The organism is Enterococcus casseliflavus NBRC 100478 (assembly GCF_001544095.1).
GTDB lineage: Bacteria > Bacillota > Bacilli > Lactobacillales > Enterococcaceae > Enterococcus_D > Enterococcus_D casseliflavus.
In genome coordinates this window covers 57,672-114,624 of record NZ_BCPT01000001.1, presented here as the reverse complement: position 1 = coordinate 114,624, position 56,953 = coordinate 57,672, and the positions used below count along the sequence as shown (strand labels likewise).

Here is a 56,953-nt window from a genome sequence, read left to right as displayed (position 1 = left end):
TGGGGAATCTCAGTTTCAAATCGTTCCACCAAGCTAGCTGCGGGCGTTACTGGACGCCAAGGAGTACCTAATTTACTTTTGTCCAAATGACAATGTTTTTCGATCAATCCTGGCAACAATAACTGATTTTCCCCATCAATGATCGTCGCTTCGCTTGATGCCTGCCATTCGGTCATCGGCACGATCTCCGCTATTTTTTCATCATTGATCCCGATTGCTGTATTTTCTGTTTTGGTTCCATAAGACCAATCGCCTTCTTTTAAATAACTCGTCTCAAGTTGTACATTTGTAAGCCATAAATCCAAGAAATCGCCTTCTTTCGTATTTGCTTCATGGTATCATACATTCGCTGCTCGGCTCTAAAGAGATGCTTGTGGCAAAAAGACGAAGTGCTGAGCCTTGCAATCATTGGCTAGAAGTGTAGGATAGAAACTAAGTGAAGATAACGAGGAATAAACCAAAAGACTTGGAGGATAAAGGATGAAGAAAAACGACTTTCTATTGACAGCTGATGAGCTTTCTCATCAGAAAATGGAGTATCTAGAAACATTGTTCGCTTTAGGAAATGGGCAAATCGGCGTCCGTGCAGGACATCCTTTGAAGGTCAATCAATTGTACCCAGGAAATCCTGGGGCGTTTGTCAACGGCTTTTTTGACAGCGAGCCGATTCAGTATGGCGAATGGGCTTATGGGTATGCAAAAGAACATCAAACGATTTGCAAACTGCCCAACTTGCGTGGAGTTATTTTGAAAATCGGCGAGGAGGATTCTTCGGTTGAGGAATGGCAAGTCGAACGAACCCAAATGAGTCTTAAATTAGCTGATGGGGTTCTAACGGAAAGTTATCAGATCACTACTCCGACTGGAAAGTCTTTTGAGTTGGGGTTAACTTCGTTTGCGTCAATGACGCGCAGTGAACTCTATGTTTGCCGCTATGAAGTGATAACAGCCGATTTTTCAGAACCGATCGAACTATCCCACACATTAAATCAGCAATTCTCTGTCAATAAAACAGATGATCCTCGAGTTGCCAGTAAGAATCATCAATTGGAAAAAGAACAAATGGGCGCATACCAAGTATGGACAGCACCAAATAGTCAAAAGAAAATCGCTATTCAGCTACATCAAGAAAAGCAGCATTTGACTGTTGGAGAACCGTCAACTTCGATTTTTCAGGTCAAATTGTTGCAAAGGATTGGTGAGACACCATTTCAGCAGAGCGTCGATGAGTTTTCTGTCTTATTAAAAGAACAAGCGGATTACTATCAATCTTTCTGGCAAGCCAGCGATATTCAAATCGTGGGGGATGACTATTTGCAAAAAGGGATCCGTTTCAATTTGTTTCATTTGAACCAAGGTGCAGGGCGTGATGGAAAAACGAATTTTGCCGCAAAAGGGCTTACAGGTGAAGGATATGAAGGACATTATTTTTGGGATACAGAAATGTATCTACTGCCTTTCTTCATTTATACGAACCCCGAGATAGCCAAAAGCTTGCTTTCCTATCGTGCAAGTATTTTGCCGCAAGCCAAAAAACGAGCAAAAGAATTGAATCAAGCTGGGGCATTGTTCGCTTGGCGTACGATTGACGGTAATGAAACGAGTGCCTATTATCCAGCAGGTACAGCACAGCTGCATATCAATGCCGATATCGTTTATGGCTTTCAATTATATGAACGTATCACGGGTGATCAACCCTTTATTGAAGAAATTGGTAAAGAAGTCGTTTTTGAAACAGCGAAATTCTGGTTTCATTATGGCACGTTTGCTGTAAAAGAAGGACAAGAGCGGTTTTGTATTCATGGAGTGACAGGACCAGACGAATACAGCGCTTTGGTAAACAACAATTTTTATACAAACAAAATGGTACAAAATAACTTACGCTATGCGGTCGAATTGGCCAAACGATACCATGTCTATCAAGAATTGATTGCCGATTGGGAAAAAGCGGCTGACTTGATGTACTTCGGTTACGATGAAGAGCGGCAGCTAACGAAACAAGATGATTCCTTCTTAGATCAAGCGCTGTGGCCATTTGAGGAAACACCTGCTGAGAATTATCCGCTTCTACTTCACTATCATCCAATGATCATTTATAAGTATCAAGTATGCAAGCAAGCAGATACGGTTTTAGCAGAGATGCTGTTTACCCATGAATTTTCAGCAGATCAATTAACAAGAGACTATGACTATTACGAGCAGGTGACGACCCATGACTCCTCGTTGTCTCGTTCCATCTTTAGTGTGATGGCTAGCCGAATCGGCGACACTGAAAAAGCGTATCGCTACTTCATGGATACCGCACTGATGGATCTCAATGATTTGCAAAAGAATGTTGTAGACGGTGTTCATGCTGCCAATATGGGCGGCAGCTGGTTGAGTTTGATTTATGGTTTTGCTGGTCTGACCTATGATCGCGGACTTCACTTGGCGAATCATTTGCCACAGAAAATCGAATCACTGACCTTTACGATCACTTATCAGCAAGAAGCAATCAGAGTGAAGCTTCAAGGGGGAGAAATCGAATGCCAGTTACAGCCGAATAGTAAATTAAAGGTGGTGGAGGATAGGAATGGCCTTTGGATTAAATAGAGGACTTGCTTATAATGACTACCTACTATCAAGAATAGAAAAAATAATAAGACTACAATCAATAGTAGAGGAATTTAGATGATATACAAAAAATCCCATACCGCACTTTTGATCATCAGCAATACGATCACGATCATCCCGTATCTTTATTTCTTATCTTTGAGCAAAGAGCAGTCGCTAAGTGCAGCATTAGCCTTTGCGCTCTTTTATACCTTTCGCATGACAGGGGTCTTTTTCTTACAGACGCTTACGGCGCTTTTCGCACCATCGCTGTTAGCAGCCAGTGTCTTGATCGGCGGTGCTGGCGCATTGGTGGGTATCTTGAGCACTTGGTGGAGCGTGGCACTCTTGCCAGCTGCTGGTTTGTTGGGGGTCAGTGCTTCTTGGCTGCCGCCAGCTGACCTGATGGTACGCCAAAAAGCCAAGCTCACTGAACAGCCGCTGAAAAATGATTGGAAGGAGGCGCTGTTCTTTCTTTTCGTTTTATTGTTTGCCTTACGGTTGCCTGATGACCTTCAGGGCATTGGTCTATTTGGCAGTTATCTTGCACTCTTTGTGCTGGCGGCTAAGAGTAGTCAAACCTTCAAAAACCTACCGAAAAGACCGCTGATGCAGCGCAACCAGTTATTCAACAAGCAATTTTTGTTGTATTTCTTTTTCTTTCTCTTACTGTTTGGCTTGCGAGCAGCCAGGCTGATCAAGTCGAATGCCCTCTTTGAGTGGGCGATCACTGGTTTCTTGTTTCTCTTTGCTTTGCTGCTGATCACTTTAACGAAACGCAGCCGATCGTGGAAACAGCCACTTCATCTAAATGTGCTCACCTTCATTCGTGGGGTGATCGGAAACTTTCTTTTTCTTTTCGGCTCGGTGTATGTTACCGGTCGATTTGGAGCACAAGCGCTAAGCACGCACGTTTACTTACCATATGCACTGGGCCTTTTTGGTGCCATGTTTCTCGGAGGAAAACTCGCACGCTTGCTAGAAAAACAGTTAGTACCGGCGTATTTGCTTGGATTGATGGTTGGTGTTCTTCTATTTAGCAGCGATCTTTTGATCCCAATAAGTTTATTTGTCATTAGTTTCTTTAATGCGGGATTGAATCAATGGCTCACGAAACAGTATTTGACGGCAAAACCCGAAGCAATCGAGCAGCGGAGTTTAGCCAAGTATGCCACACAAAGCAAAGGGAGTCTGGTACATCAATTTCTTTTGATGACACTCCTATTTGTCATTCTTCGTTTTGAACATCAGCCGCTGGCTTTCTTGTTTCAGCTATCAGGAACGACGGCAACGAATCAGACCTCAAGGATCCAAAGCTTTTTAGAGCCAGCAAAATGGGGCTCGATTGCAGGATTACTGTGTTTGCTAGTAGGTGGATTGGTGGTATTTCGTAGGAATCGTAAAGAAAAATAATGGAGAAATGATTTGGAGTTGATTCGGTTTCATCGACAAAGAGAATGTTAAGTAGTTTTGTATCAACTAGAAAAAAAGATGAAACCAATTATAGGGAATAAAGTCTAAGAAAGAATAATGAACGGTAACTTGAATCGACAAATGATGGCATATATGCTATCATTTGTATATGGACAAACCTAAGTTTGAGTTTTATGAGCGACCAAATGGACACAATGAATTTATTGAGTTTTTTGAACAGTTACCTGAGAAAGACCAGAAAAAAATGTTAGCAGTCATTGCGAATGTGGAAGAACATGGAATACTGATCGCTCAAAAAATGAAATGGGTGAAAAAACTGGGAGATAACCTATTTGAGCTGAGATCAGGAATTGGAGGAAACATTCAAAGAGCTTTATATTTTCATTGGCTAGGTTCTAAATTCATTATTACCCATGGTTTCACCAAGAAAACGCAGAAGACGCCAATTCAAGAAATAGCAAAAGCGATAGAGATCCGAAAAGAATTTGAGGAGGAGATCAAAGATGCCAACAGTTAAATTCAATGATTTTTTAAAAGAAAAAATGAAAGATACTGAATTCAAAGCTGAATATGAAGCTGAAAAAGCGAAACTTGCTAGTGCTGTAGCATTGATGAAAGCGCGAGAAAGTGCAGGACTCACACAAAGAGAACTTGCAGAGCTCGCCGCTGTTCCTCAGTCAACCATTGCACGTATTGAGAGAGGGGATAATACAAGTTTCGAAACATTATCCAAACTTGCTTCCGCCCTCGGAAAAACCCTGACCGTTAGTCTAGTTTAGGTAACGCCTTAGTTATAGATAAACCAAGCGAATATTCTCAAAAAGCAGACACTGTCTTATTTCTAGACGGTGTCTTTTTTTGAAATCGCATAAAAACCGAACGTTCAGCGTTTTATCTTCCTTTATGATAGTGAATTTTATTGCACTATTTTCGAATAGCGTTAAAATAAGAACATCGTGTTAGTGAAAAAGGAACATTAAATGAACGGCTTTTTCCTGACAATGTCTTAGAGAACGGGGGAAATCAAACAAATGGCAACCATTCGCTATTTTAAAGGAGATGTTTTCCATACGCCAAGTGATGGAAAATTGGAGTATATAGAAGAAGCTTTGATTCAAGTCGATGACGCAGGGATCATCACGAAAGTTACTGCCAAAACAGATCAAGGGTATGAGGCAGAGCTGGCAAAAGCATCAGAGAATCTTCAGGCTTTATCTGAAGGCCAGTGCTTTTTACCAGGGTTTGTCGATCTGCATGTCCACGCACCACAATGGCCGCAAGCAGGGATCGCGTTAGATGAACCGTTAAATGTCTGGTTAGATGAATGCACGTTTCCACTGGAGGCAAAATATGCCGATCCAGCATTTGCCAAAGCTGTCTATCAAGATTTGGTGGCGCAGCTATTGGCAAGAGGAACGACAACGGTTCTTTATTTTGCAACGATCCATCTAGAAGCGAGCCTTCAATTGGCGAAGACTTGTGCCGCTCTTGGTCAACGGGGATTAGTCGGAAAAGTCGTTATGGACGATCCCCAAGCCAATCCTGCTTTTTATCGAGACGCGTCAACAGAAGAGGCATTAGCGGATACAGAACGTTTTATTCAAGAAGTACAAGCAATCGCAAAGACCGCCCCACAAGGCGTTTATCCTGTGGTCACTCCGCGATTTGTCCCCAGCTGTACCGATGAAGGCTTGGCAGGGTTAGGCGCATTGGCTGAAAAATATGATGTTCATGTTCAGACCCACTGCAGTGAAGGGCAATGGGAACATGACTTTGTTCAAGAACGATTTGGTAAAACGGATACCGAAGTGCTGCAAGATTTTGGCTTGTTGCGTGAAAAAGCAGTGATGGCTCATGGCAATTTCATCAGCCCAGCTGACGGTGTTCGTTTTGTTGAAACCGGCGCCGCAGTTGCGCACTGTCCCATTTCAAATGCCTACTTTGCCAATGGCGTGATCCCAATCAAGCGCTTGAAAGAACAAGGAGTCACGATTGGTTTAGGAACAGATATCTCCGGCGGTTTTTCACCGAGTTTGTATGACAACATCAAACAAGCTGTGATGTCTTCGAGAATGTTAGAAGATGGCGTGGATGTCACGCTTCCTCAAAACACACGAGGAGTAGCTGATTCTCGTATATCCGTGATCGATGCGTTCTCATTGGCGACAAAAGGCGGCGGTGAGGCACTGAAATTACCAGTAGGTGTCATCAAAGAAGGGTATGCGTTTGATGTGCAAGTGATCGATACGCGACAAAAAGAAAATCCTTTGCCTGACTTCGGTGTGTTCACCTCACCCGAAGCAAGACTACAAAAAATCCTGTACTTAGCAACGATGCAAAATATTCGCCAAGTCTGGGTCCAAGGAAAAAAAGTACACGAAAAATGAGGAGAATGAGACAGTGGAATCAACGAAAAACAAACATTTAACGATCGGAATGAATGAAGACATTCCCTTTGGTCAAGCAGTACTTTTAGGATTACAGCATGTGTTGGCAATGGACGTGTATGTGCCGCCATTTATTATCGCAACCGCGGTGGCGATGTCCTCTTCAGACGCATCAGGTTTGATCCAATCGACCTTTTTAGGAGCAGGGATCGCTTCTTTGATCCAAGTCCTCTTTTTCTTGAAATTACCCGTATGTCAAGGACCATCCTTTGTACCCGTTGGAGCGATCATCGGTATTTATTTTGGTGCCAACGGTATGGACACGGTGTTAGGTGCCAGCATTGTTGGTGCTGCAGCAGTCATTTTACTAGGTTTTACTGGCATCTATAAGTATATCGTTCGTCATTTTATTCCTACGATCGTCAGTGGGACGATCATCATGATCGTTGGTTTGACGCTGCTGCCAACAGCATTTACCAGCAATATCTATCCTGCCACTGAAACACTAAGTGCCAATCAAAACATGTTGTTAGCTGCGATTACTGCGGCGATTTTGATCTTGTTTTCCATGTTAGGCGATTATTTTCCAGGAATGGGGAAATACTTCCGAATCAGTTCGGTCATTATTGCTTTGGTTATCGGTACCGTGATTGCTTCCTTTATGGGAGGCGTTGATTTTCAGTCGGTGGCAGATGCTTCTTTCTTTAGTCTGCCAAAACTGGTATTTCTAAACTATGGCCTGCATTTTGATGTTTCAGCGATCTTAACGATGCTAGTGATCTATATGGTTCTCCTAGCAGAAACAACAGGTACTTGGTATGCGGTCAGTTCTGTGACAGAAGAACCTGTTACGGATGAACAGATCAATAAAGGCGTGATCGGTGAAGGGTTAGGCTGCTTGGTTGCCGCCTTAGTTGGAACGACACCTGTAACTGGTTATTCTACCAATGCAGGGATTATTTCGATTACAGGGGTTGCTAGTAAAAAAGTCTTTGTGATGGCGTCCGTCTGGTTTATCCTATTGTCCTTCATGGGAAAACTTTCAGCCTTGATTCACGCAGTACCTTCTGCTGTCATCGGCGGCGTGTTCGCGGTCGTCTGCGTCATTATTTTGTTGAGCGGCTTTCGGGTCATTAAGAATGAAGAGTTTTCCGAGCGGGAGTTGTATATTATCGGGGTACCGTTGATTATTGCCATCGGCTTGTTGTTTATGCCAGCAGAAATCAAAGAATCTGCGCCTCAATTCTTACAATATTTATTAGATTCACCGATTGCTTTAAGCGCTATTGCGGCGATCATCATGAATAAATTGATCCCAGTGAAGAAAAAATAGAAAGTAAATGAGGAACGAGACCTTGTCTTGTTCCTTCTTTTGTTACAATCCTGTGTAAAAAGAGGGTTTTTTGTAATATAGGAAAGGTTTTCTAAGGTTAACTGGTTTACCTGAAAACAAAATAACTGTAATGTTAAAAATTACAGCATAGTAAAGCTTGATATGATAGGATTCTCAAATTCTTACGAAACGTAAGGCAACTGTCGTTTTCGTAATCATCTGTAATGAATTCTTTACCTATGAAATATTCTTCGATGTTAGACTTGTTTATGCGCTTGAGTCATCTCAAATGACGCAAAATGAGTTTCAAAGAAGGAGATTTAATTATATGAAGTCTTTAAAAACTGTTTTACTTAGTACAGCTGTCCTTGCCGGTTTCGGCCTTTTCTTAGGTGGGAAAGACGCCTTTGCAGACGAACAATACACTGTTCAATCTGGTGATACATTATCAACAATCGCTACTAACTTTTATGGTTATAGCTCTGATGATACGATCAATGCGATCGTTGAAGCAAACGAGATTGCTGATAAAAACTTGATTTTTGTTGGGGAAGCATTGATCATCCCTACAGATGGCACTGCCACTTATACAGAATCTGCAAACACGACTGCTGCAGCAAGTGTACAACAACCAAGTGAACCAGCAGCTTCACAATCAAGCAACACACAATCTGCTGCAAGCACACAAAGCAGCTCAAGCTACAGCTCTTCAGCTAGCGGCTCAGAAGCTTCAGCAAAAGAATGGATCGCAAACAAAGAATCTGGTGGTTCTTACACAGCGACAAACGGACAATACTATGGCCGTTACCAATTAACCAACTCTTACTTAAATGGTGACTATTCAGCTGCTAACCAAGAAAAGGTTGCCGATGAATATGTTGCATCACGTTATGGTTCTTGGTCTGCTGCCAAAGCATTCTGGGAAGCAAATGGTTGGTACTAAGATTCTCAAATGAATCTTGTCCATGACATCTAGTAATCAATTGCCCTTATTGGCGAGTATAACTTACTCGCTGATGAGGGCTTTTTTGTGTCCTCTGAGAAAGGTGAATGAATGTAACGCCGCTTACAGCTGCATGTAACGTCATTATCAGTCGACATGCCACTGATAAAAAATCCCTTTTTCCACGACAACCATGTATAATAGTAGGAAATAGAGCAGCAAGCGATTCAATCTGTCAAAATTGAGGCAGAAAATGGCGATTTTGATAGCAGAAAGTGGGGGACACACAATGAGTACATCGATTGAAGAAAAAATTGCACAAAAAATGCAGCGATTTCAAGCTTTTGGGGAAGGCTTGCCGGGAGCCAAAGTCTATTATCGCAAAGATTGGGATGCAATCTACTTTGATTTAGTAGGAAAGCAGTTTGGGATCATGAGTCCACAACCAGAAGAAACAGCGTTTTTGACTTTGAAAAATCTGCCCGAGGTCAACGAAACGCTGCGAGAGCAATTTCCTGACGTCATCATTCCAGGGTATTATGCCAATAAGACCCATTGGAATACCATCAAGTTGGCATCTGATGCCTTGATGGAAGAAAACATCGAACAAATGATTTTGGTTTCCTACGATTTAGTCAAACAAAAGCTGACAAAAAAACAAAAAAGTGAGCTGGAAAACAGCGAATCGTAAGTCAAAGATTTAGCGACAAAAAATAATCAAACCAGTATCGAGGATCATCATAATCCCTTTACTATTCGTTATTTTCGACAACATTTATGTAATATTTTCAAAGAGCTTTCATGAAAGCTCTTTTTGTTTTATTTGTTCGCTTGTTTCCCGTCGTGATCCATGGTAAATTGTTGTGCAACCGAAATTTTTTGGCAGTCTTTTCTGCTAAACACAAAGGAGTGGTACGTATATGGATCTGGTCTTACGCCATGTCAAAAAGTACAAAGCGGCAACCGGCATTGCCTTATTATCGGTCATTTTAATGGTCGTTGCTGCATTATGGCAGCCGAAGCTCTTGCAGCAAGTGCTAGAATCAATTATTACCGAAAACAATGATGAAATGAAAAAAATTGGTGTGCAGCTGATTGGGCTAGCATTGCTAGGCCTTGTTGCAGGGATTATCAACACGATTTTTTCTGCGAAAGTGGCGCAAGGCGTTAGTGCCGATATTCGGGAAGAGATGTTTCGGAAAATCCAGACATTCTCATTTGGTAATATCGAAACCTTCTCGGCAGGAAACCTAGTGGTGCGCTTGACCAATGACATCACGCAAATTCAAAACTTAGTGATGATCTCGCTGCAATCGTTGTTTCGCATCCCGTTCTTATTTATCGGTGCCTTCATTTTGGCGATGACAACTATGCCGCAACTTTGGTGGATCATCGTCTTACTAATTATCGCTGTCCTAGTGATTACGGCACTCTCCTTTACACGGATGGGCAAACACTTTATGATCATCCAGAACTTGATCGACAAAATCAATGGGATTGCCAAAGAAAATTTGATGGGGATTCGTGTGGTGAAATCTTTTGTTCAAGAAGAAAACCAGCTACAAGGCTTTTCCAAAGTCAGTGAAACGTTAACGAAGCATAATATTATCGTAGGAACCCTGTTCTCTGTAATGATCCCCTCCTTTATGCTGGCAGCCAACTTAGCCGTCGTCGGCGCGATCTTCTTTGTCAGTGATCTAGCGAAAGATGATCCAACCTTGATTGGGGGAATTGCCTCATTCATGAATTATTTGATGCAAATTATGATGGCGATCATTATCGGCGGCATGATGATGATGATGACATCGCGGGCTGCAGTTTCGCTTAAACGGATCAAAGAGATTCTAGATACCGAACCGGATCTGCAATACCAAGATGTCCCAGAACAAGAGTTGTCTGGAAGTGTCGCTTTTGAAAACGTCAGCTTCCGTTACCCTGGGGATGAAAAAAATGCCCTAACGGCTATCAGTTTTACCATCAAACCTGGTGAAATGATTGGGATCGTAGGGGCGACTGGTGCCGGCAAATCAACACTGGCGCAGCTGATTCCTCGTTTGTTTGACCCAACGGAAGGTGTCGTGCGAGTTGGCGGCGTTGACTTGAAAGAAGTCAATGAACAAAGCTTGCGTAAAACGGTCGCTTTTGTCTTGCAAAAAGCGATCCTCTTTTCAGGAACGATTGCCCAAAACTTGCGGCAAGGGAAAAAAGACGCCTCAGAATCTGAGATGTCTCGCGCAACGGAAATCGCCCAAGCCAGTGAATTTATTCAAAAATTGACCGCTGGGTTTGAAGCGCCGGTCTCCGAGCGCAGCAGCAATTTTTCTGGAGGGCAAAAGCAACGCTTATCGATTTCTCGAGGAGTGATCGGTGAACCGAAAATTTTGATTTTGGATGATAGTACGAGTGCATTAGATGCTCGTTCGGAAAAATTGGTTCGCGAAGCGTTTGAAAAACAATTAAAAGACACGACAACGATCATCATCGCGCAAAAGATTGCCTCTGTTGTGAAAGCCGACCGCATCTTCGTTTTAGATAATGGACGTCTGGTTGGTGAAGGAAGCCATGAATTTTTAGCCAATAACAATGCCATCTATCAAGAAATCTTCGCAACACAGAAAGGAGAGGAGTAACCATGACAGATTTGTTCAAAGCGAGTAAATTTTTCTACCATTACTTAAAACAATACAAGTGGTCGTTTCTATTCATTTTTGTGACGGTGATTCTGGCAACGTATCTGCAAGTGCAAGCGCCAGTCTTTGTCGGAGAAGCGTTCCAAGAGTTGGCGAATTATGTTGGTGGTTTGATGCAAGGGGTCGATGATAAATCAGCTTTTCTATCGATCATTTGGAAATTGTTGATTTTTTATGTCTTAGCCAGTGCAGCCAATTTTGTTTATAGTATCTTGTTCACGCAAGTGGTGGGGAAATCAACCAACAGAATGCGGATCGGTTTATTTAATAAACTGGAAAAATTGACGATCAAATTCTTTGATTCTCATCAAGACGGTGATATTTTGAGCCGTTTTACCAGTGACTTGGATAACATCCAAAACAGTCTGAACCAAGCATTGTTGCAAGTGCTGACCAATGTAGTCTTAATGGTGGGAATCTTGATCATGATGTTCCGTCAAAACGTTGAATTGGCATGGGCAACGATTTCTTCTACCCCGATTGCGGTGTTGATTGCGGTGATCGTGATCCAAAAAGCCCGCAAATATGTCGATCTGCAACAAGATGAAGTCGGAAAATTAAACGGCTATATCGATGAAAAAATCAGTGGTCAACGAATCATCATCACCAATGGACTGCAAGAAGAAACCATCGACGGTTTCTTGGTCCACAACCAACAAGTCCGCGAAGCTACCTACAAAGGGCAAGTCTACTCTGGGCTGCTTTTCCCCTTGATGCAAGGGATGTCCTTGTTGAACACGGCAATCGTGATTTTCTTTGGTGGCTGGTTAGCATTAAACGGTGACTTAGAACGTTCCGTTGCTTTAGGATTAGTTGTGACCTTTGTCCAGTATTCGCAGCAGTATTATCAACCATTGATGCAGATCTCTTCTGGTTACAGCATGATTCAATTGGCGATCACCGGTGCGCGCAGAATCAATGAAATGTTTGATGAACCCGATGAGGTCAAACCAAAAGACGGGATCAAAGTGAAGGGCATCAAAGAGGCGGTTGCTTTGAATCATGTGGACTTTGGGTATGACAGTCAAAAATTGGTCCTAAAAGATGTCTCGATCACAGTCAACAAAGGCGAAATGGTCGCATTGGTCGGGCCGACGGGTTCAGGAAAAACGACCATCATGAACCTGTTGAATCGCTTCTATGATGTGAATGGTGGTTCTGTGACCTTTGACGGCATCGATATCCGGGAGCTAGATTTGGATCTGCTGCGTTCTCAAGTGGGAATCGTTTTGCAAGAATCCGTGTTGTTCTCAGGGACGATTCGCGAAAACATTGCTTTTGGGAAACCAGAAGCGACTGAAGCCGAAGTCATTGCAGCAGCGAAACAAGCCAATATCCATGAGTTTGTTATGACGTTGGAAAAAGGCTATGACACGGAGATCACCGAAGAGAACAATCTTTTCAGTACTGGTCAAAAACAATTGATGAGTATTGCCCGAACGATTTTGACCAATCCAGAATTGTTGATTTTGGATGAAGCCACCAGTAACGTTGATACCGTGACCGAAGCGAAAATTCAACGAGCAATGGATGAAGCGATCAAAGGACGAACCAGTTTTGTGATCGCCCATCGCTTGAAGACGATTTTGAATGCCGACCGCATCGTTGTCTTGAAGGACGGCGAAGTCATTGAAGAAGGCAATCACCATCAATTGGTGGCGGCTGACGGCTTTTATGCGGAACTGTATCACAATCAATTCGTTTTTGAATAAGCGCAAACCAACGTAAAATCATCAAGAAGACACTAGCAGGACAGCCCGCAATTTCGTCAACCAATCGACGAAACAGCGGGCTGTTTTTTTAGGTTACAGCAAGCGCTTCTTATGACGACAATGTTTATGAGCAGTTAGTGGTATAAGGGGTCCGTTGTTCTGATAACCAAAAAAGACCAGCCTTAAGCATGGTCTTCTTTGGTTTTTTAGTGATACGCAGCGGTTTGAGCCAACCACTCAATAAAATGGTCTGGCTGTTGCGTATCCTGTGCCACGATATTCCACTGCTGGTTTTTGCAGCGGGTGCATTCATGCAGCAGCTGATAGCCTTTTTTGGAATGTTGGCGATAGTCAATCGGTCGCATCAAGCCATGGCAAGTATTTTGACGATCACCCGGGCGAATATCCACGTGTAACGAGTAGAGACACTGGGGACAATGGTTGCGGTAAGAACCATTGGTCAAGGGTGCCACAGGCGTACTGCAGTTTTTACAAACAAAGGTCGTATTTTCATCTTTTCTCATTTTGCTTTCCTCCAAAAGAATGATTTCTTTTGAGAGAAAAGGGTTCCGTTCGTTCTTCATCAGGCTTCTTTGGCTAGGGACACATTCACCGTCCGTAACGATTACTTCTGCTTCCAGCTTCATGCGATTTCGCAATCCGTACCACGCTTAGTTTTTTCGTTTTGTGCTAAGCACTGTGTTGCGGCAGCCCACAACCCAGCAGTAAGTGTAGTCCAAAGTCACTGTCATTGGCGTCGTCCCCTAGAAAGCAATTGAGGAATGCTTTTTCATCGAGTACCTCCTATGTGTTTATGAGGGTATTATAGCAGAAATAAAGTTGGAATTCTAAGACAGATAAAACCAGATCGTAATTCATCCCTCTTTTTTATCGTTAAAAAAATAAAATGTAGATAATAATGCTATTTTGTGACAAAATATTTACATGTAGGTTTCGCTCGATTTTATTTTGGTCACTGAAGAAGAGACATAGAATCACAAAATGGAGGAAGGATGACCTAACGAAAGGAGAACAAAAATGTTTGGTACGAACAAGAAATCCGAAAATACGAATGGTACACAAGGCAAGAAACGAAAAAAGAGTTTGACTGTAGAAGACCTGATCAACCAATATCTTGAAGAAAAAGAGATCCATGAATTGAGTGATGGTCTGTCTGTTCAGATTTTTAATGACTTAGCTGCTCACCGCGGACTGTTCATGGAGATCCCCAAACTCAGTTACAAAGATCTCGGAGCAGCTATCCAAATCGATCAAAACTGGATTAAAATCAAGCAACAAGATACGATCATCAAACAGCAGGCAGAGATCATTCAGCTTTTGAAAGAAACACGAGAAATAAACTAATAAATGAAGCTTAACAATAGCATTTGTGTAAAAGAGAAGGGACAGGCAGGTGAAAACTCAAAATAATATTTGACTGGTTGGTACATAAATGATATTCTGTTTATGTACTGATCGGTAAAGAAAAGGAGCTGGAAAGATGCGAGGACGTCCTAAAAAACACAATAAGGAAGAAGCAGTGAAGATTGCTATGCATGAATTTTGGTCCCATGGCTATGAAGCCTGTTCAACCGAAAATCTATGTCGCGAAACAGGGTTGGGGAAAGGTAGCTTTTATAACACATTTGGTAGTAAGCACGATTTATACGTAGAAACACTGCGTGTATATCATGAGCGCTGGATTCAAGAGCAAAAGCAATTATTGGATCAGGAAAAAGGGCTTTTAGAAAAATTAACAGCATTATTGAATTGGGCAATTGAAGTAGATTTTCAAGAAGACAGCACTGGCTGTTATTTGATCAATGCAGCGATGGAAAGAGGCAGTATTGATCCAGCCGTGGTGTTATGGTCCGAACAACATGCAAAGGAACTTGAGGCAGAAGTTGAAAAGCATATAGAAAAAAGTCTGCTTAGTGGAGAGATCAAAACGACAAAGACAGCCAAAGAACTGTCCCTTTGTTACCTTAATGCCTATTATGGACTGCGAACCTTGAATGCTTCGATGAGAAACAAGCCGATGGCACAACAAATTGCTGAAATTACGATAAAGAATTTATTGTAGTGGTCCAATTTCTAAGCAACAATCCAGTAATTTCACAAGCTTTGCTAATGACAAAGACACACAAGTACGATGTGAAAATAAAGAATAGGTCGAGAGAAAATGTATCTATTCGAGAAAGAAGGGTATTATGAACGAAACAGTAAGCACGATTCTTAATCATGTATCAGTTCGCAAGTTTAGTGAGCAAAAACTTACACAGGAAGAAATCAAGACACTCGTTGCAGCGGCTCAAGCAGCTTCGACCGCAAGCTATCAACAATCTTATTCAATCATCGGTGTTGAAGATCCACGTCTGATGAAAGAGATTGCTGCAGTCGCTGGAAATCAGCCTTTTATTGCAGAGGGAGGGCACTTTTTTGTTTTTTGTGCTGATTTGTATCGCATAAAAAAGATGGCAGAGGCAAAAGGAATCGATTTGACAGAAACGTTGTCAGGAATTGATGCCTCAATAGTGGGTGCTGTTGATGCTTCTCTGGCAGCCCAAAATTTGGCGATAGCTGCGGAATCAATGGGGTTAGGTATTTGCTATATCGGCGGGGTGCGAGATGCAATCATCGAAATTACTGAGCTACTAGATTTACCTGATTATGTCTATCCTGTATTTGGAATCGCTGTAGGTCACCCTATTGAAACAAATGAAAAAAAACCACGGATACCATTTGAAGGAATTTATCATGAAAATACATATTCTCGTAATAAAGAAGACATCATTCATGCCTATGATGATGAAACAAAGTGCTATTATGCGAAGCGGACAAAAACCAATGCGGACCGCTCCTGGTCTACTACAGCAATAGGCAGCTTTTCCCGCTTGCCTCGACTATTTATGAAAGAGTATTTAAATCAAAGAGGATTGAGCAAACGATAAGGCTTTTTGTGGCTTGTTACACCGCTCTATTTTCGAACTAGGAAAACAGGAAAGTGATGATGCTGAGCGCATGATCACTTTTTTTGCAGCGATTTAAATTGATGTGACTTAATTCATTCGAGGTGAAAATAGGAAATTCATAGTAAAAAATCATGAAGCCGAGAAAGGAAGAAAATAAATGTTTGACAATCCCTGCAAACCATAAACACAGTAAAAAGAGAAAGAAAGCCCACACACAGTTGACAATAAATTGGCTCACGTTGACTCGAAGTAAGGAAGATAGCCACGAATTCTTAGAAGACCGCGAATATTTTTATGGAGGTTGCACATCTTTCTCACCAAAATCTTGTGAGCCCAACTCAAATCGAAATAAACTGAATCCTAATTAAGTAGCAGACACTTTTACTAAGCAATAGGTAGAAGTCATGAATTTTTTTTGAGAGTGTGCTTAGCCATTTTATGTCTACTCAAAACAGCAAGGACGATTATTCGTTGCTAAATGATACCTAAACGTTTTTGAATAATTGAACGTAATAAATCATGTCATTCCAGAAGAATAAAAGACCAGTTGGAAAGTTTCCGAACGGGTCTTTTATTCTTTGTTCTTTATCAATGCAGTTAGGGACAAACAGCGGATTATGTTTTATCCATTCATATAAGCAATCCAATTTCTGCGGATTTAAATGCGTAGAATTAATCAAAGTACTCATGAAACTCACCATAAACAGCTTCATAATTTTCATCAACGAGGTCTAAATGACGAGAAACTAAATTTGCGATAAGGTCTGCATCTTTGGCTTTCAGCGCTTCATAAATATCCCAATGCTGCTGCAGGATGTTCATCCAGTCAAAGTCTTTTACTTTTAAGGTCAAATGGCGGTAGCGATTCAAATGAACATTTAAATCCAGCAACCAAGTATAAACATGTGTTTTATCGGTCACCAGGTAAAAAAATTGGTGAAACTCTTCGTCCAATTCAAAGAATTTTTCCGAGTTGCCGTTTTTTAGGTAAATCTCTTGCATTTCGACGATTTGCCGAAGGGACTCAATTTGTGCATCATCAATAATCCCAATAGCTTCAACAACAATAGCAGATTCTAATTTTTCTCTTACAAATTTTGCTTCCCGAACTTGCTGCATATTGATTTTGGAGATAAATGTTCCGCTTTGAGGTCTTATGACTAACAACCCTTCTCTTTTCAGTTGAAGAATGGCCTCTCTAACGGGAGTATCACCGATATCCAGCATAGACACAAATTGTTTTCTTGAGATTTTTTCCCCAGGCAATAATTCCAATCGAATAATCTTTTCTTTAATGATGTGATAAGCTTCGTCTTTATAGCTTGCTATAGTCATTTGGCGTCTCCTATTTTTATTAATATATTAGTTTGTCTTTTCAGTATAACTAATAAAGATAAAAAAAACTATTGCAACCTTTGAAAGCGCATGCTAATATTCTAATATATTAGTTAACAAGTGCACATTTTAATTAATAGCAAAGGAAGAAGTTTATATTATAGAGAGAAGGAGAAACAGATGGAAAAAATAATGGCTACTTTTGATGGGGTCTTGGCAGGGGTCACGAAATTCAGTAATAATAAGTATATAAAATCGATTTCTGATGCAATGATGGCACTGATCGGTATTATGATTTTTGGTTCATTTGCAGTTATTTTTCGTGCATTCCCAATACCAAGTGTTGCGGAATTTTTTGTCACTATCGGACTTGATGTGTTTTTTGGCGCAATCAACAATTTGACGATTGGGGCAATTTCAATTTATCTTGTCTTTTTGATAGCAAAAAATTTGACGGCCAAATTTAACTTGGGAGAAGATGGTACAACTGTCGGATTGATTGCTATCATGAGCTTCTTGATCTTTACACCATTAGGCAGTTATACCGTCGACGAGGCTAATATCACTACGATTCCACTTACTTGGATTGGAACGAGCGGTATGTTTTCTGCAATAATAATTGGCCTTTTAGTTGGTCGAGGCTATGTATTTATTAAGGAACGGAAGTGGACAATCAAAATGCCTGCGAGTGTCCCACCCATGGTATCGCGTTCATTCGAAGCACTGATCCCAACTATTTTATTGGGTACACTTTCCGGTTTTGTCGCGTACTTGTTTAGTCTTACTTCCTTTGGCAATCTGCATCAGCTGATTTTTACGATCGTTCAAACGCCGTTGCAAGGAGTCGGAAGTTCTATCTGGGCGGTCATACTGATTATTGCTTTTCAACAATTTTTGTGGTTCTTGGGTATTCATGGAACGAATGTTATTGGACCAATCGTCACACCGATCTGGATGGCTTTGAATGTTGAGAATCTGACTGCCTATGAAGCAGGGCAGCCATTGCCGAATATTGTTACTCATGCATTTATCAATATCGTTTGCTGGGGAGGATCGGCATTGGGACTGGTCTTGCTGATGCTGTTTGTAAGCAAAAGCCAACGCTATAAAGAGATGGGAAAAATTTCGATCATCCCTGCATTATTTGGTATCACTGAACCGGTAATTTTTGGAACTCCATTAGTTCTAAACTTTAAAATGGCTGTACCTTTTATTTTCAATAATTCGATTTGTTTAGGAATCGCGTACTTCTTAACCAGTATTGGATTCATCGAACGAACGATTGGTGCACAAGCGATCTTTGGATTGCCAGTAGGGTTTCATGCTAGTATTGGCGGTAGTGTATCGATCATTATTCTGCAGCTTCTTTTGCAGTTGATTTTGTCGCCGATCCTTTGGTATCCATGGTTCAAATTGATCGATAAAGATGCATACTTAGAGGAACAAAAACATGCAGAAAGCAGGTAAATAAAATGTTGTATCCCGTGATGAATGAAACACGTTCGCTGATCGATTTAAGCGGCATCTGGCGTGTTCAAGTTGAAAAACAGAATGAAGCAATTGATCCAGCGAAACCTTTGAAAGATCCTTTCTTGATCGCGGTACCAGGGTCTATTGATGACCAAGTAATTGATGAAACAATTAGGAAACATGTTGGAAACTTCTGGTATGAAACAGAAATGATGATCCCAATTTCTCTAATGGATGAAAGAAAAGTGTTGCGCTTTGCCTCCGTGACTCATGAAGCAGTTGTTTATATCAATGGAATAAAAGCAGCTCACCATATTGGCGGATTTACTCCCTTTGAAATAGACATTGATTCTTTGGTTCATGCTGGGAAAAACGATTTAAAAGTGTGTGTTTCAAATATCTTGGATGAAAGTACACTGCCATGTGGATTTTATCAAGAAAAAAATGGCCGACCATCGGTAACACCTCGTTTTGATTTTTACAATTATTGTGGTATCCATCGTCCTGTGAAACTATACACAACGAAAAAAACATATATTGATGATATCGTGATCCATTATGAGTATCACGGTGGGGTAACAACGGTTCGGCCAGAAGTGTCTATTACTGGGAACTATGATACCATCAAGCTGAAAATTTGGGATGAAGACAATCAGTTGATCGCCCAAAGCAGTGATGTTGAACAACCGTTAGTAATCTCTGAAACTCGACTCTGGCAACCACTGGATGCTTATCTTTATCGATTGGAGGTATCGCTCTTTGATAAAGAACTTTTGATCGATACCTATACTGAAGAATTCGGTGTTCGAACGATTCAAATAAAACAGAATAAAGTCTATATCAATGATAAAGAGTTTTATTTTAAAGGTTTTGGCAAACACGAAGATTTCCCTGTATTAGGTAAGGGGTACAACGGCGCCGTTGCGAATCTGGATAAAAACCTTATGAAATGGCTGGGTGCGAATTCTTTTCGAACATCGCACTATCCTTATTCAGAAGAAGAAATGCGGCTTGCTGATCGTGAAGGAATCGTTGTTATTGACGAGGTTCCTGGTGTGGGACTGTTTACTAATTTTCACGTAGATGTCAATTTGAACAATAACAAGAAAAATACTTGGGAGACGCTGAGAACACATGAGAACCATCACAAGGTGATTCAAGAGTTGATTGAACGTGATAAGAACCATGCATGTGTGGTTGTATGGGCGATCGCGAATGAACCAGCTAGTCATCAAGAAGGTGCCGGAGCATATTTTAAACCGTTGGTTGAATTGGCTAAAGCATTAGACCATCAAAAACGGCCTATTGTGATACCAAACATCGTCAATGCATCGCCAGATTTAGATCAAGCAGCAGAACTCGTTGATATTCTTTGTTTGAATCGCTATTATGGCTGGTATATAGAGCACGGGGATCTTGACTCTGCAATGATAGGGCTTCGACAAGAAATTGAAAAGTGGCACGAAAAGTACCCTGATAAACCGATCATGTTTTCTGAATTCGGAGCGGACACGATTTCAGGCTTGCATTCACTCTATCGGACACCTTATTCAGAAGAATTCCAAATTGATTTTTACAAAGCCAATTTTGAAGTGCTGGATGCTTTAGATTACGTTGTTGGGGAACACTTATGGAATTTTGCTGATTTTGCAACAGCTGCGAATATTCGTCGGATCGATGGCAATAAGAAGGGGATATTTACTCGCGACCGCAGACCAAAATCGATTGCCTTTGAAATCAAAAAACGCTGGGAAGCACGATAAGAAAACATACCTTTACCCAACGGATGACTCAAACAGCAATCTATACAGCAGATAGACTAAACGATGTCCGATTTCTTAAACGTATGGTTGCTGGAGGTTCGAAAAATCAAGCGAAAGAATCAATGAAATTGCTGAAAAAAAGAGAGTGAAGACCCGCAAGGCGGTCTTCACTCTCTTTCGTTTGTTTCGATGGCAGTTTCCAACTGCTGTTGAATCTGACGAAATATAGCTGTACTGATTTAGAATAGAGGATCAACAAGCGTTTGTCTATTACAAAAAGACTTAATAGTACTCCCCGTGGCGATAGTCCCATGAGTTGAAGTGATCAGAAAGGTACATTTGGATTTTTTCAACATCGAGTCCTTTACGGATCAAGACAGGTGCGGGTGTGATGGAGCGTTGGTCTCCTTGCTCAGGAATCAAGTTGCCGTCTTTATCAACGAAAGAAACCATGACTCCTTGCTCATAGCGGGTTTCCAGCGTTTTGTCTGGTTGGATCGATGCAACATAGTCGTTGCCTTCAATGATTAGATCGGCTTCTTGCGCGATTTGTTCGCCGATCCCTTCAACAAGTCCGCGGTTTCCTTTGCCTGAAGGGTTCGCTGAGCTGGCGAAAAGCAATTTCTTTTTCTGATCCCAAAGTTCTTTTGAAATCTGCTCACCAGGGACACCGAATTTGATCACAAAACAGCTGGTTCCCCGAACGTCCGTCATCAATTCTTCTGAACCATCGTTTGGGATATAGGCTTTTCCTGATTCTTTCCAAGGCAAAATCGCACCGAATAACACGTCATTGTTCCAGCAAGTTTCGTAAACGGCGGCGGTTTCCGCATTTAATTCGGCTAATTCATGTAGCTGTTCCAATGAGCTGCAAAGAACGACGCCTGGTTTGTTACGCTTGCGATTCTTTGCTGAAAACTTGCGTTCCAGCCCTTTTTTATCAGAGACGGCAATGATATAGCCGACTTTGGTTGGGCAAACGATCACTTTGCTTTCTTCATTCAAATAGTTGATCGCACGTTGATTTGGTTCTCCTGTCCATGGGACTTGTTTTGTTTCTTTCACTCTCTTCATCCTCCCTGTCTTCCAATGAATCGCCGTCATGAAAAATATAACGGAATATTCTGAAAATTCTGATTGAATATGGTTACCCTTGATGATAAGGGAATCAATCTGTGTAGTCAAGGGGATTTACACCAGAATGTAAAAAGAGAGGAAGAGGAAAACCGTATATACGTCATTAGAGAATAGAGTGAATGATTGACAGCAACACTATTTTTTTCCGCTTTGTATGAAAAAATTGACTGTTTTTCATGTTATTTATATGGGAAGATAGGCTTATAGATAGAAGAACGCAATCAAAAGAATAGTTTTTTTGTGAAAGATGAGGAATATCATGAGTGAAAAGAAAAAAATACGCAAGCTTTTGTTGGCATCGATTGTCGCTGGGAGTATCTATGGTGGCGGTGCCTTGCTTTTTGGGTTGCTGGTCAGTTATAACGTCCTCTTGTTAGATGGGGTCTATACATTGATTGGTGCAGTGATGTCACTGATTGCTTTGTACGTGGCAAAATATATCCAAGCCCAAGATTTTGAACGTTTCCCATTCGGTAAAGAGGCATTGATGCCATTAGTGGTATTTATTCAATATAGTATCATCCTGCTGATCTCGATTTATGGGATCATTGAGTCTGCTTTTAGTTTATTACACGTCAGTGATGGCATGATTGATCCAATCGGTTTGTATTTCTCGCTGGTTGGTACGATCTACTGTTTCACTTTTTACTTGTACTTAAAAAAGAAACCACTGACCCATCCCTTTTATTGGGTGGAACTAGAACAATGGCGTTTCGGCTTTTTCTTTAGTCTGGGTGTCGTCGGTTCATTTCTTGTGTCCTGGCTGATCCAAGCCAGTCCCTATGGGGATTTTGCGATGTATGTCGACCCAATCATCTCCATCGGGATCACCTTGTTCTTTATCCAGCTTTCGATAAAAGAGTTGAAAGCAGCGATTTTAGAATTGACTTCTTCTACTCCAAAAGAAGAACTGCGGGAGACCATCATGACGATCGTTGAAAAAGAATTGCGCGCAGAAGAAGTGGTGGACTTTGTGTTACGTACCGCCAAAGTCGGTAATCAAGTCATTGTGGAATTAGATGTAGTGATTTTACCTGCAACTCCTCTCGATACAGTAGGTCAGCAAGATCCCTTGCGAGAACGATTGAATCAGGCAATCAGCCAACAGATTTCCGATTATTCCCTCTGGCTAAACATAAATTTTGTCGGTGACATCAAATGGGCGTATAGTGAGGAGTAAGAATGGCTGCAAAGCAGCTTGAATAAACCGTGAAAATAACAGGGAAAAGAGGAAACAAATGACAATTCTGAAAACCTATGGAAAAATCACCGCAGCACTTTTCTTGTTAGCGGCAAGCATCAATTTATTTTTGGGCCCGCATCATGTGGCAGCTGGCGGTGTCAGCGGAATCGGTATTTTATTAGAGTCAGCACTCGGTTGGGATCGAGCGGCTGTGATCATGGTCTTGAATATTCTCATGCTTATTCTTGCCTATGCCTTTTTAGGGAAGGGGCCTTTTTTGAAAGTCCTCTATGGTAGTTTTGCTTTTCCAGTAGCAATTGCTTTAGTCCCAGAATATATGGTGGCTGAAGACCGGTTGCTTTCCGTGATTTTTGGCAGTGCGATTTTTGCTTTAGGAGTAGCGATTTTGTACAAAAATCAGTCTTCCAGCGGCGGCACAACGATTCCACCGCTGATTTTCAAGAAATACTTTAATTTGAATCCAGCGATCGGCTTGCTGGCGACCGATGCGATCGTTGTTTCCATGAACTTGTTCGTTTTCGGGTTTGAAGAGTTCTTGTTTGCGATCTTATCGATCGTGATCACCTCTGGTGTGATGACCTACATTGAAACCGGCTTTAACCGAAAGAAATCTATCATGATCTTAAGTGAAAACCACGTGAATGAGATTCGAGAAGCGGTCTTTGATAAAACAGCTCGGGGTGCGACCCTGTTGGCTGCCCAAGGCGGTTACCAGCAAGCCGACAAGCAAGTGCTGCTGATCGTGGCCAGCGACCAAGAGTTTATGCAGATCAGACAAATCATTGAGACCATTGACCCCAAAGCGTTTGTGATCGTCAATAATGTCTCAGAAGTACTGGGGCAAGGTTTTAGTTATCATCCCATTGAGTGATGCGAAACACAGTCAAATTCTGCTATGCCTAATAAAAAACACAGCGAAGTGAACGCCACTTCACTGTGTTTTTTTGTCTTGTTCATTTAACGCAGTAAGGTCAAACCAGAAATGGAACAGTCTAGAGAAAATACTAGCCTTTGTTCGCAGGGAAGAATCATTCTTGCGAACAAAAAAATTGCAGGTTTCTCTCTTGAAAATGCTTGCATTTTTCTTTTGCGTAGATTAGAATGCTAATATATCAGTTTGTGTAATTTAAGGAGGATATTCATGTTTGATCACAATGTCTTGAAAAAGGCGCACGTCATTTTTCCTGCTGAAAAAAAAGCAGCGATTGATGCTCAAACAGCAATACAGCCGAGATGGCTTCATTTTGGCGGAGGAAATTTATACCGAGCGTTTCATGCAGAAATCGCTCAATCCTTGATTGATCAGAACGAATTATCGAGCGGCATCGTTGTCTGCGAAACATTTGATGAACAGATAATCGATCAAGTATATACACCTTATGAGAATGATATTCTAGAAGTGATCATGCATGAGGATGGTCAATTAACGAAAAAACTTTTGCAATCGACAGCTGCCAGTTATTATTGTCATCCATCTTGCACCGATAGTTATCAAAAGGTACGTCAGTTGTTTAGCGATCCTTCTGTGCAGCTGGTCACCGTAACAATCACAGAAAAAGGCTATGGCTTAAAAGACAGTCAGGGGAATTTTTTGCCTGTCGTCCAAGCGGATCTCGCTGCGGGTCCTCATCAGGTCAACCATACAATGAGCATTTTGGCTAGCTTTTTATGGGATCGTTTTCAATCAGGGGCTCTTCCGATTGCTATGGTCTCCACCGATAATTTTTCGCAAAATGGGCTCCGTTTCCAAACGGCGATGGTCACCATCGCAAAAGAGTGGCAAAAGCTGGGGCATGTTTCAGAAGCGTTTGTCCGATACTTAGAAAACAACGCGCAAGTGACGTTTCCGTGGTCAATGATCGATCGGATTACGCCAAATCCTTCAACAGCAGTTGCAGAAGAATTAGCAGCAGCTGGCATTCAGCAGTTGCCAGTCATCCGGACCGATAAAGGAACGACGATCGCTCCGTTTGCTAACACAGAGGCGACTCATTACTTGGTGATTGAAGATGATTTCCCGAACGGTCGCCCGAATTTAGACAAAGCAGGGGTGATCTTGACGAGTCGAGAGATCGTAGACAAAACCGATAGTATGAAAGTCACAACTTGTTTGAATCCACTGCATACGGCAATGAGTTTGTTCGGCTGTTTACTCGGCTATACATCCATTGCTGCGGAAATGACCGATCCAGATATTGTCGCTTTGATCAAAGGAATCGGCTATCGTGAAGGCTTGCCGGTAGTGGAAGATCCTGAGATCATTCAGCCAAAGAAATTTATCGATGAGGTGGTCGGTCTTCGTTTACCGAATCCGCTGATTCCTGACACCCCACAGCGCATCGCCGCAGACACCTCACAGAAAATCGCCATCCGTTTTGGTGAAACCATCAAAAAGTATGTGGAGAAAGAAGGCTCGGCTTCTGAGCTGACTTTTATTCCTTTAGCGATTGCTGGCTGGTTGCGCTATCTCTTAGCGATCGATGATGAAGGCCATCCATTTGTCCCAAGTCCTGATCCCCTCTTAGCAGAATTGCAAGAGATTTTACATGAATGTCAGTTGGGGTCAGCCGCCGATGTTCAAGAGATCATTCGACCAATCTTAGCAAATCCGCAGATTTTCGGGTTGGATCTCTATCAAGCAAGAATCGCTGAAAACGTGGGTCATTTGTTCGCTAAGATGCTAGCAGGAACCGGCGCAGTCCGTAAAACATTACATGAAACAGTAGAAGGGATCGAATAAAAAATGGAAATGACATTTCGTTGGTATGGAAAAGAATACGATAAAATCAAGTTAGCAGATATCCGTCAAATTCCTGGGATGAAAGGCATCGTCGGTACACTCTTTGATTTGCCTGCTGGAGCAGTTTGGCCCAAAGAACGGATCAAGGCGCTCGTGGAAGAAGTCGAAGCAGCTGGACTTTCTCTGAAGGTGATCGAAAGTGTCAATATTCATGATGACATCAAGATTGGCTTGCCTTCGAGAGACCTGTATATCGAAAACTACAAAGAAACGATTCGTAATTTGGCAGCATACGGGATCGAAGTGATCTGCTATAATTTTATGCCGATTTTTGATTGGATCAAAACGGATCTCGATTATCGCTTAGCCGATGGTTCTTCTACGATGGCATTTGAAAAAGCAGGGATCGACAAAGACCCAGAAGAGATCGTCAAAGAAGTTGAGGAGTCAAGCTCTGGCTATACCTTGCCAGGCTGGGAACCAGAACGTTTGGCTCATGTCAAAGAATTGTTTGCTGCGTATAAGGATGTCGATGATGACAAATTAAGAGAAAACTTTGCTTATTTCCTAAAAGCCATCATTCCCACCTGCGAAGAGGTCGGCATCAAGATGGCTGTTCATCCAGATGATCCTCCCTATTCGATTTTTGGTCTGCCGCGTATCGTTAAAAACCGTGATGATCTGGATTGGGTCTGTAACGTGGTCGACAGTCCGTCAAATGGTATCACACTTTGTACTGGCAGTATCGCCGAAGACCCAGCCAATAATGTCTATGAGATTTTGGCTGAGTTTTGTCGCCGGGATCGAATTCCTTTTGCCCATGTTCGTAACATTCAATACTTGGGCAATGACAAAGACTTTTATGAAGCACCGCATCTCTCCTCTGAAGGCTCGTTAGACATGTATCAGATCCTAGAAGCGATGTACAAAAATGGCTTTGACGGCTATATTCGACCAGATCATGGGCGAATGATCTGGGGAGAAACGGGACGTCCAGGCTATGGCTTATATGATCGGGCGATCGGCGCTTCCTACTTATTAGGGTTGTGGGAAGCCATCGACAAGAGCGTGGGGCGTTAAGAAAAGGAGCGAAGAAATGTTTTTAACTGACGATTTTATTTTGAAAAACAGCTTTGCCAAAGAGTTATACCATGGGTATGCAAAAAAGCAGCCGATCATTGATTACCATTGTCATTTAGATCCGAAAGAGATTTTCGAAGACCAAAACTTCACCAATCTGACCCAAGCGTGGCTGGCGGGGGACCATTACAAATGGCGCTTAATGCGAGCCAATGGTGTTGCAGAATCTTTGATCACTGGCGATGCTGATGACTACGAAAAATTCTGTGCTTGGGCGCAGACCTTGGAGGCTTGCATTGGCAATCCATTATATGTCTGGACCAATTTGGAATTGAAGCGAATCTTTGGTATTGATGAGCGGTTGACACTAGCCAATGCAGCAAGCATTTGGGAAAAAGCCAATCAACAGTTGCAGACGAAGGAATTTTCACCACGAGGGCTGATCAAAAAGATGGCCGTTGAGGTGATCTGTACGACGGATGATCCCATTGATTCGTTGACGTATCATCAAAAGCTGGCAGAAGAATCCTTTGCTGTGTATCCTACCTTTCGTCCTGACAAAGCAATCAATCTGCAGAATTCAGAATTTCCAGCATACCTTAAGCAATTGGCTGCAGCTGCGAACAAAGAAATCACTAGCTATCAAACGCTGGTTGAAGCATTGGCCGTACGTATTTTTTACTTCCAGCAACGGGGCTGTCGTTTAGCAGATCACAGTCTATCACGTCTTGGAGAGGAAGCCTACGATACCGCTGCACTTGAAGCGATTTTTCAGAAGCGTTTGACCACTGGGACACTGACTAATGAAGAAATCAGACAGTTTCAAACCGGCTTGCTGATTGACTTGATGCGCGAATACGCGAAGCAAGGATGGACCGCGCAATTGCATCTGATGGCGACTCGCAACAACAGTCAAAAACTTTTCCAACAACTAGGACCTGATAGCGGCGGTGATGCGATGGGGGACGATCGTCTAGCGAGCGGCTTAAGTCGGACATTGGCGCAGCTTCAGGCGGAAAGCTTATTGCCGAAGACGATTTTGTATTCACTGAACCCCAAAGATTATCCAGTGTTGACTGCGCTGATGGGGGCGTTCCAAGAAGAGAGCAAAGGCAAGCTGCAATTAGGCTCTGCTTGGTGGTTCAATGATACGTATTCTGGTATGCGATATCAGTTGACGACCCTAGCAGAAGGCGGGATTCTTGGAAACTTCGTCGGCATGCTGACGGATTCTCGCAGCTTTTTGTCTTATCCACGCCACGAGTATTTCCGGCGGATTTTGTGTCAGGTGATCAGTGAATGGGTAGAAGACGGACAACTGCCAGCAGATGAAATATATTTAGGGCAGATAGTCGCAGATATCTCTTATCACAATGCGAAAACCTACTTTGATTTTCCAAACTAATGACTACTCGATTCGTACTTGGCTTGCTAGAGAAGGAATCGAGTGTTTGTATGGCTATTGCTAAAGTTGCGTCTGTTCATTTACTATTGGCAGGGAATCCAGTACTATGATAGAAAGAATCAAAGAAGGAGCGAACAGTATGAATCCATTCTATGAAGAAGTCTATGCGCTGGCGCGGCAGATCCCTTTTGGTAAAGTCGTCTCCTATAGTCAGATTGCGTGGAAATTGGGACAAATCAACGGCGCGCGAGCAGTCGGTCGAGCGATGCGCTTGAGCCCTCAGGATGTCCCTGCCCATCGAGTCGTGCGGGCAGATGGCGTCTTAGTTGGTCCCACCGCCAATGTGCGAAAAGCAGCACTCGTCGATGAAGGGGTGGTCTTCAAAGCCAGTGGTCGTATCGATATGAAGGCTTGCAGTTGGTCCATGAGCGAGATCGCTCCCGCTCAAATGAAGGAGCCATTATGAAAAAACGTGAATTTATCGTGCAAGATCTGTTGAGTAAAATCTATCAGGAAGAATTTTCTGCCGGCAAATTACCCAACCAAAGAACCCTTGCGCAAACCTATGGCGTTTCTCGGTTTACGATCCAGCAAGCAATCAAAAACCTTGAAGAGATCGGGATCGTCAAAGTAGTACAAGGTTCAGGGATTTTTATCCATGAAAAATGGGTCAAAAACCCAATGATCTTTAATTCCTTGACCCGCACCCCTTATGACCGCATCCATTCCAAAATGATTTCCTTGAATAAGGCGGCAGCAACGTTGGATGAACAGCAGATTTTCCAAATAGGCCCAGACGAGGAAGTCTGGACCTTTAAACGAGTGCGGATCGTCAATTATAAAATCGAACAGCTGGAAACCTCTAAATTGCCCGTCAGCCTATTTCCTGAATTGACACAAGAAATCGTGGAGCACTCGATCCAACGCTATGTCGAAAGCTGCGGATACCGCATTTCCCACTACATCACAAGCTATACCCCCATCACCACATCGACCGCGCAATCGGGTATTTTATTGTGCAAGCGGGGAACACCGGCAATGCAGATCAGCAATCGGGCGATTTTAGAAGACGGCCGCGTGTATGAGTTCAGCAATATCGTTGCCATTGATTATGCCGTGACCTACATCCGTCCCTTTGACCGTGAGATCCATCGCTCACGCATCGATTGATTTTGGGAAAGCAAAGGTGCCAGTTGCGTCGTCTTTACCCAGAGAGAAGAAAGACATCCCCTGTCGATTGGACAGGGGATGTCTTTTGTTGTGTTTAAGGAGTGATCAAAGTGCCGTCTGGTGTACGGCTCTGGGTCCATTCGTGAGGACGGTAAACCACGGGAAATTCCGCAGCTGCTGCTTCATCGAACGTGATTCCGATCCCACTTTTCTCGATGGGATAAAAATAGCCGTTTTCAGGTTGTGGACTACCACCAAAGACCGACTGGGTATTTGCTGGGATCGCAATCGTTTCTTGGATCGCGGCATTGTGGAGATGGATATTTAGATGGGTGTTGACGGCTAAGCCGACAGGGCTGATATCAGACGGCGTATGCCAAGCGATCCGAATGCCCATCGCATCGCAGAAGTGAGCCAATTTCAATGCTGGCGTGATCCCACCGATTTGTGAGACATGGGCACGCATAAAGTCAATCTGTTGATTTTTGACTAGCTCTTGCCATTCCATCGGATTATTGAACAATTCGCCGGTCGCGATCGGGGTCGCCGACTGGCTGCGGAGTTGCTGCAACCACTTGTTTTGATCCGGCGGCAAAATATCTTCTAGGAAAAAGAGATTGAAAGGCTCAGCGGCTTTTGCAAATTGAATCGCTTGGTTTGGATGTAGCCGTTCATGCACGTCATGCAGCATTTGAAATTGATTGCCGTATCGTTCTTGGATCGCAGCAAACATTTTCAGTGTTGTGTCCATGTAGTCTGTTTGATCAAAATAGGAACCAGCGATGGGCTGATCGGGTGTTTGCAGTTGGCTAGGATTTCCACCATAAAAGCCTAATTGGCAACGGATATAGCGATACCCCTCAGCCAAGAAGCGATCGATTTCTTGATAAAGGTCTTCGAGATTATCTGCCACGGCATGGGTATAGGCGGGAATCGCCGTACGCGCTTTTCCACCTAACAGTTGATACAATGGCATATCGGCTAATTGTCCCTTGATGTCCCATAAAGCCATGTCGACTCCTGAGATGGCATTGTTGGTGATCGGACCATTCCGCCAGTAAGAATTGACATTCATCACTTGCCAAAGATCTTCGATTTGATTGGCATCGCGGCCAAGTAAGAGGGGGCGTAAATACTCGTCAACGACGGTTTTTACGGCTAGTGGGCGAAACTGGAAGGTTGCACAACCTAACCCAGATACGCCTTTGTTCGTTTCTACTTTAACGACAACAAGGTTATGACGATCAGGTTTGATCGCAAAGGCTTTGACGTCGGTGATGATTGTTGGTGTCATTTCATTCACTCCAATTTTTGTCTCTAGTTGCTATAGCCATTGAAACATGCTTGGCAACCGCTGTCAATTTGGTCTAATAAAAACTGGATATACACCATAAAACCAGTCCAATTTTCGCCTATTTTATAATAAAACGTTGATATATAGCGTTTTTATTCTGGTTTTATCAAAAAAGGACTGGTTTTACAAGTCTGTGTGAGCATGCTACTATGTGTGTGAAAACGGAAACACCTGAAAGGGCGCCCGTCAAAAGGATCAGGACCGTTAGCAAACAACAGGGGGAAAAAAAGATGACCAAAGAAGACATCGTAAAACAGATCATTAAAGATGTTGGCGGATCAGACAATATCAACAATGCATGGCACTGTATGACTCGCTTGCGTTTTGATTTAAAGGATGAGAAAAAAGTCGACTATGCGGCGTTAGAAAAAACACCCAAAGTCGTAGGAACAAAATATCAAAGCAATCAGCTGCAAGTAGTGATAGGAACGGATGTTGCTGATTATTATGCACCTTTAGCAAAAGAATTAGGACTTGATGAAGCGAACCAAGGGGAAACATCAGAGAAAAAAGGAGCCGTTTCCTTATTTATGGATACCGTTTCTGGCGTTTTTGGTCCGATCGTTCCAGCTATCGCTGGCGCAGGAATGATCAAAGGATTGATGGCTGGATTGGTGGCATTGAATGTCATCTCTAATCAAACAGATACCTATTTAGTGATCGACATGATTGCGAGCGGCGTATTCACATTCTTGCCATTTTTTGTTGCTGCTTCTGCCGCTCGGATTTTTAAAACCAATCAATATTTAGCGATCGCAATCGCGGCAACGCTGCAATTTCCAACGATGACCAATGCGGTAGCCGAAGGGAGCATTTCCGCCTTTCGTTTGTTCGGCGTATTGCCAGTACCCGTCTTTAACTATGCAGGGACAGTGATTCCCATTATCTTTGCCGTGCTGGCGCTCAGTTATATTTACCGTTGGGTCGATAAACTCTTACCACAAGTGCTGCGTACCGTGTTTACACCGACGATTTCGTTGTTTGTCGCTGGTATCTTGACATTAACGGTCATTGGCCCAATCAGTATCCATCTAGGAAACTTATTGGCTGCTGGCGTGGCTGGATTATTCACTATCTCGCCTGTCTTAGCAGGAATCGTGGTAGGGGCGATTCGACCAATCGCAATCTTCACGGGACTGCATCATGCCATGACCCCGATCGCTTTGCAAAACTTTGCCAATCAAGGATATGATATGCTGATGCCAATGATGTTTATGGCAAATATGGCAATCACCGGCGCAACAGCAGCTATTTATTTCAAAGTCAAAACCAAAGAAGAAAAATCGATCATTCTATCGTCGGCGGTTTCAGGCTTGTTAGGGATCACAGAACCTGCGTTATTCGGGATTTTGTCGAAGTATAAAAAAGCCTTTATCGCAGCAACAGTTGGTAGTTCTGTGGCTTCTGCCTTCATCAGTTTCTTCGGTGTTCGTATTTATGGGTACATTCTTTCAAGTATTTTTAGTTTGCCAGCCTATATCGGGGAATACTTTATCTACGCCGTTCTAGGGATCATCTTGGCGATCGGCTTATCTTTTGCCATGAGCTGGTTCTTGGTACCAAATCAAGCAGCAGAAGGCGATCGTTACACCAACGAAGTGGATCTGCATGCCGTGACCCATGGTGAATACGTCCCATTAGAAGATGTACCAGATGAAGTTTTTTCAACGAAAATGATGGGAGAAGGCTATGCCATCGAGTCACAAGATGGCCAAATCTTTGCACCAGTCAGTGGCGAAGTCACCACTGTGTTCCCTTCAAAACATGCCGTCGGGATCAAAACCCAAAACGGCGTTGAAGTTCTTGTGCACATGGGGATCGATACAGTTTCCCTTGGCGGTCAAGGCTTTGAAGTCTTTGTCAAAGCTGGGGAGCAAGTAACTCCGCAAACCAAACTGGCACAAATGGATCTGCCGTTTATCAAGCAGCAAGGCAAAGAAACCATGGTGATCGTTTTGATCACCAACATGGATCGCGTGCAACAATTTTCTGGAAGTACTGATTTAGAAGGCAGACACCAAGCCGGTGCATTACTGGAAAAAGTCGTTTTGAATGCCTAATAAAAGAAAAAAGATGAGCTTCGTTAACGAAGTTCATCTTTTTTTCTTTGCAATTAACTACGCAGCCCGCGGCCTTTTTGGATCAAGTACCAGCATACGCTGTATAAGACGACAATGAACAAGACCAAAATACCGATGGAGAGGAAAATCGGGACATCGATGGTGCCCAAAAATCCGTAACGGAAACCAGAGATCATATACACGATCGGGTTGACTTTGGAGATCGTTTGCCAAATTGGCGGTAGCATGCTGATGGAGTAAAAGACGCCTCCAAGATAGGTCAATGGTTGTAAAACAAAGGTTGGCACGATGGAAACATCGTCAAAGGATTGGGCGAAGATCCCATTTAGCAACCCTGCTAATGAAAATAAGATGGCGGTCATGACAAGGGTTAAGACAACGATGACCCAAGAATAAACATGTAATGGGACGAAGAAAAGGGAAATGATGGTCACCAATGTGCCCACCAAGATACTACGGCCAAGTCCGCCAAAGACAAAGCCCCAAATGATGACGTGGGTAGGGACCGGCGCCACTAAGAGTTCCTCAATGTTTTTTTGAAACTTCTGTGAAAAGAAGGAAGATGACACGTTAGAGTAAGAACTAGTGATCGTCGACATCATGATCAGCCCAGGAACGATAAATTCCATATAAGAAAAGCCGCCCATTTCGCCGATGCGGCTGCCGATCATTTTCCCAAAGATAATAAAGTATAAGGAAGTAGTGATGACGGGTGGGACGAGGGTCTGCACCCAAATCCGTAAATAGCGGTTGGTCTCTTTGACCGCTAAACTTTTTAAGGCTGTAAAATAAAGACTAAACATGGTTTTCCTCCGCTTCGTGTGATTCTTCGGTGATTTTCAAAAATAGTTCTTCCAAGCGATTGGATTTGTTGCGCATGGAGAGGACATTGATCCCTTGCTGACTGAATTGGGCAAAAAGATCGTTGACGCCTTGATCTCGAGCGACTTCAACAGCGATGGTCTGTTCATCTTCCATTTGGATCGGATACCCAGTGATCGTTGGTGCTTGCTTGATCGGTGCGATATCAAAAAGAAAGGTTTCAAATTGCAGTTTTGCCAATAAGGACTTCATGCTGGTGTTTTCGATCAGTTCACCAGATTGGATGATCCCGATGTTGCGGCAAAGCATTTCCGCCTCTTCTAAATAATGGGTCGTCAAAATGATCGTTGTGCCCTTTTGGTTCAATTCCCGCAAAAAGCTCCACATTTCCCGCCGTAATTCGATATCGACACCTGCCGTCGGTTCATCCAAAATCAATAGCCGTGGTTCATGCATCAGGGCACGAGCAATCATCAAACGGCGTTTCATCCCGCCCGACAGCATCCGCGCACGAACATTGCGTTTTTCCCACAAATTCGACTGCTTCAAGTATTTTTCGCTGCGCTTGATGGCTTCGTTGCGAGGGACACCATAATACCCAGCTTGATTGACAACGATCTGCTGGACCGTTTCAAAGGGATTGAAATTGAATTCTTGGGGAACCAGACCAATCTGTTGTTTGACTTGGACCAATTCTTTGTCTAAATCGTAGCCGAAGACTTTGACGCTTCCCGAAGATTTATTGACAAGAGAGGTGATAATGCCGATGGTGGTGGACTTTCCAGCGCCGTTTGGGCCTAACAAGGCATAAAAGTCGCCTTCTTCCACCGTCAAATTTATGCCCCGCAACGCTTCAACGCCGGTAGCATAGACTTTGCGTAAATCGGTTAGTTCTAGTGCATAGGTCATGTTTGTTTGAACTCCTTCTATGTATGATGGTTTATTCTATCATTTTTTTTCAAGAAGAACCGCATGATTTGATTTTTTTCATTTGATTAGATAACAATTGTTGCTAATCGATGAAAAGTGGGAAAGAGGCAAAAGAAAAAACGACCATTTGATCGTTTTTTCGATAAAGTCGATTGTTAGCATAAATACCGTTCTGGTCGTTCTGTCTGTCCTAATAAGTAATCGACAGAAACATTATAGAGGGAAGCTGCGTGTAGCAGCGTCAATACATCGGGTAAGCGATCGCCTGCTTCGTATAAGGTGTAATCGGGGTAAGACACATCGAGATGCTGGCATACTTCTTTTGGGCTCAATCCGCGTTCTTCTCTTAAAAATTTGAAGCGGCAACGCAAGGTGTCTAATAAAAAAGCTTCTTCTAATGTCACTTTGCGGTCCTCCTTAAAAAATAGCGCTTTTTTTCGCACTGTTCTCTTTTTATTGTACCAACAAAAGCAAAATATGCGAAGTGATTCACATGAAGGGCGATCGGTTTTTGTCAAAAAGTGAAACAAATGACTTGCTCTGAAACGCGTTTCATACAGTATGCTTGATTTATAAAAAGGAAGGCGGGATGGAAACATGAATACATACATGAAGAAAAATGGTGCGGAATGTTGTTATGTGACGTTGGCATTTGATGGACAACAACTGGTATTGACGAAGCCAAAAGGGTTCTTTCAAGAACGGTTAGTAGAAATTCCTGTGGATGAGATCAGTCACTTGACGTGTGATGAACACTTCGGGTCTCAGCGTATCGGATTTATCCATCACAACGATTACTATGAATTTTATACATGTGGGTTAAGTGTGATAGACTATATGAAAGAACAATTATTCGTTTAAGGAGCAGTGAGTCATGGCAAACATTCGGGATATTGCACGCTTGACCGGCTATTCGGTCTCAACGGTTTCACGAGTCATTAATAACAATCCTTATGTCAGTGAAGAAAAGCGTCGTAAGATCCTGGCTGTCATGGAAGAGGTCAACTATATTCCGAATTACACGGCGCGGGCATTAAGTGTCGGCAAAACCAAAAACATCGGCGTGATCCTGCCGTTTGTCAATCATCCCTATTTTGATCGATTATTGAGCGGCATCACGACAGCAGCGTTTGCTCGTGGCTATAAGGTGACTCTTTTAGCCACGAACTATGATCCGCAAGTAGAGGAAGCATATTTGCAAGAATTTGCGGCGAAAAGCTTTGATGCTTTGATCATTACCTCGCGGGCGAATCCGATCGAAACCTTATTGCCTTATCGTTCATACGGACGCATCGTCTTTTGTGAAAATATCTCGTATTTGACTGACGGCTGCACTTATATCGATCGAGAGGAATCGATCAAGGAGGTCTTCACGTATTTTAAGGAACAAGGCATCCAGAAAATCGGCGTGACATTGGGACGTAGCCGCAAGCTCAGCAGCAATTCAAAAATCACGGTCCGTTTGGCTCATGACTATTTTTCGACCTTTTCCGAAGACTTGATTTTTTGGGATTGTTTGACGGAAGAAGATGGCAAAGAAGCGGCTGCTTATTTTGCAGATAAAGGGGTCGAAGCGATTTTCACCAATGGGGATCATGTTGCTGCTGGGATCCAGTCGCAGGCGCCGGGAGAATGGCTCGTGATTGGACGGGACAATCTATACATCAGCGAGCTGCTGCAGCTTTCAACGATCGATCATCACTTGCAAGCTTGCGGGGAGACCGCCGTCCAATTGGCGGTAATGGAAAAAAGCGGCAACTATCGCATGCCCTATGAGTTCATCAAACGATAGCTACAGACGAAACGATGCGCAAACAGTGCCCCTGAGCGGGCAGTGCTTGCGCATCGTTTTTTTAATGGGATTTGGTGTAATGGTCAATGATCTGTTTCAACAGCTGCGCGCTGCCGACGCCTGCTTTTTGATCGTAATAGGCGGTAAAACGCTCGTCTTGAACGTACATTTCCCCTAAAGATCGGTGATATTCTGCTGAGTAAAAGGGCGCTGCTTGTTTAAGCCATGCTTGATGCGCAGCAAAAGCCATTTGGGCTTTGTCAGAAGGGATTCGTTTCCCTTCCTTTTCAGTCAATAGCTCTTTTAACAGCTGCAATAAGCGGTTTTCGTTGTCGGTCAGTGCTTGATAATCGACTTGGGTCATCTGCTGCCACTTTTGGTTGCTTTGTTCGATGATTTCCTCACCGTAGGCTTCTCGTAATTCGGCACCGTAGTTCGCTTCGTTTTCACGAATTTTTTGTTCCTTAAAATAACGGAATTTCTCTTGATCGGTCATCGTCTTTTCTCCTTCATAATAATCAATTGTTTGCGCCAAGGTGGTCAAAAGACTGTCCAGGGCTGCTCGCTCTTGTAAAAGCTGTTGGTAATGTTGCAACAAGACCATTTGGATCGATTCTTGTGGCTCATCCAAGATTCCGCGGATTGTTTCTAATGACAGCCCAAAAGACTTAAAATATAAAATCTGCTGTAGGCGATCGACTTCCTGTCTCTCGTAGATACGGTAACCAGCTGAGTTGGTGCGTTGCGGTTGTAACAACTTGATCTGATCATAATACCGCAGGGTACGGCTGCTGACTCCTGACAGTTTAGCTAAGGCACTGATCGTATATTCCATCGGCTTTTCCCTCCTTACACCTGTATCCTAAAGGTTGACGTAACGACAAAGTCAAGAAAATTTTTTTGCGTTTTTTAAAATGTGCTATAATTATAACAAAGAAAGGAAGATAAGATGCAAATAGTTTTTTCTGATATTGATGGGACGTTCCAAGAAATGGGGCACCCGATTCATGAGATCAATAAAGAAGCCATCCGTTGTTTGCAAGCCCAAGGGGATCACTTTGTGTTTGTCACAGGGCGAGGATTTGAGCTTGTTCAAGATATGATGGCGGAAGAAGGCCTTTCCTGCGATGTGATTTTTGGAAACGGCGCTGGTCTGATGGTAAAAGGAGAAGCGCCTGTTTTGACGCATACCTTGCCCTATAAGACATTGGCGCAAGTGATTGGTATCTTAGAAACAGAAGAGGTTTTTTATTTCTTACATACTGACCATGGCATCATTTCCCCACAAGCGTATTTGTATGAAGCGCAGTTTCAAGAAAGCCGCAAGCAGTTACTCGCGGAGTTAGGGGAGCGAGGACAAATCATCGCTGACTACAAATATGAGTTCTTTTACAACGAATGTCTTCATAAAGACGACGTGCTGCAGTTTATGAAGGAACATCCAGAGATAAAGGTCATCAAAATCGAACTGATGGAAGCGTCAGACGAAAAAAGAGAACGGCTGCGGGCGATGATCCAATCAGAAACGGCTGCGATTTTTCAATCCTTTGTCCAAACACTGGAGATCGTTGATCCATTGGCGACCAAAGGTGCCGCGATCCGTTCCTTTTTAGAAGCTTTTCCCGCTGCCAAAAGCTACGGGATCGGTGATGGTGAAAATGACCTTGCGATGTTTGAAGCGGTGGATGTTTCTTTGGCTGTAGCAAATGCCAGCCCAGCGATCAAAGCAGTTTGTGATCGAACCATTGAGCGCGCGGAAGACGGCGGTGTTGGCCGCTTTATTTTAACAGAATTAGTTTCGAGAGAGGATGTTGTGCATGAAGTTGATTGAAACCCCAGTAAACCAAAATCTAAATATGGAAACTTTTTACCCGAACATCTCCAAGTATCTATTCGACAAAATAGCGATCAAATACTATAAATTGTACTCGCTTGATCGGACGCAGATTCTCTATGTGGATAGTTTTGATACGATTTCTTTAGTATTGATCAACAATAAAAAGAAAATCAGTCGGGAAGAAGTCGACACAGCGATTCATCGTTTGCTGAAGGTCGATCGCAAAGACGTGACCGTCAATGTTAATATTCGTAAAGAAATGGAAGCAAGAGGCATCACCTTTTCTAAACCGAGGAAAGATGTCATTCTTGTTCAATTGCCTGTGAAAGAATAGTAGTTGAAAGAAGTTGGGACATGCACGTTGCAAGAGCAATCAAACGTTGAACAAAGGGGCGACCTTATACGCGCGCAGGAATGATGCGCCAATAAGTAGGAGGCTGACCCATGCTTTTGAGCAATTTGTTCTCAGATGGATTGCCTTGTACTAGCAAAAACCCAACTTTTTTTTGAAAAAAACAAGATTTTCTGTCTTTTGTGTTTTTTTTGCTATAATGAGAAGAAGTAAGCTAGAGGGAGTAAGAACATGCAGAAATTATTTAAAGATGACAGCTTGACGCTGCACACCGATCTCTACCAAATCAACATGATGCAAACCTATTGGGAGTTAGGCAGAGCCGATCGTAATGCGGTGTTTGAATGCTATTTCCGTGACATGCCTTTTGAAAACGGCTATGCGATCTTTGCCGGTCTGGAACGATTGATCGACTATTTGAACGATTTATCCTTTTCAGAAACGGATATTGCCTACTTGCGAGAAATCGGCGGCTATCCAGAAGCCTTTTTAGAGTATCTAAAGGAGTTCAAGTTTGCTTGTACCGTTCGTTCTGCGTTAGAAGGCGATTTAGTCTTCAACAATGAACCGATCATTCAAGTAGAAGGGCCGTTGGCACAAGCACAGTTGATCGAAACGGCGTTACTGAATATGGTCAATTTCCAAACACTGATCGCCACGAAAGCGGCCCGCATCAAATCCGTGATCGGCACGGATCCCTTGTTGGAATTTGGTTCACGACGGGCACAAGAATTGGATGCAGCCATTTGGGGGACCCGAGCGGCTTATATTGGCGGAGCAGATGCGACGAGTAATGTGCGGGCAGGGAAGATTTTTGGCATCCCAGCCAGCGGAACCCACGCCCATTCCCTCGTGCAATCCTACGGCAATGACTATGATGCATTTATGGCATATGCCCAAACCCACAAAGATTGCGTATTCTTAGTCGATACCTATGATACATTGCGCTTAGGTGTGCCAAATGCGATTCGTGTGGCCAAAGAGATGGGGGATAAGATCAATTTCTTAGGTGTGCGGATCGACAGCGGCGATATGGCGTATATCTCGAAAAAAGTCCGTGAACAGCTGGATGAAGCGGGATTCACGGAAGCCAAAGTCTATGCTTCCAATGATCTAGACGAAAATACGATTCTAAGCTTGAAAATGCAAAAGGCGAAAATCGATGTGTGGGGTGTCGGCACCAAGCTGATCACCGCTTACGATCAACCGGCATTAGGCGCGGTTTATAAACTGGTGGCCATCGAAAATGAGCAGGGAGAAATGATCGACACCATAAAATTATCCAGCAATGCTGAAAAGGTTTCGACTCCTGGGAAAAAACAAGTTTGGCGGATCACCCGTAAATCTGACGGCAAGTCAGAAGGCGATTATGTCACGCTATGGGAAGAAAATCCACAAGCAGAAGACGAACTGTTCATGTTCCATCCTGTTCATACCTTTATCAACAAAACAGTGACGAACTTTGATGCGCGACCATTATTGCAAGACATCTTTGTGGATGGCCAGCAAGTGTATCAAGTGCCTGACTTAGAACACATCAAAGCCTATGCGACGAATTGCTTGGATTCCCTTTGGGACGAGTACAAACGTGACTTGAATCCACAGAAATACCCAGTCGATCTTTCGCAAGAATGCTGGGATCATAAAATGCGCACGATTGAAAAAGTACGTAAACAAACCAATGGCGCGATTTTGTAATCCGCAACTGCGCTGGTCCTAGGATCAGTCAGCTGCTTCAAAAAATAAGAGGAGGCGTTTCTATGACCATGCAACAAGAAATTATCAAAGAATTAGGAGTCTTACCGACCATCGACCCGAAAGAAGAAGTTCGTAAGAGTATTGATTTTTTAAAGGCGTATCTGCAAAAGAATCCGTTCTTGCATACGTTTGTCTTGGGGATCAGTGGTGGACAAGATTCGACGTTAGCTGGACGGCTTGCGCAATTGACGATGGAGGAAATGCGCAGCGAAACCGGGAATCCCAACTATCAGTTCATAGGGGTACGCTTACCTTATGGGGAACAAGCAGACGAAGAAGATGCCAAAAAAGCACTAGCGTTTATCCAACCAGACATTGAGCTGCGGGTAAACATCAAAGCCGCCGTCGATGCGCAAGTACAAGCGGTGGAAGAAGCAGGGTTAGCGGTTTCCGACTTTAACAAAGGCAATATCAAAGCCCGTCAACGGATGATCACGCAATATGCCATTGCAGGTGAAAAAGCAGGGGCTGTTCTGGGAACAGATCACGCTGCTGAAAATATCACCGGCTTCTTTACGAAATACGGCGATGGCGGTGCCGATATCTTACCACTGTTTCGTTTGAATAAACGCCAAGGACGTCAACTCTTGCAATACTTAGGCGCGCCAGAAGCGTTGTATACAAAAGTCCCAACTGCGGACTTGGAAGATGGCAAACCTTTAGTGGCAGATGAAGCAGCTTTAGGAGTGACCTACAACGACATCGATGACTATTTAGAAGGCAAGGAAATTTCGGCTGAAGCCCAACAAACCATTGAAAACTGGTGGAACAAAACGCGACACAAACGCCACTTGCCCGTCACGATTTTTGATGATTTTTGGAAATAAACGAAACCAGTGATTGAGTTCCATTCGGATAGAAAGAAGAGTCTAGGGGGCAAGAAACCTTAGACTCTTTTTTTATGAGACTTGCTTTCTTTAAAAATAACAAAAGCTTCTTACCTCGGCTTTACTTTCTTGCCTCGAAAGCATAAAATACGAGGGTACCTAGAACGTGTAGAAAAGGAGGAATGTTCCTTCGTGAAAATAAATATCCACCCTTATCTGAAGATCGCATTAAAAGGCATCGCCATCGTCCTGTTGATCATTTTCAGTAATTTATATTTGCAATGGTGTCAAAACAATCTTTCCGTTGAATTAGCTCTGAAATTTGCCTTTTCGTGGCATACAGCAAAGTTTTTCTTGGCTTGTGGGGTGCTACTGCTGGTGTATGGGGTGTTTGCCAGCTTGGCAGGTTCGGTACTGATCGGAGGCGTCTTTTATAGTGTCGTCATCGGAATCTTAGGGTATGCCAACCACACAAAGATGGTCTATCGCCAAGAACCAATCTATCCCGATGATTTAAAGATGGTCACTCAATTCGACCTTCTACGAACCATGATCGGCAATGGCGCCTTTTTCTTAGCCATCCTCTTCGCTCTGGCGGCGATCGGGGCGATCGGCTGGAGTATCTATCGCAGCCGCAAATTAAACCTGCGTTTGCAAGTGATGCGAGGAGCGGTGCTGGTCGTATGCTCGCTGGGCTTAGTCTATGTTTCTCACTTCAATGACAGCAACAACCTTTTACGCAAAGCCTACAATCAGACGGCGCTCTGGATTCCGTATTCACAAAAAATGAACTACTACAATACGGGATTTATTGGTGGGTTTTTGTACAACCTGCGGGTAGATGCCATGACGAAGCCTGAGGGGTATTCAAAAGAAGCGATCCAAGCGATTGCGGACACCTACAATGCACAGGCTGCGGAGATAAATCAAGACCGTGAAAGTGAAGCACCAAATATCGTCTATGTAATGAGCGAGAGCTTTTCCGACCCGAACCATTTAAATGGCTTGTCGATCACCGGCGATCCGTTGAAAGACTATTACCACGTCGCCGATCAAACCATCAGTGGAAAAATGCTTTCGCAAAATTATGGGGGCGGTACGGCAAACATCGAGTTTGAAGCGTTGACTGGTTTTGCCATGGGCCTATTGAATCCACAGATGACAACGCCTTACACGATGCTGGTGCCGAAATTGACGCAACTGCCATCCTTGGTTTCTTTCTTGGAACAGTCCGGGTATACGGCAACGGCGATCCATCCTTACGATACATCGATGTACAAACGCAAGGATGTCTATGGCGTGATGGGGTTTGAACAGTTTATCGATCAAGAGACGATGACCTATACCGACAAAATCGAAAATAATCCTTATATTTCTGATGAGGCGGCCTACAAAGAAGTGCTGGCATTGTTGGAAAACGATCAGCAACCGCAATTTGTCCATTTAGTAACGATGCAGACCCATATGCCGTATGCTGGTAAATACGATACCTTGAATTACCAAGCAAGCGGTCCGGGCAATATGGCTTCTTTGGAAAACTACCTGCAGGATATCTCCTACAGCAGTACAGCATTGAAAAACTTTGTAGCTGAATTAGAGCAGCTGGATCGGCGAACGCTGGTTGTCTTTTGGGGGGATCATTTACCAGGCATTTATGCCGATGAGATCAAGGAGCAAAATGAAACGGCTGCCCTGCATGAAACGGAGTTTTTGATGGTCGATTCGCAAGGAAATTTTGCCCCAGAAGATGTACCAGTAACAAGTCCCTTTTACTTTGCGCCGAACCTATTAGAAGCCAGTGACCAACCAACGAGCGGGTTTTACCAGTTGTTATTGGCCTTGCAAGATGAGCTGCCAGCTTTTGAAATGGGTCAATACTATCAAGGCGGGCAATGGCAGACGACCCTTGCGTTGGATCAAGAAGCCCAAGAAATCTATGATGCCTACAATTTGATCCAATACGATGTGTTACAAGGAGAGCAATACAGTTTAGCGACTGGTTTGTTTGACTAAATGAAACGTAAAATAGCGCCTTATCCCAGTGTTAGTCACAGGATAAGGCGCTTTTGTTTGTATGAAGTTATAAATCCTGCCATTTACGGTTTTGATCAAAATCATTGGCGGCGGCATAGGCGTCTTGAACGATCGTTTCAGGGTAGCCCATGACTTTTAAGAGGGCGATCGCGTTGCGGCTCAAGGCAGGACCGGATTTGACCTTGTAATCAAAGGAGATGCCGTCATCTTCTGTGACTTGTTCAGAAAAATGAATGTTGCGGCAATCATTTTTCAAAATTTCAGTCAGCTCAATATCATGAGTGGCGACAAATGCCAATGATGGGTAGGCTCGCAGCCAATGGATGATGCTGGCAGAAGCAGCGATCCGTTCCACCGTATTGGTTCCTTTTAAAATCTCATCAACAAAACAATAGCAGCGCTGGTTCGTGGCAACGGTGTCTAGCAGGCGTTTGATGGATTTGATTTCCGCGACGAAATAGCTGTCGCCTTCAAACAAGTCATCTTCGACAGCCATCGAGGTAATGACATGACCGGGAACCATCGTAAAGGCTTCGGCAACTGCTGTCTGGATCGTTTGTGCCAAAATGCAATTGATGGCGATGCTTTTGACATACGTCGATTTGCCCGAGGCATTGGAGCCAGTCACGAGGGTATTGTGGGTCCAAGCAACATCATTCATGACTGCTTCACTTAGAAGCGGGTGATACGTACCCGTTGCTTGTACACCTCCGCTTGTTTGGAAGGTCGGTAGGCAAGTGATGGGCATATACGTGCGAAAATTTAAAATGGCGGCTGCGACTTCCAATTTTCCCAGCAAATTCCACAGATCGATGGCTGCTTGTTGGTGCTTTGCCAGGGTAGTAGTGACCGTTTGATAGGAAATAAACGGCAGCATAAAAATGATATTGATGTATTCAAACAACATGTCTCCTTCGCTGCCGTTTTTGGCACGAAACGAAAAGGCGAAACGAGTGATCTTTTTTAATGGTGCCAAGGATTGTTTGATCTCATCTCGGAGGGGCGTGTTGATTTTAGCGATCTGACTGCCACAGGCAATCGTTTGAACCAAATAGCGCATGCTGTTCAGTTCTGTTTCCAGCTTGGCTTTTTTGATGGAGTAATAGATCGTATTGAAAACGACACTAACCAACGTCAACAGGATGCCTTGGACAAACCCCAGCAGGAGCAGCAAGATGCCGACTAACGGCAGCATACCTAAAAAGACAAAGAACGGCAGAGAGCCGATCGATTGCGCAGCTTCATTGGCCAAGTAGGCTTTCGAAAAATTATCATCTTGTTTTCCTAAACGAGCAAACGTATATTGGGATTGTTCGCGTGCGGCACTGTCAGCAGCAAAAAAGTCGATCAATTTGGTCAGCTGTTTGTCCGTCTTGAAGCGAAAATTGCGTAATTGCTGGTACAATGCTTCTGAACCAACACTGGAAAACGTCAGATTAATGGACTCAAACAACGAAAAGCCATCCAAGTCATACCAAGTGATGTCATCGACCTCGCTATCAAAATCGTGAAACTTCTTCTCAGTCAGCCAAGCCTTTTTCAAACTCGCTTCTTTATCAAAGCGGGGCTGACGGGGAAGCTTTCCCCAAGCAAGCCGAACGTAACGGCGTACTTTGTATCGATTCCAGATATCTAATGCGGTCAAGATGAGAATGCTGGCGAGTATGATTAAAATGACCATCGTTTGTGGTTCCATATGCAAAAGTCCTCCTAATGGCTAATGAATGCTGGCTAAAGTTAAGTGTTGCTGTGGGCAGGATCGCTTTCTTTCAAACAAGCATAGATCCGTTCAATATCTTGGGTCGTGCCTCGCAGCTCGAAATCCGCTAAGAACGGGATCGAAAATTGCTCCGCATATTGCTTTGCGGTCAAGCAATATTGATAATTGAAGTTTTTGTTGCCACTGCCGATCACGCCTAAGCAAAGAGCTGCGTTGTTTTCATAGTCAATGTATTCCCGCATGGTTTCTGTGAGAATCTCCTGATCGCCGTTATCGACGCCATTTCCACCTTCTAAATAGGTAGGGACAAAAACCACATAAGGTTCGTCTTCTTGTTCAAAGACACTATTGTCATGAATTTCTTTGGCTTCCCAAGTACTCGGAGTGTCTTGCTGATCCGCATAGGCCAACAAGCGGTTGACGAATGCACGGGTATTTCCAGAGATTGAAATATAAAGTAGTTTCATTTTTTTCATCACCTTCCGCTTTCTAGTATAACAGAAACCATTTATGAAAAGAGGAGAACTTCGGCAGTCTTTTCTAGTAAAATGCAGCCAAAGGCTTTAAACTGAGAGAGGAGTCCAATACAAAGGAGTGGCAATAATGTTTTCAAAAATGCATCATGTGGCGATCATCGCCAGTGATTATCAGCAGACCAAAGAATTTTATGTAGAGAAATTAGGCTTTGAAGTGATTCGTGAACATGCGCGCCCAGAAAAGAAAGATGTAAAAATCGACCTGCGCTTTGGGGAATCAGAAATAGAACTGTTTGTGGTGGAAAACCCACCAGCAAGACCAAGCTTTCCCGAAGCAGCTGGCTTACGGCATTTGGCATTTGCGGTAGAAAATATTGAAGCAGTCGTGGCAAAGTTAGCCGCCAAAGGAATTGCGTGTGAACCGATTCGTTTCGATACCTTTACGAATAAGAAAATGACCTTTTTCCAAGATCCAGACGGCTTGCCGTTGGAATTGCATGAATAAATAAGGAAAACTTTGTGTGGATCCTTTGTCGATTCAACTTGGTTTTTCTTGAAAGAATTGTTATTCTATGTATAGAAGCAAGGAGGAGAAAACGTGATAAGATTTGCAAAAAAAGAAGATCGCTTTGTCATGGCTGAACTTGTTTTAGTCATTTTAAAGGATATGGAATTGCCCTTTGTCAAAGAGATCGGTGAAGCAAAGACCTTAGAGATCTTGGCAGATGCCATGTTAGAACCCGACTATCGTTACGGCTTTCGCCGTGCGTTGGTCAATGAGATTGACGGGGAGGTTGCTGGGGTCGCCTTTGGATACCCAGACAAAGAAGAGGCGACGATCGATCAGCCTCTAGATAAAGTGCTGGAACAGTACGGTTTGAGTAAAGACATGAAGCTGTTTATCGATGAAGAAACCTTACCAAATGAATGGTACTTAGATACCATCTGTGTGGCTGAGAAATTTCGCGGTAAAGGTGTCGGCTCAGCCTTATTAGAAGCGTTGCCGAAAATTGCTTCTAGAGATGGCTATGAGGTGATCGGCTTGAGTGTTGATCGAGCAAATCCCCATGCGAAGCGGCTCTATGAAAAGCATGGCTTTGAAGTCGTGGCCCAAAGAGAGATCAGTGGCCACCTATACGACCATATGCAAAAAAGAACCAGCTGATTTTTCAGCTGGTTCCATTTGTTAGTCGTAGCTCAAGAGGATGGTCTTTCTTGCGGTGCCGATTGTACAGCCAGTAATCCATGACGGCAGCGATACAGATGCAGACTGGTGCATCCCGATCATCAACGACATCCAGTACATAATAATCCCCCGTCAATAAGGTCGCCTTATCCATTTCCATGATCTTTTTATTGAAATGATGGATCCCATAGCGATGATTGTAGATATCGCCGTGGACCGCCCAGTGAAGCTGCTGGATATAGTAGAAATCACCCGGCCAGTTAAAGATTTTCTGCAGTGTACCGACTTTCTCAAAGTCTTTGTAGATCTCAAAGCGCGTACCAAAAGTAAAACTGATTTGTTTGATACTAGCAACCATTTGCCCATTCAAGCGGTAAAGGGAAAGAGCATCACCCTTAGTTCCCCAACGGCCCACCATTAAAAACAGTGATTTGCCTGTTTCATCTTTGACAATGGTGCGTGTGACTCTGCTAAGTTGTCTGTCTTGGATGAAAAATTCTGACATACTTACGCCTCCTCATGTATCCCCAAAAAGCTGCGTGATTTAAAGATTTTCATCAATTGCCCGAACAATCGCTTTGCCGACACCAGACTCAATATTGGTGTCCGTCAAATACTTCGCGGCTTCTTTTACCTCTAACTCGCCATTTCCCATTGCAAAACTAACGCCTGCCAGTTGCAGCATACTTACGTCATTTAAGTTGTCACCGATCGTCATCACTTCCTCCAGTGAGATCATCCGATCTTTAGCGACATGCGCCACTGCGATTCCTTTTTGCGCGTTTCGGTGGTTGATCTCAATATTGTTTTGTCCAGAAGAAGTCACCACTAAATCGCCGTACCCATCGATGATTTTCGTGATAGGACCCAATACCCGCGCACCATCTTGATGGAAGCAGATCACTTTCAAAAATTCTAATTCTTCGATCGAAAACAACTCACTGAAATCATCGACATAATTGATCGGTAAAAATTCTAAACGGGCAGCTGTCATAGCGATCGCCATCTTATGGGTTAAATGGGGCATAGCTTCTGCCGTATGGATCGCAAAATTTTCGATCCGACGTGTCTGACTTTCCGAATAGATCCCATTGCTCGTTGAGATCTCAAAATAGATGTCGTTTTCTTTGAGTAGGTCGATCAACGAACGAGTTTGTTCATGGCTGATCGGCACAGTAAATAATGAATTGCCCGCTTCGTCGTAGACTTGGGCACCATTCAAGGTGATCATTGCACAGTCGATCCCGGCTTCTTGCAGCGGCGGCAAAGCCTCTTTGCGGTTACGGCCAGTTGCGACCATAAATTCGATTCCTTTGGATTGGGCATATTTGATTGCTTGGATATTTTCTTCTGAAATCTGCATACTAGCATTTAAAAGCGTACCATCCATATCAGAAGCAATTAATTTGATCATTGTCAGCGTCCTTTCTTAATCGTTTCTACAAATAGTGTACCATAAATCGCGCATTTTTTTTCTTTCGAAGAGTAATTCTTGTTTCTAAGGGGAGGGATTTGTTATCCTAGAAGAAAACAAAGGAGATTCGCCATGAAACGACTATTGGACAATGATTGGCAAGAGCAATTGCAAGAATCATTTGAGCAACCCTATTACCAACAACTACGGGCTTTCTTGAAACAAGAATATGCCCAGCAAAAGATCCATCCAGCGATGGATCATATTTATGAAGCACTTAAACTGACACCATACCATGACGTAAAAGTTGTCATCTTAGGTCAAGATCCTTATCATGGCCCTCACCAAGCCCACGGACTGTCGTTTTCCGTACAGCCGGGGGTCAAAATACCGCCTTCGTTGCGGAATATTTACAAAGAATTAGCTGATGACTTAGGGATTCCACCTGTGTCCCACGGTTATCTCGTACCTTGGGCGCAACAAGGGGTCTTATTGTTGAATACCGTGTTGACAGTACGTGAAGGGCAAGCCTATTCACATCACGGGCATGGCTGGGAGCAGCTGACTGATACGATCATCGAAAAATTGAATCAACGAGAAGAACCGGTCATTTTTGTGCTTTGGGGCAAACCCGCCCAAAAGAAAGCCGCTTTGCTAGATACTAGCAAACATATTATTATAACAGCGCCTCATCCAAGTCCGTTATCAGCGCATCGAGGATTCTTTGGTTCGAAGCCTTTTTCTAAGATCAATCAAGCATTGCTGGCGTTAGGGGAAGAACCGATTTCCTGGGCGTTGCCAGAAAAAATAACACAGTTGTAAAACTGTGTTATTTAGAATGAGTAAACTTGTGAAAAAGGTAACGATATTTAAAATAATCGACTAATACAGGATTTTTATCTGTTCTTTTTTTCGCAATTATTGTACAATGGAAGGGTATAAAAAAACTGGAGGTCTTTACCCGTGGAATTATTCGAAAGTTTAAAATTTAAAATCGTGCGTCGTCATATCAAAATCGTTTTTCCTGAAGCAACAGATCCTCGTATCCTAGGTGCTGCTAGCCGTTTACGTTCAGAAGAATTAATTGAACCTGTTTTGATCGGTAACCCGGTTGAAATCGAAAAAGCAGCGGAAGCTCGCGGAATCAACGTATCAAACTTTGAAATTTTAGATCCTGAAAATTATGATCGTTGGGATGAAATGGTTGAAGCTTTTGTAGAACGCCGCAACGGCAAAGCAACGAAAGAGCAAGCAGAAGAAATCTTAAAAGATGTCAACTATTTCGGTACAATGTTGACTTACATGGGCATTACTGAAGGAATGGTTTCAGGAGCGATCCATTCTACGGGTGATACAGTAAGACCCGCTTTACAAATCATCAAAACAAAACCAGGTGTGAGCCGTACAAGTGGTGCTTTCTTAATGGTTCGTGGTCGTGACCAAGAAAAATACTTGTTCTCAGACTGTGCCATCAATGTAAACCCAACTGCACAAGAATTGGCAGAAATCGCTGTTGACTCAGCGAAAACCGCTGAATTATTTGAAATCGATCCAAAAGTTGCTATGTTAAGCTTCTCAACGAAAGGGTCTGCGAAAGCACCAGAAGTAGATAAAGTCGTTGAAGCAACAAAAATCGCCAAAGAATTGGCACCAGAATACCAAATCGATGGAGAATTGCAATTCGATGCTGCGTATATCTCAGCAGTTGCGCAATTGAAAGCTCCTGAATCTGAAGTAGCAGGTAAAGCAACCGTCTTTGTTTTCCCAGATTTACAATCAGGAAACATTGGTTACAAGATCGCCCAACGTTTCGGTAACTTTGAAGCGATTGGACCAATCTTACAAGGATTGAACAAACCAATCTCTGATTTGTCTCGTGGTTCAAATGAAGAAGATGTCTACAAATTATCAATCATTACTGCGGCACAAACACTAATGGAAAAATAAGCAGCCAATCGCTACACTGATGAAAAACTGATCCCTTGAGGGTCAGTTTTTTGTTTTGCTCTTGGAAAGTTGAGGGCAGCAAAGCAGGGGGCGTCGGCAAAAAGCAACGATCCAGTGATCGTCGGGGAATTTTCCCAAAGCTCCTTCTTTACAATTCCTTGAAAAACAAGCTATACTAGCAACTAGTAAATTAGATTGATCAAAGGATGGGGACTATGTTTACCATTAACGACTTAGAAGCAACCGCAGCATTTGCAAAAATCATTGGAGAGGCAGCCGAGCCAGGTGATAATCTGGTGTTGACGGGCGATTTAGGTGCTGGCAAAACAACATTGACGAAAGGCATCGCCTTGGGGCTAGGGATCGAGCAACTGATCAAAAGTCCGACCTATACGATCATTCGTGAATATACCAATGGGCGGCTACCGCTGTATCATATGGATGTCTATCGGGTGGAATATGGTGCAGATGATTTAGGACTGGATGATTATTTCGAAGGGGATGGCTTGTGTGTGATCGAATGGGGCAATCTCTTAGAAACCTCCCTGCCAGAGGATTATTTAGAACTGATTTTGGAAAAAGATGATACAGATGAACAGAAACGTCTTGTGAAATGTCATGCATATGGCACCAAAGCAACCGCCTTTTTGCAACGGATCACAACAAAATGGCAGGCAGTCCATGAGTGAGATCCAATTACAGATCAAAGAAGCCACGGGTGCTGATGCCAAAGCTGTGTTAGCAGTCAGTCAGCAGCTAGGAGAAGAAACGGATTTTCTCTTGATGGACGAAAGCGGCTTGGCGTTGCCAGAAGCCTTATTGGCAGAACAGCTGGACGCTATCTATGAACGGGACGACTATTTGCTGTTGTTGGCATTTGATCAAGAACAATTGATCGCCATGGCATCAGTCAAAGGCCATGAAGAGTGGCAATTAGCCCATGTCGGGGAGATCGGTATCTCGATTTTAAAAGACTATTGGGGCTTGGGCTTAGGTTCGCTCCTGATTGAAGAATTACTGGACTGGGTAGTAGAAGTTGGCGAATTGACCCGCATCGAGTTGACCGTCCAAGCGAGAAATCTACGGGCGATCCATCTGTATCAAAAATTTGGTTTTCTAACAGAAGGCTGTATGAAAGAAGCGGTGCAAACCCGCGAGGGGCAAAAAGTTGACGTCTTGATGATGGCACGTCTTTTTGAATCATAAAAAAGGAGTGAAGGAAATGGAGTTTCGGGAACCGACGATCGCAGACTGCGATCAAATCGAAGCGTATCGGCAAGCGTTCGAGAAGAATCAAGAAGTCATCCACGGTGGGGCAGGACTTGTAGAAAGTCCCACAGCCAAAGACTGGCTAGAGGGATTGGTGGATTTTAAAACAGCAGAAACGGTACCAGAAGGATTCGTTCCCGCCCGTACCTATCTGGCTATCCAAGATCAAAAAGTGGTCGGTCTCTTGAATCTGCGTCTGACACTTAATGCGTATTTGCGCCAAATTGGCGGACACATTGGGTATTCAGTGCACCCAGACCATCGAAAGCAAGGCATCGGCTCGGCAATGTTGGCACAGTCATTGGTAAAGGCCAAACAACTTGGCTTGAACAACGTGTTAGTAACCTGTGAAGAAGCCAATCGCGCCTCCGCCAAAGTCATTGAAAACAACGGTGGTAAACTAACTGAAAAAGTCATTGATCCTGAAGATGGCGCTATAATCTGTCATTATTGGATCGATCTGACCTAAAATGAATCCTTTCTTAAATGAAAACGTGCGTCCCAAAGGCTAGCGCAATGCTGACTTTAGGACGCACGTTCTTATTTATTTGACTAAAACCAATTTTTTTAATGGATCGATACCAAATTCTTCTTCTTGACGCAATAAGATTTGGGCACATGCCCGACTATCTTCTAGTGCATCATGGTGGTTTAGTAAAGGAATCTGTAATTGCTCACAAACCGTGTTTAATTTATGATTTGTAAACTCTGGATACAGTTTGCGGCTCGTTCGCACCGTACATAAGGAAAGATAATTTGGTTGTGACAACCCATAATAATCAAGACATCCCGCCAAAACCCCAGTATCAAAACCAGCGTTATGCGCAACGATCAAACTGTTCAATTGATAATATTGTTGGATTTGTTTCCATACGTCAGGAAACTTAGGCGCTTCTTGCACATCTTCTGGACGAATGCCATGAATTTGAATGTTTTTCCAAAAAAATTCCGTTTCCGGTTGGATCAATGTGTAATATTCGCCCACGATTTTGCTATCTTGTACCATGACTAGTGCAAGGGAACAGGCACTATGCTTTTGATAATTTGCTGTTTCAAAGTCCATTGCGATAAAATTCATCAGACTCACCTCATTGCCATTCTAGCACAAAATCAAAGAATGAAAAGCGAACAAACGTTAAGAAAAACTGAAGTTTTCTTACGGTTATTTGAGATCCAGTTCCACCGGGCAATGGTCACTGCCGATGATATCTGTATGGATCTTGGCATCTAGCAAGCGCTCATTTAAGTCATCCGAAACGACAAAGTAATCGATGCGCCAGCCGGCATTGTTTTTGCGAGCGTTGAAACGGTAGCTCCACCAAGAATAAATGCCTTCTGCATCTGGATAGAAATAACGGAACGTATCGGTAAAGCCAGCAGCCAAAAGAGTCGAAAACTTTTCCCGTTCTTCAGGTGTAAACCCAGCATTTTTTTGATTGGTTTTCCAGTTTTTGATATCGATATTCTTATGGGCAACATTCAAATCACCACAGAGAATCACTGGCTTTTGTTGTTTCAATTCAGTCAAGTAAGCCAAAAAGGCATCTTCCCAAGTCATGCGATAATCTAAGCGGCGCAATTCATTTTGAGAATTCGGTGTGTAGCAAGTAATCAAGAAAAATTCAGGATACTCTAGTGTGATGACGCGACCTTCCGTATCATGTTCTTCGATTCCTAATCCATAACGGACGGATAGCGCAGGTTCTTTTGCGAAAATCGCCGTGCCGGAATAGCCTTTCTTCTCCGCATAATTCCAGTATTGATGATAGCCTGGTAAATCCAATTCAATCTGACCTTCTTGCAGCTTTGTTTCTTGTAAACAAAAGAAATCAGCATCGAGGGCTTCAAACACTTCAGAAAAATTTTTTTTAACGATGGCCCGTAAACCATTCACATTCCAAGAAATAAATTTCATTGAGACTCCTCCTTATTTTCCACTACGCCTCCCATTTTACCTAAAAAAGCCAGAAGCGCAAAGCAAGTGAGCGGAATGAGGAAAATAAGGAGGAAGAATGAGGATTAAATTTGGATGCTAGAGAAAATTCGTTTGTGGTACGAAAAAGGATTAATAAATCCTTACTTTTCCTTACATTTTATGTTACAATCGTTTTGAAAAGGGGGCAGTTCACATGACGATCAAAGCGCAAGTTTCAGCGAAAATGACTTCGAAAAATCAAATAACTATTCCAAAAAGTGTGCGGCAAAAGTTAGGCTTAAAAGAGAATCAGCGGGTAATTTTTGAATTTACTCCAGAAGGCGAGATCAAGGTAACAGGCGAAAAAGCAGCACCTTCCTTTGAAGATTTTTGGAAACAAGAATTAGCGATCGTAGAAGAAACGGGGAAATTTGATACAGGTGAGATGTTTTTTGGAGAAGATTTAGGTGAGGAGAATATTGAATGGTAAGACAAGGAGATATTCTTTTTATTGACTTAAATCCCACCAAAGGAAATGAAATGGCAAAAAAAAGACTGTGTGTGGTGGTTAGTAATGATTATTATAACAAGAGTTTCAATACCGTCTTAGTGATGCCACTCAGTAGCTCAAAAAAATATGTAGAAGAAAAATTCGCTCGATCGAATGCGTTTCAAACAGTTACCGAAACACAAAAGAGTAAAGTTCAAGGGACGATTCTTTGTCAGCATATTCGCAGTGTGGACCTCTTGCATCGCAGCAACTTAGAAGTAGTCGATAAAGTCACTACGGAGATGAAAGAACGATTATCTGAAATAACAAAACACTTTTTTTGAAGTTTACTCTTTATTAATCAGGTCATTCGATTATTAAGCTTTTCTTTGATTCACCAGAGGTAGCAACTTTTCCTTGAACATGCTAAAATAAGTGAGATGTTTATTGTGAAAGGAAACCTTCTCGTGAATAAAGACTTGATGATTGCGCAATTCCCTGAAATTGCCTTATTAAAAGATGAACCCTTATTGAACTATACGTATACAAAAACTGGTGGACCGGCAGACATTTTGGCTTTTCCCAAAACAGCAGAAGAGGCTAAACAGCTGCTTGATTATTGCCGAGAACAAGCGATTCCTTGGATCGTCTTAGGAAACGCCAGCAACTTGATCGTCCGTGATGGTGGTATTCGCGGCGTGGTGATCATGCTGTCGGAAATGAACCAAATCGTGGTAGACGGCACTTCTTTGATCGTCGATGCTGGAGCAAAGTTGATCGATACCACCTATGTCGCTTTGCATGAATCCTTGACTGGTTTTGAATTTGCCTGCGGGATTCCCGGCAGTGTCGGCGGTGCCGTCTTTATGAATGCAGGCGCTTATGATGGCGAGATCCAAGATGTCTTTGCGTCCTGCGACGTTTTGCTGGCTAATGGTCAAATCGTGACATATACCAAGGAAGAAATGGAATTTGCTTATCGTCATAGCAAGTTGCAAGAGCAAAAGATGATCATTTTGAGCAGTCGCTTTGATTTAGCAAAAGGCGATCAAGAGCAAATTAAAAAGCGGATGGATGAACTGACAGAATTGCGGCAATTGAAGCAACCGCTAGAATACCCCTCTTGTGGGAGTGTCTTTAAACGTCCAGTCGGTCATTTTACCGGCAAGCTGATCCAAGATGCAGGCTTACAAGGATTGAAATGGGGCGGAGCCCAAATTTCGGAAAAACATGCGGGCTTTATCGTGAATGTCGATCAAGCCACTGCAACGGATTACGTCGAACTGATCGCTCATATCCAACAAGTCATCAAAGAAACCTTTGATGTCACCTTAGAAACAGAAGTCCGAATCATCGGCGAAGAATAGATTAGCGAGAAGATTGTCCCGAGGGGCAGTCTTTTTTTTATGAGAGCTGATAAAAAAGAGCTTAGGTTTGTAAGCTTTCTCAGTCTTCGGTACAATAAACGAAAAGGAGTGAGCAGGATGAAAAAGTGGGGACGCGTCATTTTGTTTGTTGGGTTCGCCTTTCTTTTCGGTGGTTGTACGAAATTACCGCAAGAACAGTTTGCCGAACAGTTGACGAATCAGCAAGCAGCGAATGCTGGTGAATTCCAAGCGACGATCGATACCTTTGAGATGGGCAGCAGCAGCGAATACGGTCAAGAAGCCGATAGGTATGCCTCCATGTTGATGTCACAGTTAGTCGGTTCGTCATTTAAAGGGGACTTCGTCCAGGACAAAGAAACCAAAGCGATTTTACTCAATCTGGCAGTCGCTTTTGGGGGGCAGGAGCTGCCGATCAAGCTGATCGTCGATCCAGAAAAACAAGAAGCGTATGTGTCAGCTGAAATCTATGAAACACTGCAAGGGTATATCAGCGCATTTGGTAGTGACAGTTATGGGCCAAAACCAGACGCTGCGGAATATGAAGGCAAATACCTGCGCATCGATCAAGAAACCTTAGATTCTTACTTTGGCGAAGGAACTTTTGCAGAGGACGGTGAGGGGACAACCGAAGCAGAAAAAGAGCCTGAAAACCTCTTTACCATGAACAGTCTTTTTCATAATGAGACGTTTGCTGACTATTTGAAAACCTTCGAACCGGATGCTTTCAAAAGAGATGGAGATACGATCAGCCATACGTTTACCAAAGAAGAATTGGCAGATTATGCAACCTATGCCCAAGAACACGGCGCCGATCAAAAGCAAGTCGCCGAATTAGAAACGATGTTGGAAGAAGTCGAGCAGTTTGACTTAACCATGACCATCAATACGAAAACAAATCAGCAGAAAATGGCTTTTCACTTCGTGCAAGCGGATGAGCTGCAAACCACTATCGGAGCCACGGTGACTTTTACAGGGAAGAAAAGTGATACTGCCGTTGCGATCCCCACAGCGGAAGAATTGATTGACCCAGAAGAATTGTTTTCTCCCTATGATTATGGCTGGGATGACAGCTATGATGATGGGTATGAGAATGATTATGATGATGAGTACTGGGATAGCTATGATGAAGCCGATGATTGGTCTTCTTATATGCTGACGGATGAGGAGTTTGAAGAACTGCTGCTGCAAATCAAACAAGAGCTGCCTTATTTGACCCAAGCAGATATCGATGATTATCTGACATTTTATGAAGAGTATTTAACCCAAGAGCAGTATCAAGAGCTTGTCGAAGCACTCCAAGTGACACAAAGTTTATAAGACACTCCAAAGGGAAGCGACCGCCTAAGTTAGCCAAAAAGCTAACTTTGGGCGGTCGCTATTTTTTTAGATACGATTTTTTTTGCGGTTCATGACTAAGCGCAAAAGGACGGTTCCAACTGCCATCGTGGCGATTCCCGCTACAATGGCTTCAGGTACACCTTGGGCGAAGATTACACCCAAAATCGCTGCATAGACAGCATTGCCAGCTTTCCCCACAATCTCCGCATATTCTTGCTGGAACAAGAAGTAGATCAAGTTCATTACCAGGATCGTATTCGTCAAGCCTCCAGCAACACCAGCAATCAGTAGCGAAAGACTTTGCTGTTTGTTTTTCCAGATTTTTTGACAGCCTTTGTACACAAAGTAAGGAACGACACCAATCAAAATACGAGGAATCAACGCTACGAGGATCGCTTTCCAGCTTCCTTGATCACTCCCATAAATCGGTACGAAAGGGGAGAAGACAAAAGAAAGCGGGGTGATGATCCAGGTCGAACGCACCATACTGATGATCCCAAAGGCGCCGCCTAAAAAGCCGCCGATCCGAGGTCCCAATACAATAGAAGCGATGATCACAGGAATATGCATCGTTGTCGCATTGATTGGTCCTAAGGGAATAAACCCAAGAAAGGGAACCGATGCTAAAAGAATCAAGATTCCTAAAAAGAAAGCTG

General features: G+C 43.1%; 57 protein-coding genes (2 of these 57 only partly in view). 41 read left to right on the top strand and 16 right to left on the bottom strand.

Features of this window, described 5'->3' with window-relative positions; genetic code table 11:
• A protein-coding gene (locus ECA1_RS00535) for an amidohydrolase family protein (RefSeq protein ID WP_060791430.1) crosses the window boundary here: on the bottom strand, window positions 1-305 show its 5' end (the start). 913 nt of this gene lie to the left of the window's left edge; 305 of the gene's 1,218 nt are visible here — the first part of the coding sequence; its start codon is at window positions 303-305; its stop codon lies off the left edge, out of view.
• Window positions 306-480: 175 nt separating this feature from the next.
• Here ECA1_RS00535 and ECA1_RS00530 point away from each other — a divergent pair, with 175 nt between their 5' ends.
• The 10 genes from ECA1_RS00530 to ECA1_RS00485 all read left to right on the top strand — a co-directional run bounded on the left by ECA1_RS00530 (window position 481) and on the right by ECA1_RS00485 (window position 13,091).
• Window positions 481-2,592 carry a glycoside hydrolase family 65 protein gene (locus ECA1_RS00530; RefSeq protein WP_060791429.1) on the top strand — a complete coding sequence of 704 codons (2,112 nt, stop codon included), beginning with the start codon at window positions 481-483 and terminating at the stop codon, window positions 2,590-2,592.
• 78 nt (window positions 2,593-2,670) lie between these two features.
• Window positions 2,671-4,005 (top strand): hypothetical protein, encoded by a 1,335-nt coding sequence (locus tag ECA1_RS00525; protein WP_060791428.1) that lies wholly within the window; start codon window positions 2,671-2,673, stop codon window positions 4,003-4,005.
• 169 nt (window positions 4,006-4,174) lie between these two features.
• Window positions 4,175-4,543, top strand: a complete 369-nt coding sequence (locus ECA1_RS00520) for a type II toxin-antitoxin system RelE/ParE family toxin (RefSeq protein ID WP_060791427.1) — start codon at window positions 4,175-4,177, stop codon at window positions 4,541-4,543.
• The gene (locus ECA1_RS00515; RefSeq protein WP_005228477.1) at window positions 4,530-4,805 is read left to right on the top strand and encodes a helix-turn-helix domain-containing protein; all 276 of its coding nucleotides are present in this window, start codon (window positions 4,530-4,532) and stop codon (window positions 4,803-4,805) included. Before ECA1_RS00520 ends, ECA1_RS00515 begins: the two co-directional genes overlap by 14 nt.
• Before the next feature lie 252 nt (window positions 4,806-5,057).
• The gene (gene guaD, locus ECA1_RS00510; RefSeq protein ID WP_060791426.1) at window positions 5,058-6,413 is read left to right on the top strand and encodes a guanine deaminase; all 1,356 of its coding nucleotides are present in this window, start codon (window positions 5,058-5,060) and stop codon (window positions 6,411-6,413) included.
• Window positions 6,414-6,462: 49 nt separating this feature from the next.
• On the top strand, window positions 6,463-7,746 hold the full coding sequence (locus ECA1_RS00505) for a uracil-xanthine permease family protein (protein WP_060791579.1): 1,284 nt from the start codon (window positions 6,463-6,465) through the stop codon (window positions 7,744-7,746).
• Between the two features lie 328 nt (window positions 7,747-8,074).
• Window positions 8,075-8,689 (top strand): aggregation-promoting factor, encoded by a 615-nt coding sequence (gene apf / locus ECA1_RS00500; RefSeq protein WP_060791425.1) that lies wholly within the window; start codon window positions 8,075-8,077, stop codon window positions 8,687-8,689.
• Window positions 8,690-8,978: 289 nt separating this feature from the next.
• Entirely contained in the window at window positions 8,979-9,380 is a 402-nt protein-coding gene (locus tag ECA1_RS00495; protein ID WP_060791578.1) for an MmcQ/YjbR family DNA-binding protein, read from the top strand.
• A 229-nt stretch (window positions 9,381-9,609) separates the two neighbouring features.
• Window positions 9,610-11,319, top strand: coding sequence for an ABC transporter ATP-binding protein (locus ECA1_RS00490; RefSeq protein WP_060791424.1), 1,710 nt, complete (start codon window positions 9,610-9,612; stop codon window positions 11,317-11,319).
• 2 nt (window positions 11,320-11,321) lie between these two features.
• Window positions 11,322-13,091 (top strand): ABC transporter ATP-binding protein, encoded by a 1,770-nt coding sequence (locus ECA1_RS00485; RefSeq protein ID WP_060791423.1) that lies wholly within the window; start codon window positions 11,322-11,324, stop codon window positions 13,089-13,091.
• Between the two features lie 206 nt (window positions 13,092-13,297).
• Here ECA1_RS00485 and ECA1_RS00480 read toward each other — a convergent pair whose 3' ends face one another.
• Window positions 13,298-13,615, bottom strand: a complete 318-nt coding sequence (locus tag ECA1_RS00480; RefSeq protein ID WP_010749914.1) for an RNHCP domain-containing protein — start codon at window positions 13,613-13,615, stop codon at window positions 13,298-13,300.
• A gap of 514 nt (window positions 13,616-14,129) precedes the next feature.
• On the opposite strand from ECA1_RS00480, the gene ECA1_RS00475 reads away from it, so the two are divergent.
• From ECA1_RS00475 to nfsA, 3 genes are all read left to right on the top strand, one after another.
• A complete protein-coding gene (locus ECA1_RS00475; RefSeq protein ID WP_060791422.1) occupies window positions 14,130-14,456 on the top strand; it encodes a hypothetical protein in 327 nt (108 codons plus the stop codon).
• A gap of 136 nt (window positions 14,457-14,592) precedes the next feature.
• Window positions 14,593-15,174 (top strand): TetR/AcrR family transcriptional regulator, encoded by a 582-nt coding sequence (locus tag ECA1_RS00470; protein WP_060791421.1) that lies wholly within the window; start codon window positions 14,593-14,595, stop codon window positions 15,172-15,174.
• 127 nt (window positions 15,175-15,301) lie between these two features.
• The gene (gene nfsA / locus ECA1_RS00465) at window positions 15,302-16,042 is read left to right on the top strand and encodes an oxygen-insensitive NADPH nitroreductase (protein WP_060791420.1); all 741 of its coding nucleotides are present in this window, start codon (window positions 15,302-15,304) and stop codon (window positions 16,040-16,042) included.
• 693 nt (window positions 16,043-16,735) lie between these two features.
• Here the strand turns inward: nfsA and ECA1_RS00460 are convergent.
• Window positions 16,736-17,398 carry a GntR family transcriptional regulator gene (locus ECA1_RS00460; protein WP_060791419.1) on the bottom strand — a complete coding sequence of 221 codons (663 nt, stop codon included), beginning with the start codon at window positions 17,396-17,398 and terminating at the stop codon, window positions 16,736-16,738.
• A 180-nt stretch (window positions 17,399-17,578) separates the two neighbouring features.
• Here ECA1_RS00460 and ECA1_RS00455 point away from each other — a divergent pair, with 180 nt between their 5' ends.
• Window positions 17,579-18,865, top strand: coding sequence for a PTS sugar transporter subunit IIC (locus ECA1_RS00455; RefSeq protein ID WP_060791418.1), 1,287 nt, complete (start codon window positions 17,579-17,581; stop codon window positions 18,863-18,865).
• Window positions 18,866-18,870: 5 nt separating this feature from the next.
• The gene (gene uidA / locus ECA1_RS00450; RefSeq protein WP_060791417.1) at window positions 18,871-20,631 is read left to right on the top strand and encodes a beta-glucuronidase; all 1,761 of its coding nucleotides are present in this window, start codon (window positions 18,871-18,873) and stop codon (window positions 20,629-20,631) included.
• Between the two features lie 282 nt (window positions 20,632-20,913).
• Here the strand turns inward: uidA and ECA1_RS00445 are convergent, their stop codons facing one another.
• Window positions 20,914-21,705, bottom strand: coding sequence for an L-threonylcarbamoyladenylate synthase (locus ECA1_RS00445; RefSeq protein WP_172462582.1), 792 nt, complete (start codon window positions 21,703-21,705; stop codon window positions 20,914-20,916).
• A gap of 322 nt (window positions 21,706-22,027) precedes the next feature.
• Between ECA1_RS00445 and ECA1_RS00440 the strand changes: the two genes are divergently transcribed.
• The 7 genes from ECA1_RS00440 (at window position 22,028) to ECA1_RS00410 (ending at window position 29,367) form a co-directional block, all read left to right on the top strand.
• Window positions 22,028-22,948: a cation efflux transmembrane domain-containing protein gene (locus ECA1_RS00440; RefSeq protein ID WP_060791415.1), complete on the top strand. Its 921-nt coding sequence runs from the start codon at window positions 22,028-22,030 to the stop codon at window positions 22,946-22,948.
• Window positions 22,949-23,006: 58 nt separating this feature from the next.
• On the top strand, window positions 23,007-23,843 hold the full coding sequence (locus ECA1_RS00435; protein WP_005234105.1) for a YitT family protein: 837 nt from the start codon (window positions 23,007-23,009) through the stop codon (window positions 23,841-23,843).
• Window positions 23,844-24,113: 270 nt separating this feature from the next.
• Window positions 24,114-25,712, top strand: a complete 1,599-nt coding sequence (locus ECA1_RS00430; protein ID WP_060791414.1) for a mannitol dehydrogenase family protein — start codon at window positions 24,114-24,116, stop codon at window positions 25,710-25,712.
• 3 nt (window positions 25,713-25,715) lie between these two features.
• Entirely contained in the window at window positions 25,716-26,792 is a 1,077-nt protein-coding gene (gene uxuA / locus ECA1_RS00425) for a mannonate dehydratase (protein ID WP_010749907.1), read from the top strand.
• A gap of 16 nt (window positions 26,793-26,808) precedes the next feature.
• Window positions 26,809-28,197, top strand: a complete 1,389-nt coding sequence (uxaC, locus tag ECA1_RS00420; protein ID WP_060791413.1) for a glucuronate isomerase — start codon at window positions 26,809-26,811, stop codon at window positions 28,195-28,197.
• A 139-nt stretch (window positions 28,198-28,336) separates the two neighbouring features.
• Complete coding sequence (locus tag ECA1_RS00415) at window positions 28,337-28,663, top strand: MGMT family protein (RefSeq protein ID WP_008380664.1); 327 nt, start codon at window positions 28,337-28,339, stop codon at window positions 28,661-28,663.
• A complete protein-coding gene (locus tag ECA1_RS00410; protein ID WP_060791412.1) occupies window positions 28,660-29,367 on the top strand; it encodes a GntR family transcriptional regulator in 708 nt (235 codons plus the stop codon). The genes ECA1_RS00415 and ECA1_RS00410 overlap by 4 nt, the downstream gene beginning before the upstream one ends.
• 94 nt (window positions 29,368-29,461) lie before the next feature.
• On the opposite strand, the gene ECA1_RS00405 is transcribed toward ECA1_RS00410, so the two are convergent.
• On the bottom strand, window positions 29,462-30,661 hold the full coding sequence (locus ECA1_RS00405) for an enolase C-terminal domain-like protein (RefSeq protein ID WP_005234111.1): 1,200 nt from the start codon (window positions 30,659-30,661) through the stop codon (window positions 29,462-29,464).
• A gap of 290 nt (window positions 30,662-30,951) precedes the next feature.
• Between ECA1_RS00405 and ECA1_RS00400 the strand changes: the two genes are divergently transcribed.
• Window positions 30,952-32,781, top strand: a complete 1,830-nt coding sequence (locus tag ECA1_RS00400) for a glucose PTS transporter subunit IIA (RefSeq protein WP_010749902.1) — start codon at window positions 30,952-30,954, stop codon at window positions 32,779-32,781.
• A 53-nt stretch (window positions 32,782-32,834) separates the two neighbouring features.
• Here ECA1_RS00400 and ECA1_RS00395 read toward each other — a convergent pair whose 3' ends face one another.
• The 3 genes from ECA1_RS00395 to ECA1_RS00385 all read right to left on the bottom strand — a co-directional run bounded on the left by ECA1_RS00395 (window position 32,835) and on the right by ECA1_RS00385 (window position 34,958).
• Window positions 32,835-33,605, bottom strand: coding sequence for an ABC transporter permease (locus ECA1_RS00395; RefSeq protein WP_005228499.1), 771 nt, complete (start codon window positions 33,603-33,605; stop codon window positions 32,835-32,837).
• Window positions 33,598-34,533, bottom strand: coding sequence for an ABC transporter ATP-binding protein (locus ECA1_RS00390; RefSeq protein ID WP_005228500.1), 936 nt, complete (start codon window positions 34,531-34,533; stop codon window positions 33,598-33,600). Before ECA1_RS00390 ends, ECA1_RS00395 begins: the two co-directional genes overlap by 8 nt.
• A gap of 176 nt (window positions 34,534-34,709) precedes the next feature.
• Window positions 34,710-34,958, bottom strand: coding sequence for a helix-turn-helix domain-containing protein (locus ECA1_RS00385; RefSeq protein WP_005234115.1), 249 nt, complete (start codon window positions 34,956-34,958; stop codon window positions 34,710-34,712).
• Window positions 34,959-35,151: 193 nt separating this feature from the next.
• Between ECA1_RS00385 and ECA1_RS00380 the strand changes: the two genes are divergently transcribed.
• Window positions 35,152-35,415, top strand: a complete 264-nt coding sequence (locus tag ECA1_RS00380; RefSeq protein WP_005228502.1) for a hypothetical protein — start codon at window positions 35,152-35,154, stop codon at window positions 35,413-35,415.
• A 13-nt stretch (window positions 35,416-35,428) separates the two neighbouring features.
• A complete protein-coding gene (locus tag ECA1_RS00375) occupies window positions 35,429-36,346 on the top strand; it encodes a LacI family DNA-binding transcriptional regulator (protein WP_010749901.1) in 918 nt (305 codons plus the stop codon).
• A gap of 61 nt (window positions 36,347-36,407) precedes the next feature.
• Here ECA1_RS00375 and ECA1_RS00370 read toward each other — a convergent pair whose 3' ends face one another.
• Window positions 36,408-37,181 (bottom strand): MerR family transcriptional regulator, encoded by a 774-nt coding sequence (locus ECA1_RS00370; RefSeq protein ID WP_060791411.1) that lies wholly within the window; start codon window positions 37,179-37,181, stop codon window positions 36,408-36,410.
• A 114-nt stretch (window positions 37,182-37,295) separates the two neighbouring features.
• Between ECA1_RS00370 and ECA1_RS00365 the strand changes: the two genes are divergently transcribed.
• The 5 genes from ECA1_RS00365 (at window position 37,296) to ECA1_RS00345 (ending at window position 43,133) form a co-directional block, all read left to right on the top strand.
• Window positions 37,296-38,177, top strand: coding sequence for an HAD-IIB family hydrolase (locus ECA1_RS00365; protein WP_060791410.1), 882 nt, complete (start codon window positions 37,296-37,298; stop codon window positions 38,175-38,177).
• Window positions 38,164-38,517, top strand: a complete 354-nt coding sequence (locus ECA1_RS00360; protein WP_010749898.1) for a DUF1827 family protein — start codon at window positions 38,164-38,166, stop codon at window positions 38,515-38,517. Before ECA1_RS00365 ends, ECA1_RS00360 begins: the two co-directional genes overlap by 14 nt.
• Window positions 38,518-38,766: 249 nt before the next feature.
• Window positions 38,767-40,233, top strand: a complete 1,467-nt coding sequence (locus ECA1_RS00355; protein ID WP_005228507.1) for a nicotinate phosphoribosyltransferase — start codon at window positions 38,767-38,769, stop codon at window positions 40,231-40,233.
• Between the two features lie 62 nt (window positions 40,234-40,295).
• Entirely contained in the window at window positions 40,296-41,120 is an 825-nt protein-coding gene (gene nadE, locus ECA1_RS00350) for an NAD(+) synthase (protein WP_060791409.1), read from the top strand.
• A 192-nt stretch (window positions 41,121-41,312) separates the two neighbouring features.
• Window positions 41,313-43,133, top strand: coding sequence for an LTA synthase family protein (locus ECA1_RS00345; RefSeq protein WP_081091699.1), 1,821 nt, complete (start codon window positions 41,313-41,315; stop codon window positions 43,131-43,133).
• A 67-nt stretch (window positions 43,134-43,200) separates the two neighbouring features.
• Here ECA1_RS00345 and ECA1_RS00340 read toward each other — a convergent pair whose 3' ends face one another.
• Window positions 43,201-44,850 carry a MutS-related protein gene (locus ECA1_RS00340; protein ID WP_060791408.1) on the bottom strand — a complete coding sequence of 550 codons (1,650 nt, stop codon included), beginning with the start codon at window positions 44,848-44,850 and terminating at the stop codon, window positions 43,201-43,203.
• Between the two features lie 41 nt (window positions 44,851-44,891).
• Entirely contained in the window at window positions 44,892-45,341 is a 450-nt protein-coding gene (gene nrdI, locus ECA1_RS00335; RefSeq protein ID WP_060791576.1) for a class Ib ribonucleoside-diphosphate reductase assembly flavoprotein NrdI, read from the bottom strand.
• A gap of 136 nt (window positions 45,342-45,477) precedes the next feature.
• Between nrdI and gloA2 the strand changes: the two genes are divergently transcribed.
• Both gloA2 and ECA1_RS00325 read left to right on the top strand, forming a co-directional pair.
• Window positions 45,478-45,855 (top strand): SMU1112c/YaeR family gloxylase I-like metalloprotein, encoded by a 378-nt coding sequence (gene gloA2 / locus ECA1_RS00330; protein WP_005228512.1) that lies wholly within the window; start codon window positions 45,478-45,480, stop codon window positions 45,853-45,855.
• A 93-nt stretch (window positions 45,856-45,948) separates the two neighbouring features.
• A complete protein-coding gene (locus ECA1_RS00325; protein WP_005228513.1) occupies window positions 45,949-46,515 on the top strand; it encodes a GNAT family N-acetyltransferase in 567 nt (188 codons plus the stop codon).
• 4 nt (window positions 46,516-46,519) lie between these two features.
• On the opposite strand, the gene ECA1_RS00320 is transcribed toward ECA1_RS00325, so the two are convergent.
• Together ECA1_RS00320 and ECA1_RS00315 are read right to left on the bottom strand one after the other, a co-directional pair.
• Window positions 46,520-47,041, bottom strand: a complete 522-nt coding sequence (locus ECA1_RS00320; RefSeq protein ID WP_005228514.1) for an LURP-one-related/scramblase family protein — start codon at window positions 47,039-47,041, stop codon at window positions 46,520-46,522.
• A 39-nt stretch (window positions 47,042-47,080) separates the two neighbouring features.
• Window positions 47,081-47,950 carry a Cof-type HAD-IIB family hydrolase gene (locus ECA1_RS00315; RefSeq protein ID WP_010749892.1) on the bottom strand — a complete coding sequence of 290 codons (870 nt, stop codon included), beginning with the start codon at window positions 47,948-47,950 and terminating at the stop codon, window positions 47,081-47,083.
• Between the two features lie 132 nt (window positions 47,951-48,082).
• On the opposite strand from ECA1_RS00315, the gene ECA1_RS00310 reads away from it, so the two are divergent.
• From ECA1_RS00310 to ECA1_RS00290, 5 genes are all read left to right on the top strand, one after another.
• Window positions 48,083-48,772, top strand: coding sequence for a uracil-DNA glycosylase (locus ECA1_RS00310; RefSeq protein WP_060791407.1), 690 nt, complete (start codon window positions 48,083-48,085; stop codon window positions 48,770-48,772).
• Window positions 48,773-48,913: 141 nt separating this feature from the next.
• Window positions 48,914-49,897 (top strand): phosphate acetyltransferase, encoded by a 984-nt coding sequence (gene pta, locus ECA1_RS00305; RefSeq protein ID WP_005228517.1) that lies wholly within the window; start codon window positions 48,914-48,916, stop codon window positions 49,895-49,897.
• A 215-nt stretch (window positions 49,898-50,112) separates the two neighbouring features.
• Window positions 50,113-50,586: a tRNA (adenosine(37)-N6)-threonylcarbamoyltransferase complex ATPase subunit type 1 TsaE gene (gene tsaE, locus ECA1_RS00300; protein ID WP_060791406.1), complete on the top strand. Its 474-nt coding sequence runs from the start codon at window positions 50,113-50,115 to the stop codon at window positions 50,584-50,586.
• The gene (locus ECA1_RS00295) at window positions 50,579-51,103 is read left to right on the top strand and encodes a GNAT family N-acetyltransferase (RefSeq protein ID WP_010749888.1); all 525 of its coding nucleotides are present in this window, start codon (window positions 50,579-50,581) and stop codon (window positions 51,101-51,103) included. Before tsaE ends, ECA1_RS00295 begins: the two co-directional genes overlap by 8 nt.
• Before the next feature lie 16 nt (window positions 51,104-51,119).
• Entirely contained in the window at window positions 51,120-51,635 is a 516-nt protein-coding gene (locus ECA1_RS00290; protein ID WP_060791405.1) for a GNAT family N-acetyltransferase, read from the top strand.
• A gap of 75 nt (window positions 51,636-51,710) precedes the next feature.
• Here ECA1_RS00290 and ECA1_RS00285 read toward each other — a convergent pair whose 3' ends face one another.
• A complete protein-coding gene (locus ECA1_RS00285; protein ID WP_010749886.1) occupies window positions 51,711-52,244 on the bottom strand; it encodes a 3'-5' exonuclease in 534 nt (177 codons plus the stop codon).
• Between the two features lie 84 nt (window positions 52,245-52,328).
• Window positions 52,329-53,081, bottom strand: coding sequence for an exodeoxyribonuclease III (locus ECA1_RS00280; protein WP_060791404.1), 753 nt, complete (start codon window positions 53,079-53,081; stop codon window positions 52,329-52,331).
• A gap of 214 nt (window positions 53,082-53,295) precedes the next feature.
• Here ECA1_RS00280 and ECA1_RS00275 point away from each other — a divergent pair, with 214 nt between their 5' ends.
• The 4 genes from ECA1_RS00275 to ECA1_RS00260 all read left to right on the top strand — a co-directional run bounded on the left by ECA1_RS00275 (window position 53,296) and on the right by ECA1_RS00260 (window position 56,276).
• The gene (locus tag ECA1_RS00275; RefSeq protein WP_005234145.1) at window positions 53,296-53,571 is read left to right on the top strand and encodes an AbrB/MazE/SpoVT family DNA-binding domain-containing protein; all 276 of its coding nucleotides are present in this window, start codon (window positions 53,296-53,298) and stop codon (window positions 53,569-53,571) included.
• Window positions 53,565-53,915, top strand: a complete 351-nt coding sequence (locus tag ECA1_RS00270; RefSeq protein ID WP_060791403.1) for a type II toxin-antitoxin system PemK/MazF family toxin — start codon at window positions 53,565-53,567, stop codon at window positions 53,913-53,915. Before ECA1_RS00275 ends, ECA1_RS00270 begins: the two co-directional genes overlap by 7 nt.
• A 138-nt stretch (window positions 53,916-54,053) precedes the next feature.
• Window positions 54,054-54,938 carry a UDP-N-acetylmuramate dehydrogenase gene (murB, locus tag ECA1_RS00265; protein ID WP_370447898.1) on the top strand — a complete coding sequence of 295 codons (885 nt, stop codon included), beginning with the start codon at window positions 54,054-54,056 and terminating at the stop codon, window positions 54,936-54,938.
• A gap of 117 nt (window positions 54,939-55,055) precedes the next feature.
• Window positions 55,056-56,276, top strand: a complete 1,221-nt coding sequence (locus tag ECA1_RS00260) for a hypothetical protein (RefSeq protein WP_060791401.1) — start codon at window positions 55,056-55,058, stop codon at window positions 56,274-56,276.
• A gap of 66 nt (window positions 56,277-56,342) precedes the next feature.
• On the opposite strand, the gene ECA1_RS00255 is transcribed toward ECA1_RS00260, so the two are convergent.
• Window positions 56,343-56,953, bottom strand: partial view of an ECF transporter S component gene (locus ECA1_RS00255; RefSeq protein ID WP_060791400.1) — the 3' portion only. Its footprint extends 34 nt past the window's final position; the window shows 611 of its 645 coding nt (coding positions 35-645); its start codon lies beyond the right edge, outside the window — the gene reads right to left on this strand; its stop codon occupies window positions 56,343-56,345.

What these genes read in the sequence shown, in the direction of transcription:
- ECA1_RS00530 (WP_060791429.1), top strand. Translation starts at nt 481, where the DNA reads ATGAAGAAAAACGACTTTCTATTGACAGCTGATGAGCTTTCTCATCAG.
- ECA1_RS00525 (WP_060791428.1), top strand. Translation starts at nt 2,671, where the DNA reads ATGATATACAAAAAATCCCATACCGCACTTTTGATCATCAGCAATACG.
- ECA1_RS00520 (WP_060791427.1), top strand. Translation starts at nt 4,175, where the DNA reads ATGGACAAACCTAAGTTTGAGTTTTATGAGCGACCAAATGGACACAAT.
- ECA1_RS00515 (WP_005228477.1), top strand. Translation starts at nt 4,530, where the DNA reads ATGCCAACAGTTAAATTCAATGATTTTTTAAAAGAAAAAATGAAAGAT.
- guaD (WP_060791426.1), top strand. Translation starts at nt 5,058, where the DNA reads ATGGCAACCATTCGCTATTTTAAAGGAGATGTTTTCCATACGCCAAGT.
- ECA1_RS00505 (WP_060791579.1), top strand. Translation starts at nt 6,463, where the DNA reads ATGAATGAAGACATTCCCTTTGGTCAAGCAGTACTTTTAGGATTACAG.
- apf (WP_060791425.1), top strand. Translation starts at nt 8,075, where the DNA reads ATGAAGTCTTTAAAAACTGTTTTACTTAGTACAGCTGTCCTTGCCGGT.
- ECA1_RS00495 (WP_060791578.1), top strand. Translation starts at nt 8,979, where the DNA reads ATGAGTACATCGATTGAAGAAAAAATTGCACAAAAAATGCAGCGATTT.
- ECA1_RS00490 (WP_060791424.1), top strand. Translation starts at nt 9,610, where the DNA reads ATGGATCTGGTCTTACGCCATGTCAAAAAGTACAAAGCGGCAACCGGC.
- ECA1_RS00485 (WP_060791423.1), top strand. Translation starts at nt 11,322, where the DNA reads ATGACAGATTTGTTCAAAGCGAGTAAATTTTTCTACCATTACTTAAAA.
- ECA1_RS00480 (WP_010749914.1), bottom strand. Translation starts at nt 13,615, where the DNA reads ATGAGAAAAGATGAAAATACGACCTTTGTTTGTAAAAACTGCAGTACG.
- ECA1_RS00475 (WP_060791422.1), top strand. Translation starts at nt 14,130, where the DNA reads ATGTTTGGTACGAACAAGAAATCCGAAAATACGAATGGTACACAAGGC.
- ECA1_RS00470 (WP_060791421.1), top strand. Translation starts at nt 14,593, where the DNA reads ATGCGAGGACGTCCTAAAAAACACAATAAGGAAGAAGCAGTGAAGATT.
- nfsA (WP_060791420.1), top strand. Translation starts at nt 15,302, where the DNA reads ATGAACGAAACAGTAAGCACGATTCTTAATCATGTATCAGTTCGCAAG.
- ECA1_RS00460 (WP_060791419.1), bottom strand. Translation starts at nt 17,398, where the DNA reads ATGACTATAGCAAGCTATAAAGACGAAGCTTATCACATCATTAAAGAA.
- ECA1_RS00455 (WP_060791418.1), top strand. Translation starts at nt 17,579, where the DNA reads ATGGAAAAAATAATGGCTACTTTTGATGGGGTCTTGGCAGGGGTCACG.
- uidA (WP_060791417.1), top strand. Translation starts at nt 18,871, where the DNA reads ATGTTGTATCCCGTGATGAATGAAACACGTTCGCTGATCGATTTAAGC.
- ECA1_RS00445 (WP_172462582.1), bottom strand. Translation starts at nt 21,705, where the DNA reads ATGAAGAGAGTGAAAGAAACAAAACAAGTCCCATGGACAGGAGAACCA.
- ECA1_RS00440 (WP_060791415.1), top strand. Translation starts at nt 22,028, where the DNA reads ATGAGTGAAAAGAAAAAAATACGCAAGCTTTTGTTGGCATCGATTGTC.
- ECA1_RS00435 (WP_005234105.1), top strand. Translation starts at nt 23,007, where the DNA reads ATGACAATTCTGAAAACCTATGGAAAAATCACCGCAGCACTTTTCTTG.
- ECA1_RS00430 (WP_060791414.1), top strand. Translation starts at nt 24,114, where the DNA reads ATGTTTGATCACAATGTCTTGAAAAAGGCGCACGTCATTTTTCCTGCT.
- uxuA (WP_010749907.1), top strand. Translation starts at nt 25,716, where the DNA reads ATGGAAATGACATTTCGTTGGTATGGAAAAGAATACGATAAAATCAAG.
- uxaC (WP_060791413.1), top strand. Translation starts at nt 26,809, where the DNA reads ATGTTTTTAACTGACGATTTTATTTTGAAAAACAGCTTTGCCAAAGAG.
- ECA1_RS00415 (WP_008380664.1), top strand. Translation starts at nt 28,337, where the DNA reads ATGAATCCATTCTATGAAGAAGTCTATGCGCTGGCGCGGCAGATCCCT.
- ECA1_RS00410 (WP_060791412.1), top strand. Translation starts at nt 28,660, where the DNA reads ATGAAAAAACGTGAATTTATCGTGCAAGATCTGTTGAGTAAAATCTAT.
- ECA1_RS00405 (WP_005234111.1), bottom strand. Translation starts at nt 30,661, where the DNA reads ATGACACCAACAATCATCACCGACGTCAAAGCCTTTGCGATCAAACCT.
- ECA1_RS00400 (WP_010749902.1), top strand. Translation starts at nt 30,952, where the DNA reads ATGACCAAAGAAGACATCGTAAAACAGATCATTAAAGATGTTGGCGGA.
- ECA1_RS00395 (WP_005228499.1), bottom strand. Translation starts at nt 33,605, where the DNA reads ATGTTTAGTCTTTATTTTACAGCCTTAAAAAGTTTAGCGGTCAAAGAG.
- ECA1_RS00390 (WP_005228500.1), bottom strand. Translation starts at nt 34,533, where the DNA reads ATGACCTATGCACTAGAACTAACCGATTTACGCAAAGTCTATGCTACC.
- ECA1_RS00380 (WP_005228502.1), top strand. Translation starts at nt 35,152, where the DNA reads ATGAATACATACATGAAGAAAAATGGTGCGGAATGTTGTTATGTGACG.
- ECA1_RS00375 (WP_010749901.1), top strand. Translation starts at nt 35,429, where the DNA reads ATGGCAAACATTCGGGATATTGCACGCTTGACCGGCTATTCGGTCTCA.
- ECA1_RS00370 (WP_060791411.1), bottom strand. Translation starts at nt 37,181, where the DNA reads ATGGAATATACGATCAGTGCCTTAGCTAAACTGTCAGGAGTCAGCAGC.
- ECA1_RS00365 (WP_060791410.1), top strand. Translation starts at nt 37,296, where the DNA reads ATGCAAATAGTTTTTTCTGATATTGATGGGACGTTCCAAGAAATGGGG.
- ECA1_RS00360 (WP_010749898.1), top strand. Translation starts at nt 38,164, where the DNA reads ATGAAGTTGATTGAAACCCCAGTAAACCAAAATCTAAATATGGAAACT.
- ECA1_RS00355 (WP_005228507.1), top strand. Translation starts at nt 38,767, where the DNA reads ATGCAGAAATTATTTAAAGATGACAGCTTGACGCTGCACACCGATCTC.
- nadE (WP_060791409.1), top strand. Translation starts at nt 40,296, where the DNA reads ATGACCATGCAACAAGAAATTATCAAAGAATTAGGAGTCTTACCGACC.
- ECA1_RS00340 (WP_060791408.1), bottom strand. Translation starts at nt 44,850, where the DNA reads ATGGAACCACAAACGATGGTCATTTTAATCATACTCGCCAGCATTCTC.
- nrdI (WP_060791576.1), bottom strand. Translation starts at nt 45,341, where the DNA reads ATGAAACTACTTTATATTTCAATCTCTGGAAATACCCGTGCATTCGTC.
- gloA2 (WP_005228512.1), top strand. Translation starts at nt 45,478, where the DNA reads ATGTTTTCAAAAATGCATCATGTGGCGATCATCGCCAGTGATTATCAG.
- ECA1_RS00320 (WP_005228514.1), bottom strand. Translation starts at nt 47,041, where the DNA reads ATGTCAGAATTTTTCATCCAAGACAGACAACTTAGCAGAGTCACACGC.
- ECA1_RS00315 (WP_010749892.1), bottom strand. Translation starts at nt 47,950, where the DNA reads ATGATCAAATTAATTGCTTCTGATATGGATGGTACGCTTTTAAATGCT.
- ECA1_RS00310 (WP_060791407.1), top strand. Translation starts at nt 48,083, where the DNA reads ATGAAACGACTATTGGACAATGATTGGCAAGAGCAATTGCAAGAATCA.
- tsaE (WP_060791406.1), top strand. Translation starts at nt 50,113, where the DNA reads ATGTTTACCATTAACGACTTAGAAGCAACCGCAGCATTTGCAAAAATC.
- ECA1_RS00295 (WP_010749888.1), top strand. Translation starts at nt 50,579, where the DNA reads ATGAGTGAGATCCAATTACAGATCAAAGAAGCCACGGGTGCTGATGCC.
- ECA1_RS00290 (WP_060791405.1), top strand. Translation starts at nt 51,120, where the DNA reads ATGGAGTTTCGGGAACCGACGATCGCAGACTGCGATCAAATCGAAGCG.
- ECA1_RS00285 (WP_010749886.1), bottom strand. Translation starts at nt 52,244, where the DNA reads ATGAATTTTATCGCAATGGACTTTGAAACAGCAAATTATCAAAAGCAT.
- ECA1_RS00280 (WP_060791404.1), bottom strand. Translation starts at nt 53,081, where the DNA reads ATGAAATTTATTTCTTGGAATGTGAATGGTTTACGGGCCATCGTTAAA.
- ECA1_RS00275 (WP_005234145.1), top strand. Translation starts at nt 53,296, where the DNA reads ATGACGATCAAAGCGCAAGTTTCAGCGAAAATGACTTCGAAAAATCAA.
- ECA1_RS00270 (WP_060791403.1), top strand. Translation starts at nt 53,565, where the DNA reads ATGGTAAGACAAGGAGATATTCTTTTTATTGACTTAAATCCCACCAAA.
- murB (WP_370447898.1), top strand. Translation starts at nt 54,054, where the DNA reads ATGATTGCGCAATTCCCTGAAATTGCCTTATTAAAAGATGAACCCTTA.
- ECA1_RS00260 (WP_060791401.1), top strand. Translation starts at nt 55,056, where the DNA reads ATGAAAAAGTGGGGACGCGTCATTTTGTTTGTTGGGTTCGCCTTTCTT.